Genomic DNA, 57,671 nt, shown 5'->3' with positions numbered 1-57,671 from the left:
ACGCCTTGGTAATCCGTCTAATCTCGAATATGAAATTAAGCATAAAATCATTATCGAACGCTTTGGACGCTACCCACATCGCAACCAGATTCTGGGCCGTGAATCTACCGAGGAAGAATTAAGTTTCCTGACCCAGCCGGATAGCAGTTTCTAGGAATTTTCAGGTACTGCTGTCGCTGGATCACCCCATCAGGAGAACGAAGATGAAGAAGACCATCATCGCCTTAGCATTTGCAAGCACTGCCCTGCTTTCAGGCTGTGCAACGACGCCTTCCAAACCACTGACCTTTGATCAGCTCGGCCAGTACAGTACTACACCTCTCAATGCCCAGACTTACCGGATCAGTTTCAAGGCGCGTCCAAACATGAGCTTTGGGACAGCTGAAGAAATTACCTTAGTTAAGGCGGCCCAGACGACTATACAGAATGGTTTCCAGTTCTTTCGGGTGCTGGATGATCCAAGCAACCGTACCCAACGACCTCCGCATGAAGCAATCGTCTATCCCACACCCATGCCATATCCCTATGGCTATTATCGCCGGCATCCATTTTATTGGCCTGATCCCTTCTATGACATGCCGTATCGTGTCACTGTAGAGCCAGCACAGATTGCCTATACTATTGAATGCTTTAAACAGGGACAGGCACCCAAAGATGCCTTCGATGCTCGCTTGATTCTACAATCGCTCGGCGCTAAATATGGTCTGAGCCCAACAGGTGAGATACTGCAGCCACAGCCCGTGACTATGGCTAAATAGGAGTCTTTATGCAGACAGAGACCAGTTCACCGAGCCTGCAACGCAGTAAACGTTTTGCCACCATTGCCTTAATTGTGGCTGTCGTCACCTGGCTGGCACTGATGGTCGCTGCCAAATTACTGCCAGAATATGTATGGTTGATCCATATCCTGATGCTGTCTGCAGAAGCAGGTGTGGTAGGTGGAATGGCAGACTGGTACGCAATTACCGTTCTGTTCCGCAATCCTTTTGGCAAGTTGCCCATTCCCAGGTTTCTGCGTGACCACACCGAGATCATTCCACGCAATAAGGCTCGTATTGCCGAGTCGATGGGCCGCTTTGTGCAGGAAAACTTTCTGTCTCCACAGATTGTGGAGCGTAGTCTGGCCAGTACCGACCTGAGCCTGGCAGCAGGCCGCTGGCTGGCAAATCCGGAGAATAACCGTCAGGTGACTCAGGTCATCCAGCAGACTGCTCCACGGATCTTTGAATTTGTCGGTCAGGAACAGATTTCCGGCTTTATTCAGAGCAATAGTGTGCAATGGGTGAAAAGCACCCAGATCAATCATCTGGCCAGTGAGATGCTACGTGCCGTCCTGGAAAATGATTTTCATCAGGATGTTCTGCAACGTGGCCTGGATCTGGTACATGCCTGGATGACGTCTCATCCGGAGCAGACCCGTGAACTGACCCGTACCCTGTTTAAGGAAATGGGGGTGTGGAAATTGGCAAAGGGTGCCAGCTGGATCGGGATTGACGTGCAACAGCGCAGTATCGACTCGGTAATTCAGCGCGTCGAAGCCATGCTGGCAGATCCGGATCATCCTTGGCGCCTGAAGATTGAAGAGTCCGCCCATCAGCTGATGCTGCAACTAGCTGACAATGATAGCGATGCCAGTCAGCGTCTAAATTCTGCTAAAGAGGCCCTGCTGGACAGCCCACAGGTACTGAACTTCATTAGTGGTGCCGTGGTGATTCTCTGTGATGCGATCAAGGCAGATCTGGAAAAACCGGATTCCGGTATTGCAGAGAATCTACGTATTGCCATTCAGCAAGTGGGTGAAAATATCATTTCCAACAGTTCAGTGCGTGAATTACTGAATAACCGTATGAGTAATATGGCAGTTGACTTAAGTGATCAATACAGCGAGAAAGTCATCCGTTTTATCAGTGAACGGATTCATGAATGGGATTCACGTGAAATGATTGACAAGATTGAAAATGAGGTCGGTGGCGATCTGCATATGATCCGGGTCAACGGCGTGGTGGTCGGGGCCTTTATCGGTCTGGTACTGGGGATTATCCGGGCCATTGTCGAATATGTGCTTTGATTCTTAGCTTATGCTCAAATCTCAGGGATTGAGCCATCATTCAATTTTCTATTTGCCAGATAAGAACTCTAGGAAACCTTAAACGTGTTTTAAGCAGTACAAGGTCAGGTGTAGTTCCTGCTAGAACAATCTTGGTAATCCTTTTGTTCTGCTTAATCTCAAAAAGCTGGAGATCTTCCGGCTTGCTCTAGTGCAAGCCAGAGTCCTGAAAATTGATCATTCGGGCCAGCTGTATACTTTTCAAAATCGGCAGGTAAATCAACTCAATCAACGCGTGAGTTGTATGCAATCAATAAATCTACTTCGGTAGTTGTGAGCCACTCATATCCACCAACAGGCCAGTGAGCTTACGTACGAATGGCAACAATAGCAGCACGATCGGAAAAGCGAACGCCCAGGAAATCATCCAGTTATGCAGCCATAATGAAATAAAACCTTCAATCCAGCCCAAAGTACGCAGCATATTAATGAAAGAAATGATACCGCTCATCAGGCAGGACAGGATGAAAGGGATAATTATCAGTGCCCATTTAGCGGGAAGTTTAGGAGTATTGCCAAAGATAATCGGACGTTGTTGCGAATCCACTGCAAGCTCTTTTTGTTATTTCAATCTGGTTAATATAGGTTATTTTCAGTGATTGAGGATTCATTTTTATAGCAAATTTTGCAACTTGCTTATTACGATATTCTTTATGTGATATACGAACGAATAAATGACAATTTTGTATAAATCTTCCAGCTACCGATCGTATATTTTTTATTCCCCATAAATGGTTTTACCTAAAGAGTCGGAAATTTGCTATATTTGCTGTTTTTCTGCGATATCTATTTTCAACTGATTATGAATACGGCAATCCAAGCAGCTCTCGATCATGCAGTGCAAACCTTACAGGCACAAAACGTACTCCCATCTGACTGGAACAATACAAGTAATTTGACGCGTACCAAAGACCGTAGCCACGGTGACTTTGCATCAAATATTGCCATGATCGCGTCTAAAGCTGCGGGTATGAAGCCGCGTGATTTAGCAGAAAAAATCCTTGCTGCCTTGCCAGAAGTTGCAGATATCAGCAAAGCCGAGATTGCAGGCCCGGGTTTCATTAACTTCTTCCTGAATGCTGACCAGCGTTTCGCAGTTCTGGACCAGATCCAGGCGCAACAAGCGACTTATGGTCGTACCCAGGCCAATGCGGAAAAACGCATCCAGGTGGAATTCGTTTCTGCGAATCCAACTTCTAGCCTGCATGTAGGTCATGGCCGTGGTGCTGCATATGGTATGACCGTAGCGAACCTGTTAGAGGCAACAGGTGCGAAAGTTGACCGCGAATATTATGTGAATGATGCTGGCCGCCAAATGGATATTCTGGCGACTTCAACTTATTTACGTTATCTGGAATTGACTGGCCAAGAACTGGTATTCCCGAAAAATGCCTATCAAGGCGACTATGTTAAAGAGATCGCACAAAGCATTATCGACCAGGATGGCGATGCCTATGTACGCCCGGTAGCAGATGTCTACAAAGACGTACCTGAAGATGTGCAGTTTGCGGCTGAACCGGATGCTGAAGGCAATAAAGTCATACTTTCAGGCGATAAAGAGAAACATATCGATGGCTTGATCTTCAATTCTCAAAGCTTAATTGGCGAAGGTTACCGCGTGTTCCATCAAGCAGCGCTTAAAGCGATTCTTGATGACATTAAAGATGACCTTGGTGAATTTGGTGTGACTTTCAACCAGTGGTTCAGTGAAGCATCTTTGACAGAAAAAATTGAAGAAGCATTACAAACGCTGGATCAACGTGGTTTCTTATACGAAAAAGATGGCAATATCTGGTTCAAATCAACTGAATTTGGTGATGAAAAAGACCGTGTGGTCAAACGCCGTAATGGTCAAACGACTTATTTCGCATCAGACATTGCGTACCACTTAAATAAACTACAACGTGGCTATACCGATATCATTGATATCTGGGGTTCAGACCATCACGGTTATATCGCACGTGTAAAAGCCGCAATTGATGCACTGGGTTATGATTCGAAGAAACTGACTGTGCTGTTAGTGCAGTTCGTCAGCTTATGGCGTGGTGGTGAGATGGTGCAAATGTCATCTCGTTCAGGTCAGTTCGTGACTTTACGCGACCTGCGTAAAGAAGTAGGTAATGATGCAGCACGTTTCTACTATGTAATGCGTAAGTCTGAACAGCATATTGACTTTGACCTTGATCTTGCAGTGTCACAAAGCAAGGATAACGCTGTGTACTATATCCAGTATGCCCATGCACGTATCTGCCGTATGTTAGAAAAGGCTATTGCGACTGGCGTGAACTTTGATGCTGTGGCTGCACGTAGTCTGGCTGCCAAACTCGAGCTGGATGCTGAAACTGAAATCCTGGCAAAACTGGCAGCCTACCCTGAGATTGTGGTTCGTGCTGCAAACAGCTATGAACCGCACCAGGTGGGTAACTATCTGAAAGAATTGGCTGCATTGTTCCATGGTTGGTACAATGAGAACAAAGTACTCGGTGATGATGCTGAACTGACTCAAGCTCGTCTGCTGTTGTCTGTAAATGTACGTCAAGTGCTCCGTAATGGTCTGGAACTTCTTGGCGTATCAGCTCCTGAGAGCATGTAAGCAAAGCACTGCTTTGCATGCTCGCAAGACGAGAGCTAGGCTCGAAGTGGAAATGTAAAGCACTGCTTTTACATTGACGCAAGACGAAGAACTTTGTTCGAAGTGAGCATGTAAGCAAAGCACTGCTTTGCATGCTCGCAAGACGAGAGCTGGGCTCGAAGTGGAAATGTAAAGCATTGCTTTTACATTTGACGCAAGACGAAGAACTTTGTTCAGAGTAAGCATGCAAGTAGACAGCCAAAACTATGAATTAGATGTCCGATTTGACATCTAGTTCATAAAAATATCCTGTGGAGTGGGTGATTTGTATAATGACATTTGTATTACGATCACATACGATGCAGAGAGTAAGGCATAACACCGGTTATGCCTTTTTCTGTCTGGTAAAATAAATACAAGAGGAAATCCCCAGTGTTTGGAAAAACGCAACGCGGTGTATCTGAACGTCCGAACAAGCCAAAGAAGCCATTGATTCCTGCATGGCTAGGCACACTCGTGATCATTTTAATCGTGTTAAGTTTTCTGGTGGCGCTCATGCTGTGGAAGCCATGGGAACCTGTAAAACCAAACAATGATCAGATCACTTCTCAGCATTATGAAGAGGAAGACACCAACAAGGATTATCGCTTCTATGACCTGTTGCCGAAACAGCAGGTTACTCCAATTCCTGAACAGGCTGTGCCTGAAACCAATAAACAGGATGCTGTGGTCATTGTAGAAGCTCCTCGAACTGAGGAAGCTGCACCTGAAACTGTGAATGAGCCGGGACTGGTAACTGAAGAACCTGTTGCACCAGTAGCGACCTATATTCTACAAGTACGCAGTTTTGATGATCCGGATCAGGCAGATGCACGCCGTGCCGAGATTATCCTGAATGGCCTATCTGCGGATGTGGTCAGAAGTGTTGAAAATGGCAAGGTCTGGTACCGTGTGGTTTCCGGTCCCTATGATTCTGTAGAAGCGGCGGTGATTGCACAACAGACTTTGCAGCATAGTGGTATCGATTCGATTGTTGTGAAGCAATAAATAAATTCTAGATCTAAAAAAGCGCCTGATGGCGCTTTTTTTGTACCTTTTAATTCCTCCCTTTTCAAAGGAAGGTCGGGAGGAATTTTCTTAAACGGTATGCCCTAAAGCTTCACCCATCAACACTGTTGAATTGGCTTTAAACTTCTCATCCCATTGCATCTTGTTTTCTTCAAACAGAATGACAGCCGTTGAGCCCAGGTAGAAACGGCCAAGTTCTGCACCTTTTTCTAGAAACAGATTATGCTGGTTCAATTCAATCCGGCCTGAAGGTTTTACTTTACCCGTCGCCACGGTTTCAATACCGGCTACAATCATGGCCCCAACAAGCACCACTGCCATACGACCAAGCTCAGTATCAAACAGGCACACCATGCGCTCATTACGTGCAAACAGGCCTGGAATATTTTCTGCTGTCGTCTGATTGACCGAGAACAGTTCACCCGGTACATACAGGGTTTCTGTCAGTGTGCCAGCAAATGGCATATGCACACGGTGATAGTCACGTGGTGACAGATATACTGTGGCAAATTCACCGTTTTTGAATGGCTGCGCCAGTTGTGGATCGGCAATCAGATTTTCAACTGTAAACTTTTGGCCTTTGGCCTGGAACACATCACCATTTTCAATCTTGCCGAGCTGGGAAATGGCGCCATCGGCAGGAGAAACAATACTGCCCTGGTCAGCGTCAACCGCACGCACTCCGGTTCTTAGACCGCGGGTAAAGAAATCATTAAATGACTTGAACTTCAAGGCATTGGTCTGCTCCGCAATCGACATATCGATGCCGTATTTGGCTTTAAAAGCAGAAATCACCGCAGTTTTTACAACCGGATTTTCACTGGCTGCAATTTTACCTACCACACGAGACAGACGATGCTGTGGCACCACTTTCTGAGCCTGGATAAATAATTGTTGTTTTAAACGCGATGTGATGCTCAAGATGGCAACTCCCCTGTAGCGATTGGACTATCGAGGCGGTTGCCCCATTCACTCCACGCACCGTCATAAGCCTGAATTTTCCAGCCGAGCAGACGTCCTAAGATATAGGCCAGCCCGGAGCGGTGATGTGACTGACAGTACACCACCACAGGCTGCTTAAGATTAAAACCCAGTTGTTCCAGGCGCTGTTGTGTGCGCTGCAAAGGGTGTAATTTTAAATGATTTTCACGGTTAAGGGCAGTACTCCACTCAAAATGACGTGCTCCCGGAATGTGACCGCCGCGTCGCGCTGTCAGACGCAAGCCGGTATATTCATCTTCAGTACGGCAATCCCAGAGCTGGATCTGCCCTTGATCGACCTGCTGACGTAGGGCTTCATAGTCAATCCGTACTACATTTTCCTGATTCAGGTTGATTTGCACCAGTTGTTCGACTGGCTCCAGCTTCACCGGATCAGAGGAAGTCGGCAGCCCAGCCGCTAACCAGGCATGAATACCGCCATTGAGTAAGCTGGTGTTCTCAAATCCTAAACAATGTAAGTTCCATAACAGACGCCCTGCCCAAGCCCCACCTTCATCATCATAAGCCACGACATGATGCTCAGGAGAAATATTCAGATAACGAACCAGTGCTTCTAGGCCTTCTTGATCCGGTAATAAACCCAAAGCTTGCTCTTCCTGACGAACCAGCATTTTTGGCTGTAAATGGAGTGCATACGGAATATGCAACTGTTCATAAACAGAGGCACGGCTCAGGTCAACAATACGGAGTTTTTCATTGCCCAGATGCTGCACCAAGTCTTCTGTTTCTATCAGCAGACCCAAATTAAAAGCTAAAGCTGTCATCGTTATCATAGGTGTTATGGTTCAAATCAGTCTGATCTTAGCACAGCTCATTTTTACAATTATGCGGTTTTTATTGAGTTATTTATCACAATTTATGCTAACGACCCTAACAGACAGGACATTGCATAAAAAACCGTCTCAAGTTTGAGACGGCTGATTGGGATTATTATTCAGCGACTTCGCTGATGTCAAATACCTGACGCAGATACGCAAGGAAGGTATCATTGTCGGTCATGGTTTTTCCTGGACTGTCAGAAATTTTTGCGACTGACTGACGGTTACATTCCACCAGTTTCAGCACGATATTCAGCGGTGTCTGCCCCATGTCATTGGTCAAATTCGTTCCGATCCCGAAGCTAACCTGGAAGCGATCTTTGAAGTACTGATGCAGTTTCCATGCTTTTTCCAGATTCAGTCCATCACTGAAAGTCAGCATCTTAGTCTTGCTGTCTATTTTCAGCTTTTTATAATGTACGTAAGCCTTATCCCCCCATTCATAAGGGTCGCCACTGTCATGGCGTAAGCCATCAAACAGTTTGGCAAAATACAGGTCGAAATCACGTAAGAAGGCATCCATCCCGACCACATCAGTCAGGGCAATTCCCAGATCACCACGATATTCCTGTACCCAGGTTTCAAGCGCTGCTTTCTGGAAATCACGCAGGCGTACATCCAGTGCCTGGAAAGCTTGCAGGAATTCATGTGCCATCGTACCAATTGGGGTAATACCCAGTTCTTTAGCTAATAGTACATTACTGGTTCCACGAAAGACTTGTGGCGCTGCCTTATTAAATTCTTCCACCACATGCTTTTGCCACTCGAAGCTGTAACGGCGGCGGGTACCAAAATCAGATACCAGAAATGGCGGATCATTTGAATCCTGCGAAGCATCGTACTGTTTCAGCAGTTCCATTTTGGCCTGCAGCCGACGTTCACCTTCTATCAGCACTTCTGGAGTACGGATCCGGCTGAAATACAGTTCGTTGACAATCGCCAGGACAAAGATTTCAAACATCATGGCCTGAACCATTGGGCCTTCAACGGTAATGTCTAAACGACCTTCACTGTCGATGGTCGCCTTGATAAAGCGGCGTTTGAGCTGGAACAGCTCCAGATAATCCACAAAATCACTTTTGATAAAACGCAAGCTGCGTAAATACTGCAGTTCATCTTCTTTAAATTTCAGCTGGCACAGCAGATCAAGCTGATGGTTCAGATCATCCAGGATATCCGTGAGTGGATAAACCGTATCTTCAAGATTACGGCAACGGAAATGATAAAGACTGTGCGTTTGCGGAAACTTGTGTAATACCACTTGTAACATGGTGAATTTGTACAAGTCAGTATCAAGCAGGGATTGGATGATTGGCGCCATAACTTAGGAAATATCGCTGTGCTTATCTTTGCATTAAAGCATAAAAAGCCCTGCAATATTGCAGCAATTACATACAGCCAGGAGAAATATAGACCAAAGTACTGCTGTAAATAACAGCTTATTTATCTGCTTTTGCTTTAGATTTTTCTGCTTCCTGGATGATTTTTTGCAGCTGTTTTTCCTGGCCAATCACTTTAGCAAATTCAGCCGTGGTTTTTTGTCCGGCCTTTTTGGCTTGGGCATCACAATCCATCTGACGCAGCTGCTTGGCAATGGCAAATTCCATTTTGAACAAGGCACCCATTAAAGCCGTATTGCCGCGGTTGTCTCGGGCACAGCGGTCTGCACCATGTTTCAACAAGGTTGTAACAATACTCTGATGACCATAATAGGTCGCCATCATCAGCGGGGTATAACCGTCTTTATTGCGCACATCGACCGGAAAGCCATGCTTTAAAAATTCGTTGATAACTTCGCTATTACCAATTTTGGCCGCAGCAAAGAACAGGTCGACCAATTCCTGTTGTGAGGTCATCTGAACGCTTGCCGCAGTTTTTGCAGGGGAGATACTCTTTACTTCAACAGCAGTTGCGAATGCGCAACTGAAGGCAAGAATACTGGCTAAAAATGCTTTTGGCATAAATTTCATGATGAACTCCAACAGAAATCGAAAAGAAAATTTCAGTCACTCAGGATTCAATTCACCTGAAATGAGATAGAAACGGAGTGCCTGTAAAACTCCCCCTAGGGTGCAGGAAAGGTTTGGAGTTTTACAGGACTTTTCGGAGGTGATGCGCTATGCCCTAGTCACCAGTTCCTCAAGACCAATCGGGATTAGTCTTTTAATTTTGCAGCTTTGGCTTTAACCGTCGCCAGGTTACCGTTCACCGCTTTGGTCATACGGGTACCGTAGTCTGCATCTGCCTTGTAGAAATAAGACAACATGATGTGCTTGGTTTCTGAATCTTTGACATTGCCCAGATCAGCAGCAAGGTTCATGATCAGGTCATCTTTCTCTTTAGCTGTGTATGAGCGGTAAAGTTCACCAGCCTGCTTGAAGTTCTGCTCTTTCACGCCAATTTGCTGTACATGACCAGATAATGGTGTTTGTACCGCACGTGCTTTTTCAGTGGCAGCTTTTGGCTCTTTACGGCTTGGCTCATAGTTCACGTCCGAGTCACGCTCAGAGACATTCATGTAGCCATCCTGGTTGTTGTTATTCACATTCACCACTGGACGGTTGACCGGAATCTGCTGGTGGTTTGCACCCAGACGGTACATTTGTGTATCTGAGTAAGAGAAGATTCGACCTTGTAGCAGACGGTCTTCTGATGGCTCGATACCTGGAACCAGGTTACCTGGCGCAAATGCCGACTGTTCAGTCTCGTTGAAGAAGTTCTTCGGCATACGGTTCAGGGTCAAGGTACCGACTTTAGTTTCTGGAACCAGCTCAGTTGGCCAGATTTTAGTTGGATCTAGCGGATCGAAATCAAACTTGCCCAGGTCTTTAGGATCAAGCACCTGAATATACAGATCCCATTTCGGGAAGTTACCTGCATAAATGTTGTTGTAAAGATCATTGGTCAAATGGTTGAAATCTTTACCTTGCTGCTCAGCCGCTTCTTTCACGTTCAAGCCCTTCACGCCTTGTTTAGAGCGGAAGTTGAATTTCACGTACTTGTATTCGCCTTTGTCGTTATACAGTTTGTAAGCGTGAACACCAAAACCGTCCTGTTCGCGGTAGCTGGTTGGAACACCTTGCTTGCCGTATACATAGGTCAGCATGTTGGTTGCCCATGGCTGGCTCGACAAGAAATCAAACACACGGTTGGCATCTTGTACGTTAGTCACCGGGCTTGGCTTCATGGCATGAATGAAGTCTGGGAATTTGATCGCATCACGGATAAAGAAGACTGGTGTCTGGTTACCGACCAAGTCCCAGTTACCTTCTTGTGTGTAGAACTTCACTGCGAAACCGTGCGGGTCACGTAAAGTCTCTGGTGAACCTTTACCATGAATTACGGTAGAGAAGCGTAAGAAAACTGGAGTTTTAGTACCGGCTTTGAACAATGAAGCAAGGGTCAGATCAGACAGGTCTTTGGTTGCAACGAATTCACCATATGCCCCTGTACCACGCGCATGTACCACACGCTCAGGAATACGCTCACGACCAAAACGTTGTAATTTTTGAACTAATTGTACATCTTGAAGTAAAACGGAACCTTTTGGACCAGCAGTGATCGAGTTCTGGTTATCCCCCACTGGCGCGCCGTTATCTTTAGTTAATGGGGCAGCTTGTGCGGCTGTGACAGTTGCAAGCATTGCAACCAGTAATGAACGCTTAAACATTTCTAAATCTCTCAATTTATTACCTTTCCTGCATGGGCTAAGATACTCGAGATTAAAAAATAGATAAAACAGATAATTTTTATAAATTCAATCGTGTTTTTAGATTTCTTAAAATATTATCAAATATAGTCAATAGATTAGAATACATTTTAAGCAGAGCTAATCTGCAGACTTGCTGCGGTTCTTGTACAATGCACATAATTTTCAGTTTTTGAGTCAAATATGCGCGCATTATTACAGCGAGTGCTAGAAGCCAAAGTCGTTGTTGAGGGTGAAACAACCGGAGAAATTCAGCACGGTATCTTGGTCTTTTTAGGGATTGGTAAGGAAGATACCTTAGAAAAAGGCCAGAAGCTGATTGATAAAATTCTGAAATACCGTTTCTTTGATGATGAACAGGGAAAAATGGGCTGGAACGTTGCCCAGGCGAGCGGTGGTTTATTGCTGGTTTCACAGTTTACCCTGATGGCCCAAACCAAAAAAGGTTTACGTCCTGACTTCGGTCCGGCCATGCCACCGGCTGAGGCCAAAGCGCTGTATGAGCAGCTGGTAGAGTATGCTCAAAGCCAGTTCGATCATGTACAAACTGGTATTTTTGCTGCCGACATGAAAGTGCATCTGGTCAATGACGGACCGGTGACGTTTAATTTAGAAGTTGAATAATAAGCTCTCAGATACTTTTTTCTCGAAATTTTTTCTTTATAAAGTATTCTTTTAGATCAGTCCTTATTACTTTGGTTTTGCCCGAATGAGAAGTGGAGCTTCGCAAGGGAGGCATCTTGCGGAGCAATGCTCTTCACTACAAAACTCGTCAGATCTGATTAATGAATATATATCTCGCAGAAACAATCTCTTTTAGCTCTAGTCTTGCCTGAAACAGTTGCGGATGATATTTCATATATTTTCTAAGCTCGAAAAAAATGCTAACCAATTATTTAATTGACTAGCATTCCAGATCTTTTAAAAAATTTAAATCTTATTTACCCGTTTTCTCTTTGATGAACTGACGTACCAGCTTCACCTTTTCTTTGACTGGTTTTGGCAATTTTGGTGGAAGCATCTTTGCCACCTGGTTAAACCAGACCAGCAAGCCAAAGTCACCTTCCATTTTGATAGTGCCATTTTGCATGCCGGTCATAAATGCGGTTGGGTCACCTTTCATCAAAGTTTTAACACCCTGCTCGCTGTCTGCAAACTGCAATACAAAATCTGCTGGCTCAGCATTACCTGATACAGTATCAATATCACCGTTATTGACAATAATCTGGCGCGCCAGACCTTCATCTGTACCGATCTGAATACGGAACTGACGCTCATGGACCAATTCAATAAATTTTGGACTGGTACGTGCCAACTGCTTCATACGCAAAGCCAAGCCTGCAACCAGTAAATCAAGCGGGTCGGTACTGAGATCGACCAAAGGAAGTTTCAGGACAGGAATTGACGACAGTTTCATGAGTTATGCCTATTGTAATTGTACGAAAATTGATAGCTATCCTAGCATAAATTACAAGGAGGTTAAGCATGCAGTTTGTAGATGATCGTTAACAAAAAATGCACCCGAAGGTGCATTTGTTTTTATTGTTTTTAATAGCGCAATTATCGGCTGGATAACTGCTGCTGGTCATCTTCATAAACAGGTGTATGTTCGATGCAGCGGCGCTTGGCCAGTGCGCGCTCGGCACGACGATCTTCACGTAGCAACAATAGAGTTACTATGACCATCACGCTCGATAACGCCGCTAAATAACCATAGGTCATTGGCAGTTCAAATAGTGTCTGTGTTCCCAGGCGAATGACTTCAATCAGCCCCCAGGTAAACATTCCAGCCACCATAAAACTTAACCAGCGACGATACGGCGAGAAGAACACAACAAGTACAGCAGCGGCTACCAGACTAAAGCCCACAATTGTTGCTAAATTCGCTGTTACCATAAAATCCCCTCCGTCCAACCCCAGATCATGCAAGTAATGCAGCGGTTCTCATGGTTGAATGTCGTAAAATCCACTTCGTGGAATATATTGATTTGTCTATCTATGCCAGCATTATGATGAGTTTTTTAACTAAAAAAAGTCCTTTATTTCTGTTCAACGACATATTCTGTCGCGATATTATTTTGTCATTACATTTTTTATTTTTAGAGTTTTTCCGAAACATTTGCCCCATCGATGCTGGCGTGTCATTACAAAATAAACGCCGTTTTTCTGGACTGAAAAAATTATTTTTCCGTTTAAGATGATCGGTATATTTCTATATAGTTCCCTCTACTACTCTTCAGCGCGTGATCAATCAGCATAAAAAAACGCGGCCATTTGACCGCGTTTCTATCTTAAAAATCGCTAATCTCAGGCACGGCTGAGGTCTTTGTCATGTACACCAAGCAGGTACAGTACGCCATCCAGACCGACACTAGAAATCGCCTGATTGGCATTCTGACGGACCAGTGGCTTGGCACGGAATGCCACGCCTAAACCGGCAATCGATAGCATTGGTAGGTCATTGGCACCATCACCCACGGCAATTGCCTGTTCCAGGGAAATACCCATCTCTTCAGCAATCGTCATTAACAGATGCGCCTTACGCGCACCATCAACAATATGACCTTTGACTTCACCTGTCACAATCCCATCCTCAACATCGAGGACATTGGCATGGACCTCATCAATGCCTAGCTTGGCTTGCAGATGCTCAGCAAAGTACTGGAAGCCGCCAGAAAGAATTGCGGTGCGATAACCCAGTGCTTTCAAGGTAGAGATCAGACGTTCTGCACCTTCAGTAATGGTCAGACGTTCTGCGATCTTCGGCAGCACAGATGCATCCATGCCTTTTAGTAGTGCTACACGTGCACGGAAGCTTTGCTGGAAGTCTAACTCGCCCTGCATGGCACGTTCGGTGATTTCAGCCACCTGTGCACCGACACCTGCTTCAATTGCCAGCTCGTCAATCACTTCCTGCTCGATCAGGGTCGAGTCCATATCAAAGCAGACTAGACGACGGTTACGGCGATAAACATTGTCTTCCTGAACTGCAACATCGACATTCAGTGCCGTAGACAGGCTTAGGCAGGCTGTACGCATTGCTGCGGCATCCAGCATCTGACCTTTCAGGCTGAACTGTACACAGGCACGTTTTGGTCCAGCCTCCGTATCATCATCGTCCAGTACCGGACGACCGGAGAGTCGGGTTACAGTTTCAATATTAAAGCCTTGACTGGACACGATCTGGGTCACGGCTTGCAAGTGGGAAGCCTTTAATTCCGGGGCCAATGCGGTCACGATATAACGGGTCTGACCGCCTTCTTTGACCCATTGATTGTATTCTGTGACAGAGATCGGTTTAAAGCGCACTGTTAACCCGATATCATGTGCTAGAATCAGGATTTCCTTCATGGCTAATGCGGTAGCGGTCTGGTCGTCCGAAGATACAACAATACCTAAGGTCAACTGGTTATGAATAACCGCTTGTCCAACATCCAGGATCTGTAAGGAATGAGCGGACAAAACCTGCATTAATCGTGTAAATTGATTAGGCTGGTCGGGTCCTAAGAATGATATAAGAATGATTTCTCGCATGAATTGACTCGGGTCTGAGCTACAACTATTGTTAGAATCATAATCGAATTTGAATAGAATTGCCTTGGAAGTTTACGTTGAATGCGCCTAGACAAGGGCTATTTGCTAGCCTACTGATTATAAGTTTTGCCCTTCATACCTTCTTACTGGTATTGGCAACCACTCACCAGCTGAATGAAAACCGTGCCAGCCAAGGTCAGCTCATGACCAGTCAACTGGTGACAGACAGCCTAGCTGAGCTGGATCCAGCCAATCGTGTTTCATTGGCTTTACTGGCAAATCGTTATTCCACTAACCCAAGTGTTGCCTCAATTCGCATCCTGGATGCAAATGCTCAGGTTTTAGCCACTGGTGGTCTGACGAAAACCCGAGATGGTGAGGTTTTTGTCCGCGAAGCATTACTTAACGAGAAAAAAGTCGGTTCAGTTGAGATTACTTTGATTGAGCCAAGTATCGGTGAAATTCTGCGTACCCAGTGGACAGCGATTTTATTCTCTTTCATTCTGCATAGTTTATTATGGTTAGCTTATCGCGCCATTGCCCGTCCAAGCCGCAGTGAATACCTGGCGCGCATCAATAATGAATCACGTCTGAAATTTGAAATTCAAACGCTGACTCAGGCACTGGAACAGGAAAAACACAATGCGGCTTTGGCAATTGCTCAGGCACAGCAAGCGGTTCACAATAAGCCAAAGGAAAAAGACAGCACGCCGGCTGTAGTCGAAAAAGATACCCTGTCGCTGAATATCCAGTTCTATGATCCCAAACAGCTGCTGGATTCGGTCAACAAGACTGTGTCTGTGCCTTATTTCAACTTGTGTCAGATCTTCCTAAATAAGGCCACTGAACTGTGCGTACAACATTATAAACTGAACAGTTCGGATGTCTGGACGGTACACAAGTTTGATGAAAAAGGTGCAACACTGAGTATTGCCGCAGACAAGCCCAATGCCCTCGCCTGCCTCACCCTGATCAGCTATGTCTTCCAGTTACTTTCTGAAGTGCTGTACAAACGCTATCGTGAAGATAAACGTTTTGTCTTGCAGACACGCAGCGCGATCGCTTCAAAAGTGGATGAAATGCAGCTGAATTCAACTCAAGCGGCTGAACGTCTGGCACAGCAACTGATAGCGCGTGAAAGTGCGGTACATGTCCCGAATTTCTTACTTAAATCTATTTCTGATCACTATGAACTGGTCAGCATGCCAAATCCAACCAATGTCCTGACCCGTCATGCTTTCGTGATGAATGGGATGGATGCCGAGATGGCAGAACTGGCGCAAAGCTTCCGAACCGATATCCTGAAATCGAAACAGTCCAAAGCCTCCTAATAAATTTTGAAGAGTAAAAAGCCCGATCTTAGCATCGGGCTTTTTTTATTCCTTGTTTCTGCTGGCATCAGTTCTGCTGATCCGTCTCAGCGGGTTTTCTAGCTGCCCAATAAGTAGCCAAGGCTGGTCCAGAAATATTGTGCCATAAGCTAAAAATGGCACTCGGTACGGCTGTGATGGGAGATGCAGCAAAATGGGTTGCAGCCAAAGCCACACCTAGCCCTGAGTTCTGCATCCCCACTTCAATCGACACCGCACGGCAGTCAATTTCAGCCAGTTTGAAGATTCTGCTAGCCCAATAACCAAGCAAATAACCCAGGCCATTGTGTAAGGCAACAATGCCTAAAATCATTAGTCCGGATTCCAGAATCTGGGTTTTACTGCCAGCAATAATTGCGGCGACAATTGCGACAATCGCAATCACCGAGATCAGTGGCATTACCTGGATATAAGCCTCAACTTTAGCCTTTAAAATGGCACGGATAATCAGGCCCAAAATAATCGGAAATAATACCACTTGCAGAATTGATACCAGCATTGACCAGGCATTGATCTCAATCCACTGACTGGCCAGCAGATAGAAAATAGCCGGGGTTAAAACAGGTGCCAGCAAAGTTGAAACCGAAGTACAGGCCACAGACAGGGCGGTATTGCCTTTGGCCATGTAGGTAATCACATTGGATGCAGTTCCACCCGGGCAGCAACCCACCAGGATTACCCCTATCGCAATTTCAGCCGGGAGCTGGAACAGCTGACATAGGAGAAAAGCCAGCCCTGGCATCACCATAAACTGGGCCACCACCCCAATTGCCACTGCTTTTGGACTCTGTAACACACTTTTAAAATCGCCTACTGTCATGGTCATGCCCATACCCAACATGATTAGGCCCAACATCCAGGGAATATAGGCACGTAGCCAGACAAAAAGCTCCGGTAGCATCAGGGCAATGGCAGAAAACAGAATCACCCACAAAGCAAAGGTCTTTTGGACAAACTGGCTAAATTGAAGGAGTGCTGACATGGGGAAATCCAGGGGCATTTAAAAGGAAATCGAGGCATCGTTTGATGCCTCAAAATATATAAATATATCAACTCGTCTGAAAGCAGATCAGCTCAAAAATAATAAAGCCAGCGTTTAGGCCACATCGATTATATCTTTCAGATAAATCCTTTTTACTCCTTGAGCCAGCATATCCTGCCAGGCATGTTGCAGTGAACCATTTAGGTCAATGCCTTTAGTAGCATCCGCAATTACATAGGACTTAAAACCCAGTTTGCAGGCATCCATCGCTGTCCACGCCACACAGAAATCGGTGGCAATTCCAACAATAAATACCGTATCGATACCACGTTCTCGCAGATAACCTGCCAGACCGGTACTGGTTTTCCGGTCTGCTTCCATAAAAGCAGAGTAACTGTCGATATTTTGATGAAAGCCTTTGCGAATAATCAGCTGCGCTTGTGGCAGATCCAATTCTGGATGCAGTTCAGCATCCGCAGTGCCCTGCACACAATGGCTTGGCCAGAGCACCTGAGGGCCATACTCTAGCTGGATCGTGTCATAGGTAGCTTTGTCAGGATGATGAGCTGCAAAGGAAATGTGATTTTCTGGATGCCAGTCCTGGGTCAGTACAATATTACTAAAGTATTGTCCTAGTTGATTGATATTCAGAATAATCTGATCCGCACCTGCGACTGCCAGATTACCTCCCGGGGTAAATCCCTTCTGAACATCCACAACAATCAACGCGGCATTCTGCTGCATACGCTCTCATTCCTTGAAATCTTGATGATGCCCAAGCATAGCCTAAAAACCATGCTGTTTTTTAGTCCCGGTGACAAAAATAGAATGACTGCGCATTCTGACAAAAATCGTATTCGGGCAATTCTTGGGCCAAATGGCGTACAAAACATAGGTAGATTTTGGCTTTACCTAGCGATGCCACATGAAAGTAACAATAAGCCCGTGTATAACGTCTTATATAGCCAATCAAAATATTCCGGCATTGCATCCAGCTTAAAGACAATGATGTGTAGATTGACATCATCATACGCGCTTGATTTTCAAAGTTGAGCTATGCCCGTCGAGAAAGAGAGTGTGTTTGAGTTTCAAGGAGATGAGGTAACTCAAGCTGAATTTCGCCCTGAATGCTCTATAGCGTATAGTTTTGATGTTGTTATAGGAAATGCGCAATGCGTAGTTTTTGAGCCAAGCACTCTTTCCTATTTGTAATTATTTTTCAGTGCAATCATGACAAATATGGCTAAAGTCGAATAGCGATATAAGTTTTAAGAGGTTCATTTATGTCGTTTGAATCATCCTTTGAGGCATAAAAAAACCCGCATCCTGCGGGTTTTTTTATTCAGTTTCGCTTATGCCGCACTGTTCATTTTACGAACCAAGAACAACATGAATACTGCTGAGATAATAATACATGGGATCGCTGCTGAGATTACACCCGCCGCACCGAAGCCTGCAGTTAACAGACTACCTGCAATTGCTGGTCCAAGCATTGCACCAATACGGCCTACTGCTGATGCAACACCAACACCCGTACCACGAACTTCTGTTGGGTAAACGATACCACCGAAGGCATACAATACACCTTGACAGCCAATAACGAATGCACCCACTAGCGCTGATGCCATGTACATTTGTATTAATGAACTTGCGGCGTTTAGCGCCAATAGACCTGCCAAGATACCGCCGTACATTAATAGAATGACGTATGCTTTCTTCCAGCGGTCAGTTAACACACCTAAAATCACTGTACCTACAGTCGCACTTAGCATGAAGTAGAACTGAGCAGTAGCACCTTCTTTACGTGTGAAGCCAAGTTCTTGGAATAGAGATGGCAACCAGCTCAGCATGATGTATACCACCATCAATGTGAAGAAGTAGCTTACCCAGATGAACATGGTACGTAGCAGGTTTTGTGAGTTAAACAGGTCTTTAAACGCACCTTTAGGCGCAGCATCAGCAGGTGCATTTTCTGCTAGATCTTTCGCTTTTAAGTACTCTTTAGACTCAGGCAATAAGAACATCATCACCGGAATCACGATGATTGGTAATAATCCCCCGAGGTAGAAAATGTTTTTCCAGTTTGCACCAAATTCAGTCGCTGCAATCAATGACAGAATTGCTGCACCGACTGGCATACCACAGTACATCAAGCCGACTGCACGACCACGATTTGCAGGTGTTACAGCTTCAGATGCAAGCGTAATTAAGATTGGCATTGCCGCCCCGAGACCCGCACCTGCCAAGAAACGTACAGCCAATAATGAGTTAAAGCTATTGACCCATACTGTACAAAGTGTGAATACAGCGAACACCGCTGTAGACCAGATCAAAACAGTCTTACGGCCAATACGGTCCGCAATACGACCACCGACCAGTGCACCAGGCAATAGACCCAGAATCCCTGCACTGAAAAATACACCCAATTGTGAGCTATCGAGACCAAAATGCTCACGAATACCCGCTGCTGCAATACCTGCAGCCTGAATATCTAAGCCTTCAATCACTGCAATCAGAAAACAGATCGCGACCGTGACGATAGCATGCTTATTATCTGATTTTTCCATTGGATTATCCTTGTTCAATCAGCGTTCAAATAGAGCCGTCATCATCTATGAGACCGAAGTCGGATTTAACTACCAATAAGTTGAATGTTTTAGTGGGATATACAGATACAGGAGTCGGTGCTGTTGTTTGAGATAGAATCCTTAGAAAGTCGCAAAAACAATTATTGTCATTGCCAGAAAATTCCTGTTTAAGGATTTAAGGCTTACAGATCAGCTAAAAAAATCCAACATTCAATAAATATTTAAGGATTCACTAATATCTAAAAAGAATTATTACAGGGATTTCAATGCATTTTTAACCATGTCTATCCTTGTATTATTGATATGTTTTAGCTATTGGATAATCATTTATAAATCTTAAATAATCGCTTAACTATTTGAATTTCCAATGTAATAACCTACTTAAACAGTCATTTATATGACAATTCTATTTAAGTGTCCAATTATCCAGACCATGTGAAAATACTCTTCTCTTTTTATCGTTTTACAAGAAGTTTCATTCTTTTTATTGCTTGCTTGTTGTTACAGAGCTTTGTATAAAGAATTGAGTGGCTTTCAGCAAAGCATATTGTTCTTATGCTGCTGATCAGTCATAATTTGCATACGCAATATTCAATTCGGCGCAAATGCATTGAATTTGCTACAAATCAAAATACAAACCCATCCCAAATATGTTTTCTTATTCTCTTCGGATGGACAAATAGGATAGTTTTTTAAAATGACTCAGCAAGCACAGACCATTCAGGGTTCCATTGTCGCAATCGTCACCCCTATGTTTGAAGATGGCAGCGTAGATTGGAAGGGTCTCGAGAAGCTGGTTGAGTGGCACATTGCAGAGGGCACCAACAGTATTGTCGCGGTTGGTACAACAGGTGAAGCATCTACACTCAGCATGAGTGAACACACGCAAGTGATCAAAGAAATCATTCGTGTCGCGAACAAACGTATTCCAATCATTGCCGGCACAGGCGCAAACTCAACACGTGAAGCCATTGAGCTGACCCAGGAAGCCAAAGACCTGGGCGCAGATGCTACACTTCTAGTCACTCCGTATTACAACAAGCCAACTCAAGAAGGCCTGTATCAGCACTATAAAGCGATTGCCGAAGCAGTAGACCTGCCGCAAATCCTGTACAACGTACCAGGCCGTACCGGTGTGGACATGTCAAACGAAACAGTGATTCGTCTGGCAGATATCCCGCAAATTGTCGGGATTAAAGATGCGACAGGTGATGTTGAACGCGGTGCTGCACTGATCGCTGGCTTACAAGGCAAAGACATGACCGTGTATTCTGGCGATGATGCAACGGCGTATCAGCTGATGGCACATGGTGCGAAAGGGAACATTTCTGTGACCGCCAACATTGCACCAAAAGTCATGAGCGAAGTGTGTGCCGCTGCTATTAGCGGTGATGATGCTGGTGCTGAAGCGCTTAACGCTCAGGTTGCAAATTTACACAATATTTTATTTTGCGAATCGAATCCAATTCCTGTGAAATGGGCACTCCATGACATGGGCCTCATCGGTACAGGTATTCGCCTGCCGTTAACACCACTTGCAGAACAATATCGCGCTCCGCTTCATGAAGCACTTGCTGCAGCGGGCGTCATTAAATAAGAGCACAATACTATGCAATTACGTTTAGGACTTATCCTTGCCCTTTCAGCATTCAGTTTAGCGGGTTGTAGTTCAATGGCCTTTAAAAATGGCACTTTGGACTACAAGGACACCACTACGCTAGAGCCTCTGCAATACCCTGAAGGTGCTATGGTTCGTCCTGCAACGCCATTGTATCCTGCTCCGACAGTAGATCCGCTTGCGATTGAACATGCACCAAAACTGGAAAATGAACGTGGCAACCGTTTTGCCCTGCCACGCCCTTCTGCTGAGCCAGTTCGTTCAACTCAAGCTGATGAAACTGTTACAGATATAACGGGAAAGCCGCAACTGGTGATGGATGGAAATCAAAATCCGTTGCTCAAAATTGATGGAAATGCTGCTACAATATGGCAATACACTCTTGCCACGCTCAGCAGCCTTAACCATTCCATCGTTGGTCAAAGCAAAGATCGTTACCAGGTAACGATTAAGGTCGATCAGCAGACCTATGTTTTAAGACTCTCTCCTGCAGGTTCGAGTAACACCCTGGCTGTGTTTAATCCTGATAACAGTTTTGCCGATCGCGAAAAAGCAGCAGAACTGTTAAACCAGATTTACCAAAATTGGCCAGCCTAGACATTTTCTAGGCATTTTTTTTTGTAGAAGGTTCCCTCATGTTAAAACAAACCTTGCTCTATACTGGTAAAGCGAAATCTGTCTATACCACAGACAGTGAAGACCACCTGATTTTAGTTTTTCGTGACGATGCGTCAGCATTCAATGGCGAAAAGATCGAACAACTGGATCGTAAAGGTAAGGTGAATAACCGTTTTAACGCCTTCATCATGGAAAAGCTGGCTGCTGCTGGTATTGAAACTCATTTTGAGAAGCTATTAACGCCAAACGAAGTATTGGTAAAAAAACTCAAAATGATTCCAGTAGAGTGTGTTGTACGTAACTATGCTGCGGGTTCTTTATGCCGTCGTCTTGGTGTTGAAGAAGGTAAAGAGTTAACACCTCCTACATTCGAATTGTTCTTTAAAGATGACGCCCTTGGCGATCCAATGGTGAACGAATCTCAAGCGATTGCTTTGGGGTGGGCAACTGCTGAACAACTGGCAAAAATGAAAGAACTGACTTACCAAGTGAACGAAGTGCTTAAAGCATTATTCGAAGCGGGTAATATGCTTCTGGTTGATTTTAAACTTGAATTCGGTGTGTTCCACGACCGTATCGTACTGGGTGATGAATTCTCTCCAGACGGTTGCCGTCTATGGGACAAAGATACCAAGAAAAAACTGGACAAAGACCGTTTCCGCCAAGGCCTGGGTGGTGTGGTTGAAGCGTATGAAGAAGTTGCTGCACGTTTAGGTATTGATTTAGACAATATCTGATCTGTTTTCAACAGATTTAAAAAACCGGGCTGAATGGCTCGGTTTTTTATTTTTATGCTTTTGCAAATCATCAGTTTAAATATCACTTCCATGTCAGCACATGAAATTTTTCTTATTTTTAGGTAGCATTAACCCATCTGTCCATTTTGCCATCGGCGTAGGATGAGATCCCTCGACTTATCAGGAACATTACATGATGTATAAAATTGATGAACTTACCCGTCTGGGCCAAGGATGCTCAAAAATTGTTTTTCAGCACCCCGAGCAAGACGATAAGATTATCAAGATCATGAATCCAGATCGTGTAGATACTGATGGGGGCTGGAAAGGTCATGGCAAGATCAAGCGCCAGTTGTCTCAAGGGGCATATAAACAGTTCCGCCGTGAGTTATTGCAATACCTGCAATTATGCAAGAACAACTATCAATATAACCAGTTTGAGTTCCCCGTTGAAACTCCGTATGGCTTTGTTCAGACCGATAGAGGTTTGGGGCTAGTCGTTGAAAAAATTATCAGCCCAAATGGCAGAGGAATTACCCTGCACGAGCTTTGTCGTGAAAAACAATTTACCGAGAAGCATGCACAGGCTTTGGATATCTTCTTTGACCAGTGTTGTGACCTGCATATTGTCTATGGTGAAGTGAATATTGCCGGCATCATGTATACCGAACAGCGGCATAATAAACCTGAATTTGTTCTGGTCGATGGTATGGGTGAAAAACTGCTTATTCCATTACGTGCCATGAGCAAGCGTATTAATGCTAAAAATGTGCGTAAAGTTGAGGCTAAAATTAAAGCGCAGATGCAGAAGCTGCTCGAAGCTTAATTTACAATTTTTTGAGCTGAACCACTCAGTTATTTGATTTATTTCTCAAGCGATTACCATCGTGTACTCCTTTCACCAAGGGTATAGGTGGGCTTTTTCGTGCATTTTATGTTACATTACGGTTAAAAATTCTCCCATTTATTTTATTCAGGTCTCCATGATGTATCAACTTAATGATCTTACCCTTCTAGGTAAAGGCGGTTATAAACTGGTTTATCAGCATCCGACTGATGAAAGTAAAGCCATTAAAGTGATGAATCCAAACCGCATCAATGATAACGGTGAATGGGCACATCTCGGCCGTTTTAAACGTGGGCATGCTTAAGGTGTATATAAGCAGTTCCGCCGTGAAGTATTGCAATACCTACAGCTGTGTAAAAATCACTATAAGCACAACATTTTTAGTTTCCCGATTGAAACACCCTATGGCTTTGTGGAAACAGATCAGGGCTTAGGACTGGTTGTCGAGAAAATTATCAGTCCAAATGGCAACGGCATTACCCTGCACGAACTCTGCCGTACTGGCGAGTTTAATGACACACATGCCAAAGCACTGGATGAATTTTTTGATGCCTGCTGTGATCTGCATATTGTTTATGGGGAAGTGAATATTGCCGGCATCATGTACAGTGAAAAGCGCAGTGGTAAACCGGAGTTCGTCCTGGTGGATGGTATGGGAGATAAACTGTTTATCCCGCTACGTGCCATGAGTAAATCTCTGAATGCCAAGAATGTACGCAAAATTGAAGGTCGAATTCGCCATAAAATGGATGAATTGCTGCAGTCTGCTCAGCAGAATCAAATCGAAAACCGGGCTGCCTAGCTCGGTTTTTTATTGCCTTCCACAATCATCGAAAAAATAAATTCTATTAATAAAAATAATCGGTTTTACATCTCTGATTAAAGCTCTTAAAATCATTTCTATAGCAGGCGAGGTCATGGCGTTAGAAGTTATTTTCGCCAGACTTGCCGACCAGAATTTTTTCTACCCTCTAGGATGTATCTCCCCCAAGGACATCCTATTTTCAGCCCGGTTCTCCCTGAACTGGGCTTTTTTTTGCACACCGTTTTAAATTTCTAAAAAAGTAATGGACTTGCGGCTGAGTTCAGCCTGAGTTGATCGTACAGCTTTTGGCAGGAAAACCAATAAAAATGGACACCTAAAAGGTTAAACCGTAGATATCCGTAGAAATTTTTATTGCTGCTGTTGCTGTTGTTGCCAGCGGCGTTGCTGTAAGCGTTCTCCTTCAACCTCACGTTTATTCCGTGCTGACTCATACAGCCTGGTTCCTTTCAGTTCCGGCGGCATATAATCCTGTAGTACAAAATGTTCTGGATAATTATGTGGATACAGATAGTCCACACCATAGCCCTGCTCTTTCATCAGCTTGGTCGGTGCATTACGCAAATGTAATGGTACGGGCAGATTAGAAGTTTTATCTGCCAGTTCCATGGCTTTATTGATGGCCAGATAGGTGCTATTGCTCTTGGCACTGGTGGCCAGATAAACTGCACATTGTCCTAAAATAATCCGGCATTCCGGCATTCCAACGGCCTGAACAGAACGGAAGCATTCTCCCGCCAGTAACAATGCATTGGGATTGGAGTTGCCAATATCTTCAGAGGCGGCAATCAACATACGGCGTGCAATAAAGACTGGATCTTCACCACCCTTTAACATCCGTGCCATCCAGTATAGTGCTGCGTCCGGATCACTGCCACGAATCGATTTGATAAAGGCTGAGACCAGATCATAGTGCTGCTCACCAGACTTATCATAGCGGGCAATATTTTGCTGCGCTACCTTTACCACCACCGCATTGGTGATGATATTTTCCATATCCGGTTCAAAGGTGCTGGCAACCAGATCTAGCAGATTAAGTGCTTTACGTGCATCTCCTGCTGCAAACTGGATCAGGGCATCGAATTCTTCAATCTGGATATGACGTTCCTGTAAGAAACGATCAGACTGAATCGCCTGAGTCAATAAAGTCTCAATTGCCTCGGCACTTAAAGCATTTAAACTATAAACCTGACAGCGTGACAACAAGGCACTGTTGACTTCAAAAGATGGGTTTTCGGTGGTGGCACCAATCAGGGTAATCTTGCCTTTTTCGACCGCATTTAACAAAGCATCCTGCTGAGACTTATTAAAGCGGTGAATCTCGTCAATAAACACCACGGGTGTCAGCAGATCACCACCGTCCGCAATGACTTCACGAAGTTCTTTCACCCCGGTATTTAATGCGGACAGGCTGACAAAGGGCCGGTCCACTGCCTGTGCCAGTAAAAGTGCAATTGTGGTTTTGCCTACACCGGGTGGACCCCAGAAAATGATAGACGGTAAATGCCCCTGATCAATCATCTGACGTAAAGGTGCATTTTCACCGAGCAGGTGATCCTGCCCAATAATTTCCCTGAGGTCACGTGGCCTCAAACGTTCAGGAAGAGGGATATGGCTGTCTGACATTTTATAATGGGCTCACTTTTAATCTGTTTGCATTCTAGCATTAGCTGTTTTTAATTCCGAATATGAAGTTTGTCTAGCTTCTGTCTCTGTACCGACGTATGACAATATTTTTTATCATTTCAAGTGAATTAGACCTTGCATCTTCATACAAATTTGATCATATTCTTTTTAGATCAGCTAGCGCTGAATGAATGTTCTTTTATTCTAATAATAGATAAGTGGGTTCGGGGTTAGATCAAATAAAACCTCTGTATCGGTGAATACATGGAATGTGATAAGCAGAATTTGGACACTTTTGCCCGGTTTGAATCACCGGATTCATTACCGTCAGATACTTTCAGGTCGACCACTGGCCCAGAGCTAACATGTATCCAGGATTTTGCTGATGCCCTCCCTCAACCAATGTGGTTGCAGACTCGGGATGAGATTGAATATTTTAATACGGCCATGCAGGACTATCTCGGGATTGATCTGAATGAGTACGGTCGGGAATACTGGCAACAGTTTATTCATCCTGATGATTTATCTAATTTTATTAGCGAATGGCATACTGTACTGAATAAACGTCAGAATGCAGAACTGCAATGCCGGATCCAGAAACTCGATCACGGTTATCGTATGTGTCTGCTGAACATGAAGTTTCATTATGAAACGGGTAGCCTGCTGCACTGGGCTATCACCCTGACCGATGTGCATGATTATTTTGAAATCCAGCAGCAACTCTCTCAGATCATTGCTACTCAGCAAAATATGCTGGATGCAAGCTTAGACTGCATAAAAATCATGACGCCTGATGGTAAATTGAGTCATGTAAACCGTTCTGGCCGACAGGCTTTGGGACTGTCTGAAACTGAACAGCATTTTGGTATGTCCTGGCTGAATCTGCTGCCTGCCGAGGTCCGTCCATCTGGCAGGCGTGCGCTAAAGCGTGCTGCCCAAGGCATGAATGCCCGTTTTTCTGGCACTAGCCAGCTACAGGGTCAAGCACCAGAGTATTGGGATAATTTACTCACTCCAATCGTGGATGAACACAATGTGACTCGACAGATTCTGTGTGTTTCACGTAATGTCAGCCAGCAAAAACAGGTGGAAACCCGGCTGAAAGCAGTCACAGAAATTGATGAGCTGACTGGACTATATAATCGCGGCACTTTCTATAAACAGTTTAAACGCGTCCTGTTCAGAGCACGGCAACAACAGAGCCAAGCCGGGCTGCTCCTGATTGACCTAGACTATTTCAAGCATATCAATGACACCTTGGGGCATATTGCCGGTGACCATCTTTTACATGTCCTGGGGGAACGTTTCAAGAACAATCTTGGACCTGAAGCCATCGTCTCCCGTTTAGGGGGTGATGAATTTGCTGTCTTGGTCCAAAATCTTGAGCATGAATCACAGCTGTTAGAGGTGGCTAAAAAGGTCTGTCAGCAGATGGAAATACCGATCAGTTATGCCGGTAGAAGTATTAATAGTGGCATCAGTGTTGGTGGTGCCATTTATCCCCGTGATGCCATCAACAGTTCCAACTTATTAAAATGTGCCGATATCGCACTCAATGATCTGAAAAACAGTGGTCGCGGTGGCATCCGCATGTTCAGTCAGGAAATGTTTGAATCGCTGGACAAGATGACCCGTCAACTAATTCTGGCGCGTAAAATTATCAATTCAAACCAGATTATTCCTTACTATCAACCCAAGGTACGCCTGTCCGATGGTGCGGTGATTGGTTTTGAAGCACTGCTGCGCTGGAAAGATCAGCACCACCAGGTTCAGCTGCCATCCCGTATTTTCTGTGCTTTTCAGGACTATGAACTGGCCTCAAGAATCAGCGAAACCATGCAGCTGAAAGTCTTTGAAGATATGACCCAATGGCAGGAACAAGGCTTAGAAGTTCTGCCAATCTCGATCAACGCAGCGCCTGTCGAATTCCTACGTGACGATTATGCTGAAAAGTTATTAGAACGGCTGTCTCGCTTTGATATTTCGGCAGACAAGGTTGAACTGGAAATTACCGAACAAAGTCTGTCAGAACGGGGAGCTAATTATGTCATTCGTGCACTGAACTTGTTAAAACAGGCGGGCATTCATATTTCTTTAGATGATTTCGGTACCGGCCATTCTTCCCTGACCCGTTTACAGGAATATCCGGTGGACTGTATCAAAATTGACCGTAACTTTGTGGAACGCCTGAATACTGATCCCTCGGCACTAGCAATTGTCAAAGCCATTACCCAGATCGGGTCCAGTATTGAGCTTGATGTGCTGGTAGAAGGTATTGAAAATACTGAGCAACTTTCTACCCTGATCAATTGTGACTGCCAGATCGGACAAGGTTTTTATTTCTATCGGCCAATGGCGGGTAGTGCAGCACAGCAATTACTGCATAGCACTGTGTGTTAGAACGAAATTTCTAGCGCACCCAGCGCACAATATGATCTTCCATTTCGTCTTCATCGACTTCGAGCTCACTCAGACAGCGGCCTGCGGCTGACTTGCGCGCTTTAATGACACTTTCACGTGAACCGCTGATCAGGTAATGCCAAGACGGCAAGTGTTTTCCTTCAGCCACCCGGCGATAGGCACAACTGGCTGGTAACCAGTGAATAGCCGCCAATTTTTCAGGCGTGAGCTGAATACAGTCAGGCACGAATTGTAAACGGTTGGGATAATCTGAACAGCGCGCGGTCTGACAGTCAAGCAGTTTACAGGCAACGCGTGTATAGGTGACTTCCTGAGTATCTTCATCTTCAAATTTAATGAGACAGCAGAGCCCGCAGCCATCACACAATGCTTCCCACTCCTGAGGCTTCAGCTCGTTCAGGGTATAGTGTTTCCAGAATTCAGGACGCAAAGTATCAGTCATAACAGCAGGCAGAGATGAGACAGGAGCAATCTATTATAGCAGCCCTGCACAAAATAAACGTACTGTAAGCATCTGATAACTATACTCACACGATTACTAACTATTAGACAGATTATCAACAAAAGGTTAACAGTTTGAAGAGCTTATTGTCCCTATACTAATTTTGAGAATAAAAACACATGGAGATTCAAAGATGTTTCGTTGGGCTATTATATTCGCTGTTATTGCATTGATTGCCAGTTTACTGGGTTTTGGTGGAGTAGCCGGTCTGTCTAAGGATTTCGCGATTATTCTGTTGGTAATTGCGGTTATTCTTGCAATTGTTGGTTTCTTGTCCCGCGGTAAGGTCTAGAGTAACGGATCTTGTCCTGATTCAAGACCATCTACCGATGGAATAAGAAGTAAAAAATAAGAGCCTCATGGCTCTTATTTTTTTGCATGAATTTTATGGTTTCAGATGTCGTGGTCGGAAACCGGTCAATACCAATGCGAGCAAATAAACTGTGACTCCGACAATGCACAGCCCGATGACTTCAGCCACACGGATCCATTGCGATACCTCACCATTATACCAGGTCAATGCATATGCCAGCGCTGCGATCATGGCAAAGTTGGCAAAACCAAACTGCAACATGAGCTTTTTCCAGTGGCCACCAAAGCGGAAAATATCACGCTTGTGCAGATAGAAATATAGCATTCCGGCATTGACCAAAGCTGAACCTGAAGAAGCTAAAGCCAATGCCATGTGTTCTGCATGCCAGTCGATCAGCTTGAAGAATCCAATAAAAATGACGTTCAGAATCGCGTTAGCCGCTACTGCAATTAAACCGACACGTACCGGTGTTTTGGTATCTTGCTGGGCATAAAAACCTGGTGCAAAAACTTTAATCAACATGAATGAAATCACGCCAGCACTCATACACTGGAGCGCCATTGCTGTCATCTGGGTATCTTCCAGATCAAACTGGCCACGTTGGAACAGCGCCTGAATAATCGGCGTAGAAAGCATGAACAGCGCAATACTGGCCGGTAGGCCGACCATTACAATCACTTTCGCCGCCCAGTCGATCATGCTGCGGAATTTCACCTGATCCTGTTCGGCATGACGTGCCGACAAAGATGGCAGAATCACGGTACCAATTGCCACGCCAATCAAGCCTAATGGCAACTCCGTCATACGCTCAGCACTGTAAAGCCAGGATACCGAACCATCCTGCATAAAGGATGCCCAGATGGTATTTAGCAGCAGGTTGATCTGCGTCACCGAAACACCAAACAGCGCTGGCAGCATCAGTTTCATGATGCGGTCTACGCCTTCATGCTTGAAGTCGATTTTGGGTGGAATCAGCAGTTTCTTGCGCCACAGTTCCGGAATCTGAATCGCCAGTTGCAAAGCACCCGCAATCAATACTGCCCAGCCCAAGGCCATGATCGGTTCGGCCATATATGGGGTAAGCCATAAGGCGCCGGCAATCATTGCCACATTCAAAAGCACCGGTGCAAAAGCGGGTGTAGTGAATGAACCATAGCTGTTCAGGATACTGCTGGCAAAAGCCGTCAATGACATGAATAGCAGATAAGGAATGGTCAGGCGGAACATGTCCGATGCCAGTGCGAACTTCTCTGGATCTGCATGGAAGCCAGGTGCATAAACATAAATAATGGCAGGTGCAGCGACCATGGCCACGAAGGTCAGCAGGCTCATGACGGTAGACAGACAGCCAAATACCCTACTAATCAGGATCTGTACCTCGGCATGCGTCCGTGTGGTTTTATATTCGGTCAGTACCGGAATAAAAGCCTGTGAAAAAGCCCCTTCCGCAAACAGACGCCGGAAGAAATTGGGAATACGGAATGCGACCACGAAGGTATCGAAGTCCTTGCCTGCACCAAAGACATTGAGCAGTACAATATCCCGAACCAGACCCAGTACCCGTGACAACATGGTCATCGCACTGACAATGACGGTCGAACGCCACAGCGCCATACTGTTCACCTAATGTTTAAATTTTGCCTATTGTAATGAAACTTCTGGCAGAAGTTCATTGCTTTATCACATTCCTATTCAGGTATTGATGTATTTTTATAATGATGCAATTGTTCACGGAATGCGACCCAGTTGAAATGTAGGCCTGGATCAGTTTTACGTCCCGGGGCAATATCAGAATGTCCGGCAATATGTTGCTGGATTTTTGGATAATGGGCTTGCAGACAGGCAGTCACCTGTACCAGTGCATCGTACTGTGCCTGTTCAAAGGGAAGGTCATCGCTGCCTTCAAGCTCAATCCCGATAGAATAATCATTGCATTCTTTCTTAGCGAGATAGGTCGAACGACCCGCATGCCAGGCCCGGTCATTAAAATTGACGAACTGCAGCACTTCCCCGCTACGCAGAATCAACAGATGGGTGGACACTTGCATGCCCTGAATGGTCTGAAAATAAGGATGTACTGACCAATCCAGCTGATTCTGGAAAAACTGCTCAATATAACCACCGCCAAATTGCGAGGGCGGCAGGCTGATGTTATGCACCACGATCAGTTGAATCTCGGTATTTTCCGGACGCTGGTTATAATTGGGTGAGGGAATCTGGCGTGCACCGATGAGTTGTCCATCCTTCACATGAAACGCAGGTGCTTGTTGCATAAAAACTTTCCTATCCCCAATCAAAATGACTGCTGCGCAATGCAGCTGGCTTAATGCTAAAACTTTCGTATCCAAATCTCAATTCAGCTGTGATGACTGTACGAAAAATCGCTCATTTTTATGTAACAGTGCTAATATAACGCGCAATTTTCACGGCTTACAAAAGATACGGAAATACTCATGAGCATATCTCAAGCTTTGCTAGAACAGTCGATTCAGATCAATATCCAACAGGCGCTGGCTGAAGACATTGGTGATGGTGACATTACTGCCCTGCTAACACCTGAAGATGAACAGGCGACTGCCACCATTATCAGTCGTGAGAATATGGTGCTGGCTGGGCAACCTTGGGTGAATGCTTTGATTCAAGCCTACGATCCAAAAATTGAAGTGATCTGGCTGAAGAATGACGGTGACCGTGTCGGAGCAAATGAAGCCTTCCTGAAACTGGCAGGTTCTGCGCGTAGCCTGCTCACGGTAGAACGTCCGGCATTGAATTTTGTCCAAACCCTGTCTGCAGTCGCGACCAAAACAGCAAGCTATGTCAAACAATTAGAAGGTTTAAATACCAAACTATTAGACACTCGTAAAACCATTCCCGGCCTGCGTATTGCACAGAAATATGCCGTAGCGATTGGGGGTGGTCAGAATCATCGTCTGGGGCTGTTCGATGCCTTTTTAATTAAAGAAAATCACATTATGGCAGCTGGTGGGATTGAACAGGCCATTGCCAAGGCACATCAGATAGCATCAGGTAAACCGGTAGAAGTCGAAGTAGAAACCTGGGATGAGTTAAATCAGGCACTTGAAGCCAAGGCAGATATCGTGATGCTGGATAATTTTAGCCAGCAGCAAATGATTGATGCGGTGAAGCATGTAGCAGGTCGTTGCAAACTGGAAGCTTCGGGCAATATTACGATTGAGAATTTACGTGAAGTGGCTAGTACAGGTGTAGATTATATTTCGATGGGCGTTCTGACCAAGGATGTGAAAGCAATTGATTTATCCATGCGTTTTAATGCCTAGATCTTGCTGAATACGCGTTAGAAGAAGGGTGCGAAGCACCCTTTTTTTATTTTTAGATTTTTTTGCGCAGTTTTTGCACAAAAAATAATAAAGATGAATGAAGTGACACTGGGGGTATGATGACTAATTGGTATTTTGTCCTGCTGGTGCAGAAGCACCATCCCGATCTGCATCACGGGAATTATTATCACAGGCAGTCAGACCAAGAACGGTACAGACTGAAAGTGCCATGAATAATATTTTCATACGTTGACCCTCTATAGTTAAGTAGATTGAAAATCATCTCTCGAAACACAGCGATACAGTAGATAGGTCCTGTTCAATTTTTGTGAGGCAATGTTGAAGCCTAAGAATACCCATAAAAAAACGCATCCGAAGATGCGTTTTTCACTAGAAGCTAAATTACCAGCCTAAAGCTTCTTGCTGTTTCTTGATCAGCTCTTGGATGCCCTTCTCAGCCATTTCCAGCATGTCATTGCATTGACTACGGGTAAATGGCTTGTCTTCTGCAGTACCCTGAATTTCAATGAATTCACCAGCTTGAGTCATCACAACATTCAGGTCAGTCTGGCAGTTAGAATCTTCTTCATAGCAAAGATCTAGTAGTACTTCATCTTTGAAAATCCCCACAGAAATTGCAGCAACCAGACCTTTAAGTGGATCTTGCTTGATTTTTTTCTTCTCAAGCAACACATTCATCGCATCAATCAATGCTACCGCAGCACCGGTAATAGAGGCTGTACGTGTCCCGCCATCTGCCTGGATCACATCACAGTCGATGGTAATCGTATTTTCACCGAGTTTTTTCAGGTCCACCATAGCGCGCAGGCTACGGCCGATCAGACGCTGGATTTCCTGAGTACGGCCACTCTGTTTGCCACGTGCCGCTTCACGGTCGCTACGGGTATGTGTTGAACGTGGCAGCATGCCATATTCTGCGGTTACCCAGCCTTGGCCCTGACCTTTCAGGAAACGGGGAACCGAGTTGTCAATGCTGGCAGTACAAAGCACTTTAGTATGACCAAATTCAACCAATACTGAACCTTCCGCATAACGTGTGTAATTGCGGGTAATTTTGATGTCACGTAATTGATCTAATGCTCGCTGGTCGATACGCATAAATAAGTCCTGCTTTGACTGAAAAATAATTGCGGCTCAGTATAGCAGAAGCCTCTGCCAAGATTGCCCGGCCCTTGGCATGATTTACAAAATCAATTCAGTCTTGTTCGATCAAAATACAAAATCAGGCCATCTGAATGGCGCTGCGTGATTGCCGATTTTTTGTTAAACTTAAAGGGAAATATCGAGAAGATTTTTATGTCTTTACGTGCAGAACGCAAACAGCAAAGTCATCAGGCAATACTAGATGCCGCACTGGTACTGAGTAGCCGTGGTCGTGCATTTAGCAATATCAGCCTGCGTGAACTGTCCCGTGAAGTTGGACTGGTGCCGACGGCGTTCTACCGGCATTTTAAGGACATGCAGCAATTGGGTCTGGAACTGCTCGACCAAGTCGCCATTAATTTAAAAGGTGTCTTAAATCGGCTGGTAGAAGCTTACTTGTATCAAGTACATTCAGATACTGAAACCTCAATTGGTCTTTTCCTTCAGGCTGTTGAAGAACATCCTGAGCCATGGCTATTTTTTAGTACAGAACGTTGGGGCGGATCAGACTTTTTGCGGACCAGTATTGAGCGAGAACTGCAATTTTTAGTTGCTGATCTGGTCGATGAGCTGGGAAATCTTTATTCCGCTCAGGGAATCAAATCGCCTCAACACTTGAAGCTGCTGGTCCAGATGCTTGTGGATTTATCCTTGAATTGGGCGATGGGTTGGCTGAGTATTCAAGGTCTGTCAGATGTCAATCTTCAACAAAGTCGCGCAGCAGAATTTAAAGCTCAGACGGTTATTCAGATGCAACTGCTATTTCAGGACATTCATGCATGAACAGCCTTCAGGCAGCTAGAATAGATATTTTCAACAATAAAAAACCTGCAGCAAGGTGCAGGTTTTTTTTAAGATCAGCAGAAATTATTTTGCCTTACGCTCTTTTTCTACCAGGAAATTTACCACCTGAATTACTTTGGCATCATCACCCTGAACGACATACTTACCATTCACGGTCACGGCTGGTACACCCGTTAACTGATAAGATGCGGCCAGATTTTTCGCCTGGGCGATTTTTGAAGAAATCGGGAATGATTTATACGTACTGTTAAATTTCGCTTCTGAAATACCATAACGGGTATAGAACTTGGCGAGTTGTGCTTGTTCTAAAATTGGTTTTTGCTTCGCATGGATATCATGGAACAACTGCAAGTGCGCTTTTTGACGAACACCCAGGGCTTCAGACACATAATAGGCACGTGCTGCCTGTTCCCATAGTGGGTTCATCGCAGCTGGAGTACGGACAAAACGAATATCTTTAGGCAGTTGTTTCAACCAGGTCTGCATATGCGGTTCAAGTGTGTAGCAGTGACCACAGCCATACCAGAAGAATTCACGTACTTCGATTTTCCCTGGCTTTTCAACTTTAACTGGCTTAGCCAGCACTTGATAGTCTTGGCCTGCTACAAAGTTGGCCATCGCACTACCAGAAAATGCTAAAACAGATGCAGCAACAGTGCCTAAAATAAATTTTTTCATTGGAATTATGATCCTCAAAATCTTTATGATTAGCTTATGCAGATACTTTGACATCCTCCCCCAGCTAAAGCAAGGGGATTCCTACTGCTAGACGCTCATGCCCGAGCGCAAGAATATTCAGTGCGGAATTTACATCCCGATCCCATGAGCTACCACACTCACCACACTGCCACTCTCTTATTCCTAAACCTGCTCTACCTTTCGGACTACTGGAGCGTGAGCCACAGCACGAACAAGTTTGGGTGGTATAGGCTTCATTGACTTCTTCATACCATACCCCTGCGTTCTCGCATTTATACTTGAGCATGGTTCTTAGTGTTGTCCAACTGGCATCTAACACAGACTTGGCTAGTTTGGTTTGCGCTAATGCTTTGGCATTCACATTGCCAACGAAGATTGCTGCATGTTCTTTTACCAGTTTATGGCTGAATTGATGCAGCATGTTTTGTCTTACATTTTTAATCTTGGCGTGAATTGCTTTCACTCGTTTTTTATTTTTTGCACGTTGAGCAATACCAAGTTTTTGTTCATATTTCCGATAGATTTGAGGGGCTTTAAGTTTTACGCCATCTGAACAAGTGGCTAAATCTTTTAAACCTAAATCTATGCCAATTGAGGTTATAGCGGCGGTTTTCTCTGTTTTAGCATTGTCAACTACAAGACATACATACCAACGGCCTCGGCTATCTTCAACGAATGAGCCTGTTTTAACCCTGTATTGACTTAAACCGTAATTATCCCATAACTTGAATTGGTGTTTACCATATTGAACACAGCCATCAGCATATTTGATTGCAACCTTTTTAAACGGTATCCAACCCAGTGAGCGTCTAGCTGATTTTTTATTACTGACACGCCATTTTAGTTTTGCTTTTTTGAACTGCTTGCGTCTTGTGACCAATTCTTCTGTCACTGCCTGAATAGTTTGACTGTGCAAGTTGCATTCTTTCGATGTGCCTTTCGTGTATTTTGCAATATCGTATGCTGAAAAGAATTGTTGTTTTTTTTGAAGATGTTTAAAACACAAATCATTGACATAATTCCAAACTAAATTTACTTCGGATGCTAACTGATTTAGCACCTTGCAATGTTTGTCTTTTATGCGTAATTTGAGTGTCTTCATCCAATTATTTTAACAGTATTTTTCTTAATAGTGACTATAGTACAAGTATTTAAAACGACATTTCGTGTCGTTCATGTGGTTTACTCCAGTCGCTTATATCCTCGTGCTGAACCACGAGGTTTTACGCTCCAGTGGATAAATCAAATATGCGGCTTTCGTTTTTATTCTGTGAACTTTTTTAAGGCTTTTATCGCTTTTTTTGCAGGAAGCGCTACACTAATCAACATTGAACTTTTTTAAAATATAATGACTTGATTGAGGTGACACCGATGTCGCAATTGAATGTTGATCCACAAGAAATTGCCAAATTTGAAGCTTTCGCAGCCATATGGTGGGATCAGCATTCCGAGTTCCGCCCTTTGCACATGATTAATCCACTACGTCTGAACTGGATTGACGAATATGCTGGCGGCTTGAGCGGCAAGAAAGTTCTGGATGTGGGCTGTGGCGGTGGCATTCTGGCCGAAAGCATGGCACGCCGTGGTGCTGATGTGCTTGGTATCGATATGGGTGAAGCACCACTGAATGTGGCACGTCTACATGCGGAACAGGAAGGTGTCAGCAATATTCAATACCGTCAGGTTCCTGTTGAGCAACTCGCCGAGGAACAGGCGGGACAATACGATGTGGTGACCTGCATGGAAATGCTGGAGCATGTTCCAGATCCGGCATCGATCATTCAGGCTTGCCATAAGCTGGTAAAACCAGGCGGTCATGTGTTCTTCTCGACCATTAACCGTAATCCGAAGTCATATCTGTTTGCCATTATTGGTGCAGAATATGTGCTGCGTATGCTGGCACGTGGTACGCATGATTACAGCAAATTTATCAAACCATCTGAACTGGCGCATGACATCCGCAACGCTGGTCTTAAACTAAAAGATATGACGGGTCTGCACTATAACCCGCTGACCAAACGGTACTGGTTAGCGCCCAATGTAGATGTTAACTATATGGTCTATACGGCAAAAGAACAGGCGAATGGAGCTGCTGAATGAAAGCAGTTCTCTTTGACCTCGATGGTACCTTAATTGACACTGCTGCCGACTTTGTCCGCATTATTCAGGATATGTGCCGCGAAGAAGGCCGTGAAGTAGTAGCACCAGAGTTGATCCGCACTCAGGTTTCAGAAGGTGCTCGTGCCATGGTCAAGCTGGTCTATCCGGAACTCGAGCTGGAAGATCCTCTCCTGCTGGCGCATCGTCAGCGTTTCTTAGACCTGTATGGTGCCGATATTGCAGTAGATACTGACCTGTTTGACGGCATGTATCCACTGCTGGAAGCTTTGGAGGCACGCAGTATTCCTTGGGGTATTGTCACCAATAAACCACGCTGGTTAAGTGAATCGCTGCTTGCGGCATTGAATCTCTCAGAGCGCTGTTCGGTACTGGTCTGCCCGGAAGATGTGGGCCGTACCAAACCGGATCCGGAGCCAATGTATCTGGCAGCAAAACAGATTGACCTGGCGGCTAAAGACTGTATCTATGTCGGCGATCATCCACGTGATATCGATGCCGGACGTGCAGCCAATATGTATACTATTCTGGCAGCCTATGGTTATCTGCCTTTAGAACATAAAGATAATTTAAACGCCTGGCAGGCCGATTGTATCGTGCATAGTGTAGAAGAATTACATCAACGAATTCAGGATCTGGTTTTAAAGCCAGTACTCGGCTAAAACTCAGGTTCCGGTCAGAACATTAAACTTCACAACAATAAGCAAGAAATAAGGAGGTCGTTCATGAAGTATTCAGAATATCAACCTCGCTCAGACCTGTTAAAGGATCGTATTATCCTGATCACAGGTGCCGGCGATGGCATTGGACGTGCAGCAGCGATCAGCTATGCCCTGCATGGTGCGACGGTAGTGCTGCATGGTCGTACCCTGAACAAGCTTGAAGTCATCTACGATGAAATTGAAGGTTTGGGTGCACCACGCCCGGCAATTCTGCCTTTACAGCTTTCCAGTGCTTCTGAGCGTGATTACGAACTCCTGTTCGAAACACTGAGTAAACAGTTTGGTCGTCTGGACGGAATTCTGCATAATGCAGGCATGCTCGGTGAACGGATTGAACTGGCAAACTATAGCCCCGGCGTCTGGGATGATGTAATGGCTGTCAACCTGCGTGCACCCTTTGTGCTGACTCAGGCCCTGCTTCCTCTGCTCGAAAAATCTGAGCATGCTTCCGTGGTCTTTACCAGTTCAGGTGTAGGCCGTCAGGTGCGTGAACGCTGGGGAGCTTATTCAGTTTCCAAGGTTGCTATTGAAGCGGTAAGCCAGCTATTTGCCAAAGAAAATGTACATCCACATGTGCGCTTTAACTGCATTAATCCGGGTGCAACCCGGACTGCGATGCGTTCTAAAGCCTATCCGGATGAAGATCCACTAACCTTGCCAACCCCGGAATCGATTATGCCGGCTTATCTGTACCTGATGGGTGATGACAGCCTGCATATGAATGGTCAAAGTATTGATGCGCAGGATTAACTGCTGATTGAAGTGAACATGATTGAAATGAGGGAGCCTTGGCTCCCTTTTTCATTGCTATTTTAGACAGAAATAATGCATAAATCTTCTCTGACTCCACCCTGGTCGCATTGAGTTTCGTTAAAATTCACCCATACTATCGCTAACAGATTTTGATTCGAGTGCAACATGACTGACCTAAACAACATCACCGTGACCACTTTGGAAGATGGCATGGTGTCACTTCTGATTGATCAGCAGCCAGTTTCTGAAAAATACGGCGTGAAGTTTGAAGCCAGCATTGTGGACGACATCAAGGCACTCGAAAATGGCAGCAAGCTGAAACTATTCGAGCAGTTTATCTTTTCCCATACCGATCTGAACTTTGAACATGCTTATTACTATGTGACAGGTATTGAAAAACTGGATGATGGCTACCGTCTGGCTAAACATTTTGTGTATCGCATTAAAATTGAAAATCAGCCAGATATCGAACATGTAATTAGCAATCAAGGCAAGCCCATGACCACGGATGATGTACGTGCCTTTATTAATGCACATATCCAGAAGTCCCTGACTGACTATACCGATCTGAACTACGCTTACTAAGCCAGGTTTAAACCGATATAAGAGCACGCCAAGCGTGTTCTTTTTTTATTCGGGAAACCTATTAAAAACAGCTATAAATCGGTTTTTTACATACTAATAATAATTTTATTCGGTTTTTCAAATTAAAGCCTGAGCGCTATGATACCTGTATTCAAGATGATGACCAGATAAAGGAGAATCCAGCATGGCTGACCAAAAACGTAAAATCGAGACTATTCGCCATATTGAAAGCCTGCAATTATCAGCTAGCTTGATTCAAGCTTTAGATGATGCCACTGAAGCGGAATGTGTGGCTGAAGCAATCCAGTCGTTACAGGGTTTGACTGAACAATGGAACTAGTTCAGACCTGCAAATATTGAGGTACTATTCGACTGGAATACAGGAGATAAATTGCCCTAATTAACCGAGTTTCTCTTGACCTCACCATACATTAGCCTCAGGATAGTATTTCACAGCTTCTCAAGCGCTTAGCCTGTATGAAGTGTTCAAAAACTACTGAAATCATGGCATAGTCATAATCTCTCTGCATTCTTTAAAGAATACATGCCTGATCTTCACAGTTTCTCTGCAATTTTTGCGTAAATTAGACTGTAGAAAATGAACAATTGATTGAGGGTTCACCATGAAAAAGCTTTTGGTTGCTTTGACAATGTCTATCAGTACATTAATGCTGACGAATGTTGCCAATGCTGCGCCGCATTTTGATGATGAACGTCATATGGATCAACGTCAAGGTCAGTCTAAAAAATTCCGTGATCGCGCAGATGATGACCATGAAGACCGTCGCCGCATGCGTGAAGAGCGTGGTGTAAAGCGTTTACAGCAAATGAAATGGCAACCCGGCTATGTGATGCCACAGCATTATCGCGGTAATGGTTATAAAGTTGAATATAAAGACCACAAGTTGCCAAAACCTGACCGCAGACAGCAATGGTATAAAGTCAATAATGAATACATTCTGGTCGATTCGGACAACAACAGTATCATTCGAATTCTTGGACATTAAATCCTCACATTTTCATAGACCCAACTTGTTTGGGTCTTTTTTATTTTAGTCAGGTGGTATTGGATGCTGTTCTTGACTAAAAAAACCTGTAATTCACTCTTATTCTTCTTTTTTTCTTCATAAATTTAACAATTCGCCTAAATTGCCCTCACGGTTTCTCTCTACTGATTCGCTAATTTAGTCTCATCGAAACGATAATGATGAATTCAGGTGAATGCCATGAAAAAAGTGTTAACAACAATCGCTTTATCCTTGAGTGCTTTAGTTGCAACTTCTGCAATGGCTGCACCGCAACATGATCCGCGTTATGCGCCACATAAACCGGCACCGCATTGGGATCATAAAGATGCGAAAAAATGGGAAGATCGCCGTGATGACCGTCGCTGGAATGATAAACGCTATAACAACCGCGTGGTAAATCCAAGCCGTGACTGGCGTGTCGGTCAAAAGCTGCCTAACCAGTATGACAACCGCCGTTTTGAAGTAAGTGGTTATGAAGCACGCCGTCTGCCAAATGCAGGCAGAAACCAGCAGTGGTACAAAATTAATGGTGATTATGTGCTAGTCAATGAGCGTAATGACAAGATTATCCGTATCCTCAACTAAATCTCAATTCTGTATCTTTTCTCCATTGCACCTGAAGCCCACGCTTCAGGTGTTTTTTTATTGCTGTACTTCGTTCCCGGGTTTTTTTAGAATCAAATTCAATTAAGTATTATTTTCTAATATAGGCCTGCGCATGAACCCAGCAGAACCGTCTCAAAGCACAACTTTGCAATATGTGCATTGGTTTCGCCATTCTGCGCCCTATATTAATGCGCACCGTAACAAGACCTTCGTGATCATGTTTGATGGCGAGGCGGTGCTGCATGACAATTTCCAGCATATTATTCACGATATTGCCCTGCTGCATTCTCTCGGAATTCATCTGATTCTGGTGCATGGTGCGCGTCCACAGATCAACCTGAATCTGGCAGCAAGTCAGATCAGCACGCCTTTTCATCGTCAGCGCCGAATCACAACCCGTGAATCGTTGAGCTGTGTCATGAATGCCGTCGGTTCAATCCGCCTGCAGATTGAAGCCCTGCTCTCGATGGGACTGGCCAACTCACCCATGTATGGCGCCCGTATTGATGTCGTATCCGGTAATTTTGTTACTGCCAAACCTTATGGGATTCGTGACGGTATTGATTTCCAGTTAACCGGTGAAGTCCGTACCGTAGATACCAATGCGATTCAGCGTCATCTTGACAGCCATAACATTGTGGTGCTTGGACCAACCGGTTATTCCACTACTGGCGAAGTGTTCAACCTGCTGGCTGAAGAAGTTGCGACCAAAACTGCGATTCGTATCAAGGCAGACAAGCTGATTTTCCTGGGTAAACAGCATGGCCTGCTGAATACAGATGGACAATTGCAACGTGAAGTACAACCAAGTCAGCTGGATGCTTATATGATGCAGGATGCTCAAGACCTGCCATCCGAACTGAGCTTGCAACTTCGTGCCGCACAGGAAGCTTCAATGAATGGCGTCAATCGTGTGCATCTGATTTCCTATGCTCATGATGGCGCGCTGCTGGAAGAACTCTTCACCCGAGATGGTTCCGGCACCCTGATTACCGATGCCCATTATGAAGATGTACGTATGGCTACCATTCAGGATGTTGGCGGTCTGATTAACCTGCTACGGCCTTTGGAAGAAGAAGGCATTCTGGTGTATCGCTCACGCGAACGTCTGGAAAATGAAATTGAACAGTTCGCGGTCATTGAACGTGACGGCATGATTCTGGCCTGTGCCGCGCTATACCCGATTCCAACCACAGGCAATGAGCTGCGTTCTGCTGAAATTGCCTGTGTCGCTGTCGATCCAAGTTATCGCAAGTCCAACCGCGGCAGCCAGATTCTGAATTATCTGGAAGATAAAGCCCGGAGCATGGGTATTCAGCAACTGTTTATTCTAACCACCCGCACTGCACATTGGTTCCTAGAACAGGGTTTTGAACAGTCCTCTGTCGATGATCTGCCCGATGCCCGTCAGGCGCTATATAACTATCAGCGTAATTCCCTGGTTTGTAAAAAGTCACTTTAATGTGACTTTTTATTTGTTTATATATCTTATTTTTTGCTAAAGATATGTAGATTTCTCAAATATTTAACTTAAAAAGCTTTGCATGGATTTTCATATCCATATCTTTATATTTTATTAAAAAAATTATATATATATTTCAATAACTTAAATTATATAAAAATTAAATTCCATAAAAATTCCAAATCACTTTTCTATATAAGTTTTGCGCTTTTTTATTTATCTTTTTTTCTCATTAGAAATTCCCGAATTGTTATTTTTTTGGAAAATAAAAAACGATTAGCGTATGCCTAACTTGTCTATTCCATCTAATTGGCTTTTTGTCAGGAGCTTATATTCATGCGCCAATCTACGGTTAAATTCATTGCAAAAACAGCAGCCCTGAGTACTGCTATTGCTGGCGTAATGTTGCTCTCTGGCTGCTCTAAAAAAGAAGAAAGTGTAACGCTGAATATCGGTTTCCAAAAATATGGCGTCCTTCCAATCTTGAAAGAACGCGGCACGTTGGAAACTGTATTAAAACAACAAGGCGTAAATGTGAAATGGGTGGAATTCCCGGCAGGTCCACAATTACTTGAAGGTCTGAATGTAGGCAGTGTGTTTTTTGGTGAAGCCGGTGAAGCACCGCCAATCTTTGCTCAGGCAGCCAACTCAAATCTGGTGTATGTCGCAAACCAACCTGAAGCACCTAAGGCTGAAGCTCTGATTGTACAAAAAGACTCAAATATTCAGTCCGTCCAGGACCTGAAAGGCAAACGTGTCGCACTCAACAAAGGCTCAAATGTTCATTATTTACTATTAAAAGTCCTTGAAGCCAATAATCTGAAACTCAGCGATATTGAAGTGGTGTACCTGCCACCTTCTGATGCACGTGCCGCTTTTGAGCGTGGAGCGGTTGATGCCTGGGTGATCTGGGATCCATTCTTTGCGGCAGCAGAACATCAGATTGGTGCACGTGTGATTGCAACTGGTGAGAATATCGTGAGTAATCATCAGTTCTATCTGGCTGATCGTAAGTTCGCTGAAGCGAATCCACAGATCATTGATGCGGTAGTGAATGAGCTGAACCTGACTACTGAATGGGTATCTAGCCATCAAGATGAGGCAGCGAAACTTCTAGAAAAACCAACAGGCTTGGCATTTGACGTATTGAAAACTTCAATTTCACGTATGGGCTTTGGGGTAAAACCGCTCACACCAGAGGTGGCGCAAAAACAGCAGCAGGTTGCTGATGCCTTCTATGGCCAGCAACTGATTCCAGCAAAACTGAATATTCAATCAGCAATTTTAACCAAATAAATCATAGGAAAATATCAGGGGATCTAATAATGACTCAACATCAGCGACACAACAAAGCAATCACATGGTTCAAGACCTCCAGTCATGCTATGAATGCCGCATTAGTTGCTTGTGCGATGTTGGGTTCAAGTGCCGCTTGGGCAGTTGATCCGTCAGTGAAACAGCTTCGTGTAGGCTACCAAAAAGCTTCGGTAAACCTGGTCATTGCACAACAGCAAAAGCTGCTTGAACAGGAATTTCCAAATGCAAAAATCAGCTGGAACGAATTTCCAGGCGGACCACAAATTTTAGAAGCATTAGCTGTAGGTTCTATTGATATCGGTGCGACTGGAGACACTCCTCCTGTCTATGCTCAAGCTGGTAATAAGCCATTGCATTATTTTGCTTATGAAACTGCAAAACCGCTCTCTTCTGCCATTCTGGTACAACACAATTCCAAAATTACCAAACTGAGCCAGTTAAAAGGTAAGCGTGTCGGCGTTCATCGCGGTTCCAGCTCGCATTATTTACTGGTCCAGGCAGTACGTAAGGCAGGTTTGCAATGGACCGATATCCAGCCAATCTGGTTAAGCCCTGCGGATGCACGCGCAGCTTTCCAGAAAGGTGCGATTGATGCCTGGGCAATTTGGGACCCGTACTATGCTGCAGCGCAAGTAGAAGATAAAGCCAGAGTCTTAGCTTCAGGGAAAGGCTTAAGCCCCAATTATACCTTCTATCTGGCTTCAGAAAATTTAATTAAAAAACACCCGCAAGCATTAAAAGGAATTATCAAACAGGTCAATGTTGCAGATAAATGGGTACAGCGTCATAAAGCTGAAACTGCAAAAATCTTTGCGCAAAGTACTGGCTTAACACCAATTGTCAGCCAGACCTTTATCCAGCGTCGTCCTAATCCATCTGGTGCTGCACCGCTCACCAAGAAAGTGATTGCCGACCAGCAAGAACTCGCGAACCGTTTTAGCGAACTCAAGATCATTCCAAAATCTATCAATATTCAGCAAGCCGTTTGGGCAGGCAAATAATTCAAGGATCAAAGACATGAAAATTTTCTGGTTTATTCCGACACATGGTGACAGCCGCTACTTAGGTACCAGCAAAGGTGCACGCCAGGTCGATCATGCCTATATGAAACAGATTGCAGTTGCGGTCGATAACCTGGGCTATGAAGGTGTACTGATTCCAACAGGCCGTTCATGTGAAGATCCATGGTTAACCGCAGCCAGCCTGATTGACGCGACCAAGAAATTGAAATTCCTGGTTGCGCTACGTCCGGGTGTAACGACTCCTGCACTGGCTGCACGTATGGCAGCAACCTTTGACCGTTTATCTGGTGGCCGTGTCTTGCTAAATCTAGTCACTGGTGGTGATGAGCAGGAACTAAAAGGCGACGGCGTGTATGAAGATCACGAAACCCGCTACAAGACTGCAACTGAATACACGACAATCTGGCGTGAAATCCTGAAACGCTCTCACACGGGTGAAAGCTTCACTTTCCACGGTGAACGCTTAAGTGTAGACGATGCAAAATTGCTCTATCCACCTATTCAAGAACCTCATCCTCCACTGTGGTTCGGCGGTTCTTCAGATGCTGCGATTGAACTTGCAACAGATCAGGTTGACACTTACCTGACTTGGGGTGAACCACCTGCAGCAGTCAAAGAAAAGATTGAAAATGTCCGTGCCAAAGCTGAGGCGAAAGGCCGTAAGCTTAGCTACGGTATCCGTTTACATGTGATTGTTCGTGAAACCAATGAAGAAGCATGGAAGGCCGCAGAAGAGCTGATCCAGTATGTAGATGATGCAACCATTGCAGCAGCGCAGGCAAAATTCAAGCAAATGGATTCAGTCGGTCAGCGTCGTATGGCTGAACTGCACAACGGCGACCGTAGCAAACTTGAAGTCTCTCCAAACCTTTGGGCAGGTGTCGGTCTGGTACGTGGTGGCGCAGGTACAGCACTGGTAGGTGACCCTGAAACTGTCGCAGCACGTATTCAGGAATATGCTGACTTGGGTATCGATACCTTTATCTTCTCAGGCTACCCACATCTGGAAGAGTCGATCCGTTTTGCTGAACTGGTATTCCCACTTTTACCACTTGAAACCCAGAAAAAATTGACTCAGCCAAACCTGACAGGTCCATTCGGTGAAATTGTGGCGAATAACTACACACCAGATGAGAACAAGAAAGCTGCGAGTGTTCAGGAGCCAGCTTAATGTCGAAAGTCGTTTCTGTTGAAACCATCGCAGAAAAGAAGGTTTCACGTGGAACACAACTCAGGCAGCGTTTGCTGCCCTGGTTAGTTCCCATTGGATTAATTTTGATCTGGCAGATCGCGTCTAGTACCGGCCTGCTGGAAAGCCGAATTTTACCTGCACCGAGTGCAGTCATCGCCGCATTCTGGGCTCTGCTGATGAGTGGCGAACTCTGGACCCATGTAAAAGTCAGTGCTGGCCGTGCCCTGAGTGGTTTACTGGTGGGTGGGGGTTTGGGGCTGCTTCTAGGTTTACTCAATGGTTCATCCAAAGCTGCCTCTACCCTGTTCGATACCACTTTACAGATGATCCGGAACATCCCTGCCTTGGCCTTAATTCCACTGGTGATTTTATGGTTCGGCATCGATGAATCAGCCAAGCTGTTTCTGGTCGCCATCGGCGTGTTCTTCCCGATCTATATCAATACCTATCATGGCATTCGCTCAGTCGATCCGCAGCTGATCGAAATGGGTAAAAGCTATGGGCTCACCCGTTGGCAACTGTATAAAGAAATTATTTTACCAGGCGCAATGCCTTCGATTCTGGTGGGTTTACGTTTCTCGTTAGGTTTAGTGTGGGTACTGCTGATTGTGGCTGAAACCATTTCTGCACAGTCCGGGATTGGTTATATGACCATGAATGCACGTGAATTCCTGCAAACCGATGTGGTACTGGTCGGTATTTTACTGTATGCCCTACTTGGCAAACTGGCGGATGTTCTGGCGGTTGCCTTGGAACGTTTCCTGCTGCGCTGGCATGCTGGCTATCAAAAATAAATGAATAATATTGAGGAGCATGTGATGACTGATCTCAGCTTAGGGCGTCTCGCCAATGACCAAACTGCACCACAAGACTATGCTGCGGCAGATATTGATCCTCATGCAGTCATCGGTGCCGAAATTATTATTGAACAGCTGCATAAGTTCTATGGCTCGGTCAAGGTTCTGGAAGATCTGGATCTGCATATTCAGCCGGGCGAATTCCTGGCAATTGTCGGTCGTAGTGGTTGTGGTAAAAGTACCCTACTGCGTCTGATTGCCGATCTGGAAAAACAGAGCTACGGCGAAATCAAGTTCAAGTCAGCACGTCATATTCGTGAAGGTATTACTGCGGACGATATCCGGGTGATGTTCCAGGATCCGCGTTTGTTGCCATGGCGGAGCATTGAACAGAATGTGCAATTGGGCTTGCCGAAAGGTCAGCATGCCAATGCATCAAGCATGCTGGAGAAAGTCGGCTTAAAGGAAAAAGCAGGGCTATGGCCATCGCAACTGTCGGGTGGTCAGCGTCAACGTACAGCCTTGGCACGTGCTTTATCCCATAAACCACGTATCCTGCTCTTGGATGAACCATTAGGTGCCCTGGATGCCTTGACCCGCCTTGACATGCAGAACCTGATCGAGAAGTTATGGACTGAACAGGGCTTTACTGCGATCCTGGTGACTCATGATGTCAGTGAAGCCGTACAGTTAGCAGATCGCATCATCCTGCTGGACAAAGGTCATATTGCCAAAGAGTTCCGTGTCAACTTGCCACGTCCACGTCAGAAAGGAATTCAGTTTGCTGAACTGGAACAGCAAGTTCTGAATGCCGTACTGGCAACATAAAAAGAAACAAAACCCGGACTTAGCTCCGGGTTTTCACTTTGAAGGATAGATAATTCTTAGAATTTCATCAAAATTAAAATTACAGTCCATCTTAAAAATAAAATGTCATGAATCTGACATTAATTAAACTGATTTCTCAATAACAAAAGGCTTCAAAATAATTTAAACATTTTCAAAAGCTTGATTTTTATACTGGGATTCGCTAGTTTTGTAAGGATTACATAGTTGATCTACAGAATAAATCATCATTATTCAAAAAATTAGACTTCTACTTTGTGCACAAATCTGATGATTTGCCGTACAATTCAATATTCCCTTTTTTAATTGTTTTTATATTGCTGATGGAACAAAAAAAGAGTACTCAAAAGCGCAACCAGCTGCTCAGTGCCGCTCTAGACGTTTTTTCCCTATATGGTTTTAGTGGGGCAAGTCTGGACGAAATCGCACAAATTGCAGAAATGCATAAATCTAATATTTTCTATTACTATGAAAATAAAGAAGCTCTCTATGTAGAAGTGTTAACCACCGTACTGCAAAAGTGGCTTGCACCGCTGCAAATGCTTGAAGCCGAGCTAGAACCGGAAGAAGCGATCACCAATTATCTCATGCAGAAAATTGAAGTATCACGCACGCAACCGAAAGCATCTCGCCTGTTTGCATTGGAAGTGATCCAGGGGGCACCACATATTCTGGAAATTCTGAAAGGTCCACTGAAAAAACTGGTGAAACGTAAAGCTAAGGTGATCAGTAACTGGCAGGAACAGGGCAAGATTTCTAAAGATATTGACCCTGAACTGCTGATCCTGAATATCTGGGCAGTGACACAGAACTATGCCGACTTTGCTATACAGATGGAAATGGTGACCGGCAAAACGCTGCGTAACCGTAGCATGCAGCAGCGTGTGATTCAGCACACTGTACATATGATGCTTTACGGTGTACTACCACGTCCTGAACAAAACGCATAAGTTTTGCTTGGCATACGACCATAGTCATTATGGTCGCCGATCCGGTCTTTGACCTTATTCTTATTTTAACATCTGATATAAAAATAACAGTTTTTGCGCGCCTAACAATAAGTTTTCCTCCCAGTCGAGATGCGCTGTGTCATTGGCACCATCGGTAATGTATTTTACAGAAATCAGGCGTACGCCGAGTTTCTTGCATACCTTGGCCAGTGCATAGCCTTCCATGTCGACCAGTTGGCAGGGCACTTTCGGTTGTCCTGTTTCGAAGCTATCTCCGGTTCCGCAAATACCCTTGGGCAAATGATCAAAGAAAGGCTCAAGCTCGATTGCTCCCGGGAAATGCTGATCCATCGGGGTTAAGCCGACGTCAAAACCGAGTGGTGAAACATCCATATCGCGCTGCACAAAATGGCTGACTTCGACCAGGGCATGCGCATCAAAATGCGAACTGCCTGCCGTACCTAGGTTCAATAAAGTCTTGCAGCCTGTGTTCTGAATCACTTCAAAGGCTTTAAAGGCTGCGTTGACTTTGCCAATACCGCTATAATGCACATCAATACCTTGTGCTTCAAATAAGCCTTTGGATTCATTGGGCAAAGCCATAATCAGTGCATGTTCAGACATTGGGTTTCCATATCAATTTTAAAATACTGGACTATTAAAAGATAAACAGGTGAGCGCTGCAAATAAAAATCGATTTCTGCTCAGCAGAAAATGGTTTCTCCCCTGTCTGCTATAAACCTGTTTAAACTGCCAGAAAAATAGAGATAGCTCTGATTATTAGAGAGCTAAGGAAGCAGGAAATATTGATTAATTTTTATTTTATTCAGCCGATTAAGTTCTAGGCTAAAGATTTTTAAATAAAAGATATTGCATAAAAACACAACAACAAGACGAAACGTAAAGATTATGGCAATATATAGCCTCTTCGAATTTCCAAGCACCTGATTCGCCCATGAAGCTGCTCCGTCTAAATGCCTTATCGTCTCGCACAGAGTTACCTAAAACGGTGGTTACCATTGGTAATTTTGACGGTGTACATTTAGGTCATCAGGTCATGATCAAACAGCTGAAAGCCGTGGCGGAACAGCAACAGCTGAAAAGCGTGGTCATGATCTTTGAACCGCAGCCACTGGAATATTTCAAAGGCTATGAGGCCCCACCCCGTATATCATCTTTACGCGAAAAGGTGGAATACCTGACTGAACTGGGTGTGGACTATATTGCGGTGGCGAAATTTGATGAAAGTTTCCGTAGCCTGAATGCAGAACAGTTTGCCGATATTCTGAAAGATAAACTGAATGCCGAGCATCTGGTGTTGGGTGATGATTTCCACTTCGGTAAACACCGTCAGGGCAATAGCGAATTCCTGCGTAACTATGGTTTTCAGGTCACCAATCTGGATACCGTACAACTCGACGGCGAACGTGTCAGTTCGACCCGTATCCGTCAGACACTACAAGCAGGCGATCTTGCCCTGGCTGCCAAACTCCTGGGGCGCCCTTATAGCATTACCGGGCGGGTACAGTATGGTGACCAGATTGGCCGCACCATTGATTTCCCGACCATTAATGTGCGCTTAAACCGTCATAGACCGTGTTTGCAGGGTATTTATGGCGTGGAAGTGGTGTGTGAAACCGAATCTTTAAAAGATAAAGCTATAGCTGATGATGCAAGCAAAACAGGCATTGCTGGCTATGACCCCACCGGTCTGTTTGGCGCCGGACATGTCGGGACCCGTCCGGCCATTCAGCAGGAACAACCAGAATGGCGATTAGAAGTACATTTCCCTGATGTTTCTGCTAATCTGTATGGCCTGTTGATGCGGGTGACATTCTTAAACTATTTGCATGGCGAAAAGAATTATCCTTCGCTTGAAGCCCTAAAAGCCGGAATTGATGACGATGTCGAGAAACTACTTGAGTTTCGTCGAAATCACCCCACATTTCCCTTTTAATCCCCCATATTTTTATTGTAAAACGTGTCTGTCAAATGACAGATTGAATTGGAAGACAACTTGCATGAGCGATAAGCAAACTCCTGAAAATGCAGTGGATTACAAAGCCACGCTAAACCTCCCAGGTACTGACTTTGCAATGAAGGCAAATCTGGCAGTACGTGAAGCGAAATGGTTAGAAGAGTGGTATGCCGACAACATTTATCAGCAGATTCGTGCGTCGCGTATTGGCAAGAAAAAATATGTACTTCATGACGGCCCTCCGTACGCAAACGGCCAAATCCACTTGGGCCATGCAGTCAATAAAGTCTTAAAAGACATCATTATTAAAAGCCGTGTCATGGATGGCTTTGATGCCCCATATGTACCGGGCTGGGACTGTCACGGTCTTCCAATTGAGCTTAAAGTTGAAGAAAAAGTCGGTAAAGTCGGCGTGAAAGTCGATGCGTCTACCTTCCGTAAAGCTTGCCGTGAATATGCCTACACCCAAGTTGAATTACAAAAGAAAGATTTTGTACGTATGGGTGTGTTCGGTGATTGGGACAATCCGTACCTGACCATGAACTTCAAACAAGAAGCGGATATTGTTCGCTCACTGGGTGCAATCGCAAAAGCTGGTCATATCGAACCAGGTCTGAAACCGGTCAACTGGTGTCTGGACTGTGGTTCATCTCTGGCTGAAGCTGAAGTTGAATACGAAGATAAAAAATCGGATGCAATTGACGTCGGTTTCACCGTTGTAGATTTAGCTGATTTATCTGCACGTTTAGGCGTAGAAGTCACTGACCGTACTGATATCGTGATCTGGACCACAACGCCTTGGACGCTTCCTGCGAACCAGGCCGTTGCCCTGCATGCTGAAATTGAATATCAACTGGTGAAAGCACGCGGCGAAGAAAAAGAACCACAAAACTTTATCCTGGCGAAAGATCTGGTGGAATCTGCAACTGAACGCTACGGTTTTACCACTGTTGAAGTCATTGCTGATTTTGCCGGTAGCAAACTTGAGCACCTGGTTCTGCAACATCCACTGATTAACGATCGTCAAGTGCCTGTAATCTTGGGCGAACACGTGATTGCCACCAGTGGTACCGGTGCAGTACATACGGCGCCTGGCCATGGTGTGGACGACTATAAAGTTGGCTTGCTGTACAACCTGAAAGTAGAAAATCCAGTCGGCGGTAACGGTGTGTATTTACCAACGTCTCCGCTGTTTGCTGGCGAGCATATCTACAAAGCCAATCCGCAAATTATTGCTGCATTAGCAGAGGCCAACAAGCTTTGGGCACATCAGCCAATCAAACATAGCTACCCGCACTGCTGGCGTCATAAAACCCCAATTATTTTCCGTGCGACACCACAATGGTTTATTAGCATGGATGCCAAAGGCTTACGTCAAGGTGCATTGAATGCGATCGAAAACGAGATCAGCTTTGTGCCGGACTGGGGTAAAAACCGTATCCAGGCGATGATTGAAGGCCGTCCAGACTGGTGTATCTCTCGTCAACGGACCTGGGGTGTGCCAATTCCGTTCTTCGTGCATAAAGATACCAATGAATTGCATCCACGTACGCCTGAACTGATCGAAGAAGTCGCTAAACTGGTTGAACAGGAAGGTATTGATGGTTGGTACAACCGTGATGCACGCGAGTTCATCGGTAATGATGCTGAACAGTACAATGCGGTACGCGATACCCTGGACGTATGGTTCGACTCGGGTACAACGCACTACGCTGTATTACGTGAACGTGAAGAACTGCAAGATCCTGCGGATCTTTACCTTGAAGGTTCAGACCAACACCGTGGCTGGTTCCAGTCTTCGTTGTTAACCTCGATTGCCATCAACGAACGCGCACCATATAAAGGCTTGCTGACGCACGGCTTCGTGGTGGATGAGAAAGGCCGCAAGATGTCGAAATCGTTGGGTAACATCATTACCCCACAAGACATCATTAAAGATATGGGTGCAGACGGTTTACGCTTCTGGATCGCATCGGCGGACTACCGCTATGAAATGACTGCGGGTAAAGAAATCTTTAGCCGTGCATCAGATGGTTACCGTCGTATCCGTAACACACTGCGTTTCTTGCTTGCCAACTTGAATGGCTTCAAACCATCAACTGATGCGCTTCCTGTAGATCAATTGATCGCGCTTGATCAATACATCCTGCAACGTGCAGCTGAAGTACAGAAAACTGTTCAGCAAGCTTATGAAGATATGAACTTCCATATCGTAACCAATGCCTTGACCAATTTCTGTATCAATGACCTGGGTGGTTTCTATCTCGACATCATCAAAGACCGTCAATACACCACCAAAGCTGATTCTCAGGCACGTCACTCTGCACAAACTGCACTGTACCATCTGGTACAGGCATTCGTACGCTGGATGGCACCGATCTTGAGCTTTACTGCACAAGAAGCTTGGCCACTGATTCCTGAGCAGTCAGAGAAATATGTGTTCACTGCTGAATGGTATGACATTCCAGCCGCATCTACTGCGAACTTGGTGACTGAAGCTGAATGGCAAACGCTGATTTCGGTAAAATCTGCAGTGAACAAGTTTATTGAAGCGGCGCGTACTGAAAAAACAGTGGGTTCGAACCTGTCTGCCAAAGTTGAACTTTGGGCTGCTGCCGAGTTGAAAGCGGTATTGGACAAACTGGGTGATGAACTGCGTTTTGTACTGATTACCTCTCAAGTGATCGTGAGTGACTTTGAGGCTGCCCAAGGTGAAGCATCTGATCTGGAAGGTCTGAATGTGAAAGTTTCTGCAGCAGACGGCGAGAAATGTGTACGCTGCTGGCATGTACTTCCTGATGTAAACACACATGCATCACACCCAGGCTTGTGTGGCCGCTGTATCATCAACCTGCCGACAGGCCAAGGCGAAGAGAGAAAATATGCCTAATCCACAAGAGAAAAAGGGCTTATTCCAGTTCTATCCTCACAACTTGTGGTGGTTAGGTCTGACTATTGTTTCAATTATTCTGGATCAATGGACCAAATGGATTGCGACCACTAGTCTGAATTACGCAGATCCAGTACCTGTCCTGCCCTTTTTAAATTGGACATTACTGCATAACTATGGCGCAGCCTTTAGTTTTCTGTCCGATGCCGGTGGATGGCAACGTTATTTCTTTACTTCGCTGGCAGGAGTAGTGTCTGTGATTTTCGTGTTCTGGCTGATGCGTATGCCAAAGAACATGAAAGTTTTACCTTTGGCCGTTGCCCTGATTCTGGGCGGTGCCATCGGCAACCTGATTGACCGTGTTTCTCTCGGCTATGTAGTCGATTTTATTCATGTTTATTATCAGAATAGCCACTTCCCTGCCTTTAACCTTGCAGACAGTGCCATTACGTTAGGTACTATTTTAATGCTGATTGACACCTTCTTCTTAGAAGGAAAACGCAACCAACAGCAGGCGAAATAACATGACTGATTTTATTAATCCTAACGAGGAAACTCGTATTGAAGCTGGCTCTAAGGTTGAGCTTCATTTCTCAGTAGCCATTGAAAATGGTGTTGAAATTGACAATACCCGCAGTCGTACTGAGCCGGTAAGTTTGGTGATGGGCGATGGCAGCTTGCTACCAGGCTTTGAAAAAGCGCTGTTCGGTTTACGCGCCGGTGACCGTCGTACCGTAAGTCTTCCTCCTGAAGATGCTTTCGGTCCATGGAATCCTGAAAACGTACAAAAATTTGATACTGTGAAATTTGGCGAACGTCCAATTGAAGGTCATATGATCGAGTTTGAAGACAAAGCGAAACAAAGCCTGTATGGCGTGGTGAAAACCGTCGGTGATGACATCACTGAAGTGGATTTCAACCACCCGCTAGCTGGCAAGAATATTACTTTTGAAGTAGAAATCTTTAAAGTAACCCCAGCCGGTCAACAAGGTGTGAAATTGATGTAAGCATTATTTCAAGACAAAGCGCCTTCGGGCGCTTTTTTTAGTGCAGATATCAAGATACAAATCATGCCTATTCATCCTTGCTTATTCTGATTAATTTAAATTGAGTGAAGCAATGACAGGATAATAAGATGAAGATTTACATCATTGTAGGCAGTATTCGCGAAGGACGTGTAGCGATCAAAGTAGCTGACTGGATCTTTAAACAAATTAAAACCTATCACTTCAGTACATTGGAAGCTGAAATTGTCGATCTGAAAGAATGGGACCTGCCGATGTTTGCTGGCGCACATCCTCCACTCACCGGTATTTATGACCAGCCTAAACAACAGGAATGGGCTGATTTCATTGCACTCGCAGATGCCATTATTTTTATCAGCCCGGAATATAACCATGGCTACAGTCCAGCCCTAAAAAACGCCCTGGATTATCTGGGTAAGGAATGGCAAGGCAAACCGGCGGCTTATGTCGGCTATGGTGCGACCAACGGTTCGCGCTCTATCGATCAGATCCGTCAGGTTGGTACGCAGCTTGGTTTAGTGGATACCAATGCGGTAATCGAAATCCGTGATATTTTTAGTCGTGCGAAGGACTATACCTTTGAAGGAAATGAATTTGATAATAAAACCCTACGAGGTGTAGTAGACAAGCTGATTCAGTACGTCAGTGCATAAGTTGCTGCGGACAGCCACGTCCGTTTTAGCTTACAAGCCAAGCAGAAATCACTGCTATTTGCCTACAAATATACACGCTATATTTAAGTCATCACTGGACAGGATGTCCAATAGCGATACAAGAATAAGAAAAAGCGCATCACAACAGGAAGTTGCCAGATCCGACAGGAGTCAGATCTTCATAGCAAATCCAAAAGGCCTCGACATCCTGTCGAGGCCTTTTACTTCCTGGGTTGTCTATAAGCTTAAATATTCCCGCTCTCTTGCTGCAAATTTCAGCACCACTGTACGCTATGGCGTACAAGTATTGGGGAGAATTGAGGCTATACCAAATCCGGAATTCCTCTTATAGTTAAGACATACAGGACAGGATGTCTTGAAGAATAAAAAACAATAAATGCAGCAGGAAGTTGATCGGTATGACAGGAGTTATACCTTGATAAATGAATCTGGAAAAGCCCTGACAGGATGTCAGGGCTTTTTCTTTTATACCTTTATAAGAAGCATATTTTTACTCTTAAATGAAAAGAGGATTCCTAAGAATCCTCCTATCTATATAAAAATTATGACTTAAAGCGCTGTGACCTTTAACAAACGTGCCTGAGGACCATCTTCAATCACCCAGATGCCCCCATCCTGAGCCTGTACTGCGCCACGAATCCGTGCTTTCATATCGAGCCGTTGAACTTCTTTGGCAGGTTGCTGCATTGTATCTATAATAATAATTGCCTTGGAAGAAAGACCTGTGGCTATCGCTTTATTTTGCCATTGCGGGAACATTTTTCCGGTATAGAAGTTCAGGTCAGATGGAGAGATTACCGGCGTCCAGTCCAATACAGGTGCTTCAAATTCAGGTCGGGTACTGTGGTCAGGAATTGGCTTTCCATCATAATGATCACCATTTGATACTAAAGGATAGCCATAATTTTTAGCCTTGATAATCTTGTTTAGTTCATCACCGCCCTTCGGTCCCATTTCAATGACCCAGAGCTGCCCTTTGGGATCAAACGCCATTCCCAGAGGATTACGGTGTCCAAGACTCCAAACCTGCTGGGCAATTTCACCCTGATTCATAAAGGGATTATCGGCAGGGATCGAGCCATCATCGTTCAGGCGAATAATTTTACCGGCGTTAGACTTCATATCTTGTGCAGGATCAAACTGTTGACGTTCACCCGAGCTGATCCAGAGCTTGCCATCCGGCCCGAATACAATTCGGTGTCCATAGTGGCCCTGCCCCGAAGAAAATTTAGGAACCTGAGTCCAGATTTTTTCGATCTGGGTGAGCTGTGGTGTACTACGCTTCAAATCCAACTTGCCACGAATTACTACTGCGCCATAACCGCCTTGACCCTGTTCAGCATAGCTCAGATAGATCCATGGGGTATTGGCGAAATCAGGATGTAATGCGACATCTCCCAAGCCGCCCTGACCGCCATAAGCCACTTTTGGGGTGCCTTTAATTACAGTCTTTTTCTTGGTTTCTGGATCGAATAAATACAGTCTGCCTTTACGCTCGGTAACCAATAGATGACCATCCTTTAAAGGTGCTATCGCCCATGGTTCATTAAACTCGGCAATATTATTAACCTTATAGGCTTGCTGTACTTGAGTGGAAAAAGGTGTAGTTACAGTTTCAGAAGTAGAGTTTGCCGCTTCCGGACTCTTATTCAGTTCCTGTGACGTCTTGTTCTGTGCATGACAGGCAGTCAGGCTATAAGGGATAAAGCCTAAACACAACATTGCTGCGAGATGAACCTGTTTCATTGTTATTCTACATACTTATTAAAACGAATAACTTACAATTTAGCATCTCAAACGCTCACTAAAAGCATAAAAAGGTTAACAATCGTAAACGAAAATAACCCTAGCTTGCGCCGATAAGTCTTAACTATATTGAAACTATCCATTGATACAGGCTGAATTACATTAGATTTTCACCTGATAGATCTGTTGGCCCGCAGTTTTCAGTAAGCAATCAATTGATCAGATCTCTCCCATAAAAAAACACCCCCTTCTATTGAAGGGGGTGTTTAGAATAATGAGCTGGCGATGACTTACTCTCACATGGGTAATCCCACACTACCATCAGCGCTAAGAGGTTTCACTTCTGAGTTCGGGAAGGGATCAGGTGGTTCACTCTTGCTATGGTCGCCAGCACAACTGGTATGACTTTGCGTTTGGTCTTATTCGCTTTGCATTGCTGCTTTGCTTGCCGTTGCTTGGTCAAATGAGTTTAACAGATAATATCTGAGTCGAATTGTATGTTCTAGCGTTAGCTGAATCAAGTATTTCAAGACCGTTTGGTCTTTAATGAATCAATCTCTGCTCACTGCTTGCGCAGTTCGTACAACAACTGTTTGGGTGTTGTATAGTCAAGCCTCACGAGCAATTAGTATTGGTCAGCTTCATGTATCGCTACACTTCCACATCCAACCTATCAACGTCGTAGTCTTCAACGGCTCTTTAGGTGACATAAAGTCACAGGGAAATCTTATCTTGAGGT

General features: G+C 44.8%; 57 protein-coding genes, 2 rRNA genes and 1 pseudogene (2 of these 60 running past the window's edge). 36 read left to right on the top strand and 24 right to left on the bottom strand.

Annotated elements, in window-relative coordinates; all coding sequences use genetic code 11:
- The 3 genes in view from F899_RS01735 to F899_RS01725 are tightly spaced (at most 49 nt apart) and all read left to right on the top strand, a layout consistent with a single transcriptional unit that may run on beyond the window.
- Nucleotides 1-154, top strand: partial view of a DUF924 family protein gene (locus tag F899_RS01735; protein WP_004813851.1) — the 3' portion only. The gene continues 386 nt to the left of window position 1, outside the view; 154 of the gene's 540 nt are visible here — the last part of the coding sequence; the start codon falls outside the window, past its left edge; it ends in the stop codon at nucleotides 152-154.
- 49 nt (nucleotides 155-203) lie between these two features.
- Nucleotides 204-758, top strand: coding sequence for a CC0125/CC1285 family lipoprotein (locus F899_RS01730; protein WP_005220515.1), 555 nt, complete (start codon nucleotides 204-206; stop codon nucleotides 756-758).
- Nucleotides 759-766: 8 nt separating this feature from the next.
- Complete coding sequence (locus F899_RS01725; RefSeq protein ID WP_005220514.1) at nucleotides 767-2,068, top strand: DUF445 domain-containing protein; 1,302 nt, start codon at nucleotides 767-769, stop codon at nucleotides 2,066-2,068.
- A 298-nt stretch (nucleotides 2,069-2,366) separates the two neighbouring features.
- Here F899_RS01725 and F899_RS01720 read toward each other — a convergent pair whose 3' ends face one another.
- Entirely contained in the window at nucleotides 2,367-2,654 is a 288-nt protein-coding gene (locus tag F899_RS01720; RefSeq protein WP_004813857.1) for a DUF2798 domain-containing protein, read from the bottom strand.
- A 255-nt stretch (nucleotides 2,655-2,909) separates the two neighbouring features.
- Here F899_RS01720 and argS point away from each other — a divergent pair, with 255 nt between their 5' ends.
- Nucleotides 2,910-4,700: an arginine--tRNA ligase gene (argS, locus tag F899_RS01715; RefSeq protein WP_017401707.1), complete on the top strand. Its 1,791-nt coding sequence runs from the start codon at nucleotides 2,910-2,912 to the stop codon at nucleotides 4,698-4,700.
- 411 nt (nucleotides 4,701-5,111) lie between these two features.
- Nucleotides 5,112-5,726, top strand: coding sequence for an SPOR domain-containing protein (locus tag F899_RS01710; RefSeq protein ID WP_004813862.1), 615 nt, complete (start codon nucleotides 5,112-5,114; stop codon nucleotides 5,724-5,726).
- Between the two features lie 90 nt (nucleotides 5,727-5,816).
- On the opposite strand, the gene asd is transcribed toward F899_RS01710, so the two are convergent.
- From asd to F899_RS01685, 5 genes are all read right to left on the bottom strand, one after another.
- Nucleotides 5,817-6,668, bottom strand: a complete 852-nt coding sequence (asd, locus tag F899_RS01705; RefSeq protein ID WP_004813864.1) for an archaetidylserine decarboxylase — start codon at nucleotides 6,666-6,668, stop codon at nucleotides 5,817-5,819.
- On the bottom strand, nucleotides 6,665-7,513 hold the full coding sequence (locus F899_RS01700) for a sulfurtransferase (RefSeq protein WP_004890889.1): 849 nt from the start codon (nucleotides 7,511-7,513) through the stop codon (nucleotides 6,665-6,667). Before F899_RS01700 ends, asd begins: the two co-directional genes overlap by 4 nt.
- Nucleotides 7,514-7,679: 166 nt before the next feature.
- Nucleotides 7,680-8,888: a nicotinate phosphoribosyltransferase gene (pncB, locus tag F899_RS01695; protein ID WP_005220513.1), complete on the bottom strand. Its 1,209-nt coding sequence runs from the start codon at nucleotides 8,886-8,888 to the stop codon at nucleotides 7,680-7,682.
- 118 nt (nucleotides 8,889-9,006) lie between these two features.
- Nucleotides 9,007-9,537, bottom strand: coding sequence for an ankyrin repeat domain-containing protein (locus F899_RS01690; protein WP_005220511.1), 531 nt, complete (start codon nucleotides 9,535-9,537; stop codon nucleotides 9,007-9,009).
- Nucleotides 9,538-9,722: 185 nt separating this feature from the next.
- On the bottom strand, nucleotides 9,723-11,237 hold the full coding sequence (locus tag F899_RS01685) for a catalase (protein ID WP_005220506.1): 1,515 nt from the start codon (nucleotides 11,235-11,237) through the stop codon (nucleotides 9,723-9,725).
- Nucleotides 11,238-11,459: 222 nt separating this feature from the next.
- Between F899_RS01685 and dtd the strand changes: the two genes are divergently transcribed.
- The gene (gene dtd / locus F899_RS01680) at nucleotides 11,460-11,900 is read left to right on the top strand and encodes a D-aminoacyl-tRNA deacylase (RefSeq protein ID WP_004890902.1); all 441 of its coding nucleotides are present in this window, start codon (nucleotides 11,460-11,462) and stop codon (nucleotides 11,898-11,900) included.
- Between the two features lie 313 nt (nucleotides 11,901-12,213).
- On the opposite strand, the gene F899_RS01675 is transcribed toward dtd, so the two are convergent.
- From F899_RS01675 to serB, 3 genes are all read right to left on the bottom strand, one after another.
- Nucleotides 12,214-12,693, bottom strand: a complete 480-nt coding sequence (locus F899_RS01675) for a hypothetical protein (RefSeq protein ID WP_004813874.1) — start codon at nucleotides 12,691-12,693, stop codon at nucleotides 12,214-12,216.
- A 143-nt stretch (nucleotides 12,694-12,836) separates the two neighbouring features.
- Complete coding sequence (gene aciT, locus F899_RS01670) at nucleotides 12,837-13,172, bottom strand: ciprofloxacin tolerance protein AciT (protein ID WP_004890907.1); 336 nt, start codon at nucleotides 13,170-13,172, stop codon at nucleotides 12,837-12,839.
- 411 nt (nucleotides 13,173-13,583) lie between these two features.
- Nucleotides 13,584-14,810, bottom strand: a complete 1,227-nt coding sequence (gene serB, locus F899_RS01665) for a phosphoserine phosphatase SerB (RefSeq protein WP_004890910.1) — start codon at nucleotides 14,808-14,810, stop codon at nucleotides 13,584-13,586.
- A gap of 77 nt (nucleotides 14,811-14,887) precedes the next feature.
- On the opposite strand from serB, the gene F899_RS01660 reads away from it, so the two are divergent.
- Nucleotides 14,888-16,141 carry a hypothetical protein gene (locus F899_RS01660; RefSeq protein WP_004890913.1) on the top strand — a complete coding sequence of 418 codons (1,254 nt, stop codon included), beginning with the start codon at nucleotides 14,888-14,890 and terminating at the stop codon, nucleotides 16,139-16,141.
- A gap of 67 nt (nucleotides 16,142-16,208) precedes the next feature.
- Here the strand turns inward: F899_RS01660 and F899_RS01655 are convergent, their stop codons facing one another.
- From F899_RS01655 to mhpT, 3 genes are all read right to left on the bottom strand, one after another.
- The gene (locus F899_RS01655) at nucleotides 16,209-17,162 is read right to left on the bottom strand and encodes a bile acid:sodium symporter family protein (protein WP_004890915.1); all 954 of its coding nucleotides are present in this window, start codon (nucleotides 17,160-17,162) and stop codon (nucleotides 16,209-16,211) included.
- 114 nt (nucleotides 17,163-17,276) lie between these two features.
- Nucleotides 17,277-17,906, bottom strand: coding sequence for a bifunctional nicotinamidase/pyrazinamidase (gene pncA, locus F899_RS01650; RefSeq protein ID WP_004890918.1), 630 nt, complete (start codon nucleotides 17,904-17,906; stop codon nucleotides 17,277-17,279).
- Between the two features lie 608 nt (nucleotides 17,907-18,514).
- Entirely contained in the window at nucleotides 18,515-19,729 is a 1,215-nt protein-coding gene (mhpT, locus tag F899_RS01645) for a 3-(3-hydroxy-phenyl)propionate transporter MhpT (protein WP_004890920.1), read from the bottom strand.
- A gap of 718 nt (nucleotides 19,730-20,447) precedes the next feature.
- Between mhpT and dapA the strand changes: the two genes are divergently transcribed.
- From dapA to F899_RS01620, 6 genes and pseudogenes are all read left to right on the top strand, one after another.
- Nucleotides 20,448-21,347, top strand: coding sequence for a 4-hydroxy-tetrahydrodipicolinate synthase (gene dapA, locus F899_RS01640; RefSeq protein ID WP_004890923.1), 900 nt, complete (start codon nucleotides 20,448-20,450; stop codon nucleotides 21,345-21,347).
- Between the two features lie 12 nt (nucleotides 21,348-21,359).
- Nucleotides 21,360-21,965, top strand: a complete 606-nt coding sequence (locus F899_RS01635) for a hypothetical protein (protein WP_004890926.1) — start codon at nucleotides 21,360-21,362, stop codon at nucleotides 21,963-21,965.
- Nucleotides 21,966-22,003: 38 nt separating this feature from the next.
- Nucleotides 22,004-22,723: a phosphoribosylaminoimidazolesuccinocarboxamide synthase gene (purC, locus tag F899_RS01630; RefSeq protein WP_005220503.1), complete on the top strand. Its 720-nt coding sequence runs from the start codon at nucleotides 22,004-22,006 to the stop codon at nucleotides 22,721-22,723.
- 193 nt (nucleotides 22,724-22,916) lie between these two features.
- Nucleotides 22,917-23,549, top strand: a complete 633-nt coding sequence (locus tag F899_RS01625) for a YrbL family protein (protein ID WP_005220488.1) — start codon at nucleotides 22,917-22,919, stop codon at nucleotides 23,547-23,549.
- Nucleotides 23,550-23,706: 157 nt separating this feature from the next.
- Nucleotides 23,707-23,874 (top strand): YrbL family protein, encoded by a 168-nt coding sequence (locus F899_RS16030; RefSeq protein ID WP_005220486.1) that lies wholly within the window; start codon nucleotides 23,707-23,709, stop codon nucleotides 23,872-23,874.
- Between the two features lie 18 nt (nucleotides 23,875-23,892).
- A pseudogene (locus F899_RS01620) lies at nucleotides 23,893-24,372 on the top strand (YrbL family protein); the annotation flags it as partial.
- Between the two features lie 372 nt (nucleotides 24,373-24,744).
- Here F899_RS01620 and F899_RS01615 read toward each other — a convergent pair.
- Nucleotides 24,745-26,019, bottom strand: a complete 1,275-nt coding sequence (locus tag F899_RS01615; RefSeq protein WP_005220483.1) for a replication-associated recombination protein A — start codon at nucleotides 26,017-26,019, stop codon at nucleotides 24,745-24,747.
- 264 nt (nucleotides 26,020-26,283) lie between these two features.
- Between F899_RS01615 and F899_RS01610 the strand changes: the two genes are divergently transcribed.
- Nucleotides 26,284-28,419 carry a putative bifunctional diguanylate cyclase/phosphodiesterase gene (locus F899_RS01610; RefSeq protein ID WP_005220482.1) on the top strand — a complete coding sequence of 712 codons (2,136 nt, stop codon included), beginning with the start codon at nucleotides 26,284-26,286 and terminating at the stop codon, nucleotides 28,417-28,419.
- A 10-nt stretch (nucleotides 28,420-28,429) separates the two neighbouring features.
- Here the strand turns inward: F899_RS01610 and F899_RS01605 are convergent, their stop codons facing one another.
- A complete protein-coding gene (locus F899_RS01605; protein ID WP_005220481.1) occupies nucleotides 28,430-28,882 on the bottom strand; it encodes a YcgN family cysteine cluster protein in 453 nt (150 codons plus the stop codon).
- A gap of 193 nt (nucleotides 28,883-29,075) precedes the next feature.
- Between F899_RS01605 and F899_RS15310 the strand changes: the two genes are divergently transcribed.
- Nucleotides 29,076-29,234, top strand: a complete 159-nt coding sequence (locus tag F899_RS15310; RefSeq protein ID WP_004647174.1) for a DUF1328 domain-containing protein — start codon at nucleotides 29,076-29,078, stop codon at nucleotides 29,232-29,234.
- Nucleotides 29,235-29,327: 93 nt separating this feature from the next.
- On the opposite strand, the gene murJ is transcribed toward F899_RS15310, so the two are convergent.
- Nucleotides 29,328-30,878, bottom strand: coding sequence for a murein biosynthesis integral membrane protein MurJ (gene murJ / locus F899_RS01595; protein WP_171063854.1), 1,551 nt, complete (start codon nucleotides 30,876-30,878; stop codon nucleotides 29,328-29,330).
- A gap of 65 nt (nucleotides 30,879-30,943) precedes the next feature.
- On the bottom strand, nucleotides 30,944-31,528 hold the full coding sequence (gene ampD, locus F899_RS01590; protein ID WP_005220477.1) for a 1,6-anhydro-N-acetylmuramyl-L-alanine amidase AmpD: 585 nt from the start codon (nucleotides 31,526-31,528) through the stop codon (nucleotides 30,944-30,946).
- Between the two features lie 180 nt (nucleotides 31,529-31,708).
- Here ampD and nadC point away from each other — a divergent pair, with 180 nt between their 5' ends.
- Nucleotides 31,709-32,554: a carboxylating nicotinate-nucleotide diphosphorylase gene (gene nadC / locus F899_RS01585; RefSeq protein ID WP_005220475.1), complete on the top strand. Its 846-nt coding sequence runs from the start codon at nucleotides 31,709-31,711 to the stop codon at nucleotides 32,552-32,554.
- Nucleotides 32,555-32,677: 123 nt separating this feature from the next.
- On the opposite strand, the gene F899_RS15900 is transcribed toward nadC, so the two are convergent.
- Entirely contained in the window at nucleotides 32,678-32,800 is a 123-nt protein-coding gene (locus F899_RS15900) for a hypothetical protein (protein ID WP_004813902.1), read from the bottom strand.
- A gap of 156 nt (nucleotides 32,801-32,956) precedes the next feature.
- The gene (gene rph, locus F899_RS01580) at nucleotides 32,957-33,673 is read right to left on the bottom strand and encodes a ribonuclease PH (RefSeq protein WP_004813903.1); all 717 of its coding nucleotides are present in this window, start codon (nucleotides 33,671-33,673) and stop codon (nucleotides 32,957-32,959) included.
- 198 nt (nucleotides 33,674-33,871) lie between these two features.
- Here rph and F899_RS01575 point away from each other — a divergent pair, with 198 nt between their 5' ends.
- On the top strand, nucleotides 33,872-34,501 hold the full coding sequence (locus F899_RS01575; protein WP_005220473.1) for a TetR family transcriptional regulator: 630 nt from the start codon (nucleotides 33,872-33,874) through the stop codon (nucleotides 34,499-34,501).
- Between the two features lie 84 nt (nucleotides 34,502-34,585).
- Here F899_RS01575 and F899_RS01570 read toward each other — a convergent pair whose 3' ends face one another.
- Nucleotides 34,586-35,200: a thiol:disulfide interchange protein DsbA/DsbL gene (locus F899_RS01570; protein WP_004813905.1), complete on the bottom strand. Its 615-nt coding sequence runs from the start codon at nucleotides 35,198-35,200 to the stop codon at nucleotides 34,586-34,588.
- Between the two features lie 64 nt (nucleotides 35,201-35,264).
- A complete protein-coding gene (locus F899_RS01565) occupies nucleotides 35,265-36,323 on the bottom strand; it encodes an RNA-guided endonuclease InsQ/TnpB family protein (protein ID WP_004814062.1) in 1,059 nt (352 codons plus the stop codon).
- 269 nt (nucleotides 36,324-36,592) lie between these two features.
- Between F899_RS01565 and ubiG the strand changes: the two genes are divergently transcribed.
- The 14 genes from ubiG to F899_RS01500 all read left to right on the top strand — a co-directional run bounded on the left by ubiG (nucleotide 36,593) and on the right by F899_RS01500 (nucleotide 48,619).
- Nucleotides 36,593-37,321, top strand: a complete 729-nt coding sequence (gene ubiG, locus F899_RS01560) for a bifunctional 2-polyprenyl-6-hydroxyphenol methylase/3-demethylubiquinol 3-O-methyltransferase UbiG (RefSeq protein ID WP_004813907.1) — start codon at nucleotides 36,593-36,595, stop codon at nucleotides 37,319-37,321.
- Complete coding sequence (locus F899_RS01555) at nucleotides 37,318-38,001, top strand: HAD family hydrolase (RefSeq protein ID WP_004813910.1); 684 nt, start codon at nucleotides 37,318-37,320, stop codon at nucleotides 37,999-38,001. The genes ubiG and F899_RS01555 overlap by 4 nt, the downstream gene beginning before the upstream one ends.
- A 63-nt stretch (nucleotides 38,002-38,064) precedes the next feature.
- Nucleotides 38,065-38,811, top strand: a complete 747-nt coding sequence (locus F899_RS01550) for a YciK family oxidoreductase (RefSeq protein WP_004813911.1) — start codon at nucleotides 38,065-38,067, stop codon at nucleotides 38,809-38,811.
- Nucleotides 38,812-38,979: 168 nt separating this feature from the next.
- Nucleotides 38,980-39,399 carry a hypothetical protein gene (locus F899_RS01545; RefSeq protein ID WP_004813913.1) on the top strand — a complete coding sequence of 140 codons (420 nt, stop codon included), beginning with the start codon at nucleotides 38,980-38,982 and terminating at the stop codon, nucleotides 39,397-39,399.
- 184 nt (nucleotides 39,400-39,583) lie between these two features.
- Nucleotides 39,584-39,739: a hypothetical protein gene (locus tag F899_RS15610; RefSeq protein WP_004813915.1), complete on the top strand. Its 156-nt coding sequence runs from the start codon at nucleotides 39,584-39,586 to the stop codon at nucleotides 39,737-39,739.
- Between the two features lie 283 nt (nucleotides 39,740-40,022).
- Nucleotides 40,023-40,406, top strand: coding sequence for an RcnB family protein (locus F899_RS01540; RefSeq protein WP_004813917.1), 384 nt, complete (start codon nucleotides 40,023-40,025; stop codon nucleotides 40,404-40,406).
- Nucleotides 40,407-40,625: 219 nt separating this feature from the next.
- Nucleotides 40,626-41,012, top strand: coding sequence for an RcnB family protein (locus F899_RS01535; RefSeq protein ID WP_004813919.1), 387 nt, complete (start codon nucleotides 40,626-40,628; stop codon nucleotides 41,010-41,012).
- Between the two features lie 133 nt (nucleotides 41,013-41,145).
- Nucleotides 41,146-42,495 carry an amino-acid N-acetyltransferase gene (gene argA, locus F899_RS01530; protein ID WP_004813921.1) on the top strand — a complete coding sequence of 450 codons (1,350 nt, stop codon included), beginning with the start codon at nucleotides 41,146-41,148 and terminating at the stop codon, nucleotides 42,493-42,495.
- 336 nt (nucleotides 42,496-42,831) lie between these two features.
- Nucleotides 42,832-43,791 carry a sulfonate ABC transporter substrate-binding protein gene (locus F899_RS01525; RefSeq protein ID WP_004890938.1) on the top strand — a complete coding sequence of 320 codons (960 nt, stop codon included), beginning with the start codon at nucleotides 42,832-42,834 and terminating at the stop codon, nucleotides 43,789-43,791.
- Nucleotides 43,792-43,820: 29 nt separating this feature from the next.
- On the top strand, nucleotides 43,821-44,813 hold the full coding sequence (locus F899_RS01520) for a sulfonate ABC transporter substrate-binding protein (RefSeq protein WP_004890941.1): 993 nt from the start codon (nucleotides 43,821-43,823) through the stop codon (nucleotides 44,811-44,813).
- A gap of 16 nt (nucleotides 44,814-44,829) precedes the next feature.
- Nucleotides 44,830-46,005, top strand: coding sequence for an FMNH2-dependent alkanesulfonate monooxygenase (gene ssuD, locus F899_RS01515; RefSeq protein ID WP_004890944.1), 1,176 nt, complete (start codon nucleotides 44,830-44,832; stop codon nucleotides 46,003-46,005).
- The gene (gene ssuC, locus F899_RS01510) at nucleotides 46,005-46,820 is read left to right on the top strand and encodes an aliphatic sulfonate ABC transporter permease SsuC (RefSeq protein ID WP_004890947.1); all 816 of its coding nucleotides are present in this window, start codon (nucleotides 46,005-46,007) and stop codon (nucleotides 46,818-46,820) included. Before ssuD ends, ssuC begins: the two co-directional genes overlap by 1 nt.
- Nucleotides 46,821-46,844: 24 nt before the next feature.
- On the top strand, nucleotides 46,845-47,651 hold the full coding sequence (locus F899_RS01505) for an ABC transporter ATP-binding protein (protein ID WP_004890950.1): 807 nt from the start codon (nucleotides 46,845-46,847) through the stop codon (nucleotides 47,649-47,651).
- Nucleotides 47,652-47,983: 332 nt separating this feature from the next.
- Nucleotides 47,984-48,619: a TetR family transcriptional regulator C-terminal domain-containing protein gene (locus F899_RS01500; protein ID WP_171058634.1), complete on the top strand. Its 636-nt coding sequence runs from the start codon at nucleotides 47,984-47,986 to the stop codon at nucleotides 48,617-48,619.
- A 60-nt stretch (nucleotides 48,620-48,679) separates the two neighbouring features.
- Here the strand turns inward: F899_RS01500 and F899_RS01495 are convergent, their stop codons facing one another.
- Complete coding sequence (locus F899_RS01495; RefSeq protein ID WP_004890952.1) at nucleotides 48,680-49,243, bottom strand: 5'-methylthioadenosine/S-adenosylhomocysteine nucleosidase family protein; 564 nt, start codon at nucleotides 49,241-49,243, stop codon at nucleotides 48,680-48,682.
- 331 nt (nucleotides 49,244-49,574) lie between these two features.
- On the opposite strand from F899_RS01495, the gene ribF reads away from it, so the two are divergent.
- From ribF to F899_RS01470, 5 genes are all read left to right on the top strand, one after another.
- A complete protein-coding gene (gene ribF, locus F899_RS01490) occupies nucleotides 49,575-50,576 on the top strand; it encodes a bifunctional riboflavin kinase/FAD synthetase (protein ID WP_004890954.1) in 1,002 nt (333 codons plus the stop codon).
- A gap of 64 nt (nucleotides 50,577-50,640) precedes the next feature.
- Complete coding sequence (ileS, locus tag F899_RS01485) at nucleotides 50,641-53,487, top strand: isoleucine--tRNA ligase (RefSeq protein WP_004890956.1); 2,847 nt, start codon at nucleotides 50,641-50,643, stop codon at nucleotides 53,485-53,487.
- Nucleotides 53,480-54,010 carry a signal peptidase II gene (lspA, locus tag F899_RS01480; protein WP_004813944.1) on the top strand — a complete coding sequence of 177 codons (531 nt, stop codon included), beginning with the start codon at nucleotides 53,480-53,482 and terminating at the stop codon, nucleotides 54,008-54,010. Before ileS ends, lspA begins: the two co-directional genes overlap by 8 nt.
- A 1-nt stretch (nucleotide 54,011) precedes the next feature.
- Nucleotides 54,012-54,494, top strand: a complete 483-nt coding sequence (locus F899_RS01475; RefSeq protein ID WP_004890959.1) for an FKBP-type peptidyl-prolyl cis-trans isomerase — start codon at nucleotides 54,012-54,014, stop codon at nucleotides 54,492-54,494.
- 128 nt (nucleotides 54,495-54,622) lie between these two features.
- Nucleotides 54,623-55,165 (top strand): NADPH-dependent FMN reductase, encoded by a 543-nt coding sequence (locus tag F899_RS01470; protein ID WP_004890962.1) that lies wholly within the window; start codon nucleotides 54,623-54,625, stop codon nucleotides 55,163-55,165.
- Nucleotides 55,166-55,735: 570 nt separating this feature from the next.
- Here the strand turns inward: F899_RS01470 and F899_RS01465 are convergent.
- The 3 genes from F899_RS01465 to F899_RS01455 all read right to left on the bottom strand — a co-directional run.
- Nucleotides 55,736-56,932 (bottom strand): PQQ-dependent sugar dehydrogenase, encoded by a 1,197-nt coding sequence (locus tag F899_RS01465; protein WP_004890965.1) that lies wholly within the window; start codon nucleotides 56,930-56,932, stop codon nucleotides 55,736-55,738.
- A gap of 277 nt (nucleotides 56,933-57,209) precedes the next feature.
- Nucleotides 57,210-57,324 (bottom strand): 5S ribosomal RNA (rrf, locus tag F899_RS01460).
- A 212-nt stretch (nucleotides 57,325-57,536) separates the two neighbouring features.
- A 23S ribosomal RNA gene (locus F899_RS01455) occupies nucleotides 57,537-57,671 on the bottom strand; it runs 2,759 nt beyond the window's last position.

Source organism: Acinetobacter sp. CIP 101934, from assembly GCF_000369585.1.
Taxonomy (GTDB): Bacteria; Pseudomonadota; Gammaproteobacteria; order Pseudomonadales; family Moraxellaceae; genus Acinetobacter; species Acinetobacter schindleri.
The sequence above is the reverse complement of the archived record's forward strand: the minus strand, read 5'-3'. Positions and strand labels throughout refer to the sequence as shown.

Bases quoted from the DNA above. Each gene is read 5' to 3' on its own strand.
- F899_RS01730 (WP_005220515.1), top strand. From the start codon at position 204: ATGAAGAAGACCATCATCGCCTTAGCATTTGCAAGCACTGCCCTGCTT.
- F899_RS01725 (WP_005220514.1), top strand. From the start codon at position 767: ATGCAGACAGAGACCAGTTCACCGAGCCTGCAACGCAGTAAACGTTTT.
- argS (WP_017401707.1), top strand. From the start codon at position 2,910: ATGAATACGGCAATCCAAGCAGCTCTCGATCATGCAGTGCAAACCTTA.
- F899_RS01700 (WP_004890889.1), bottom strand. From the start codon at position 7,513: ATGACAGCTTTAGCTTTTAATTTGGGTCTGCTGATAGAAACAGAAGAC.
- pncB (WP_005220513.1), bottom strand. From the start codon at position 8,888: ATGGCGCCAATCATCCAATCCCTGCTTGATACTGACTTGTACAAATTC.
- F899_RS01690 (WP_005220511.1), bottom strand. From the start codon at position 9,537: ATGAAATTTATGCCAAAAGCATTTTTAGCCAGTATTCTTGCCTTCAGT.
- F899_RS01685 (WP_005220506.1), bottom strand. From the start codon at position 11,237: ATGTTTAAGCGTTCATTACTGGTTGCAATGCTTGCAACTGTCACAGCC.
- dtd (WP_004890902.1), top strand. From the start codon at position 11,460: ATGCGCGCATTATTACAGCGAGTGCTAGAAGCCAAAGTCGTTGTTGAG.
- F899_RS01675 (WP_004813874.1), bottom strand. From the start codon at position 12,693: ATGAAACTGTCGTCAATTCCTGTCCTGAAACTTCCTTTGGTCGATCTC.
- aciT (WP_004890907.1), bottom strand. From the start codon at position 13,172: ATGGTAACAGCGAATTTAGCAACAATTGTGGGCTTTAGTCTGGTAGCC.
- serB (WP_004890910.1), bottom strand. From the start codon at position 14,810: ATGCGAGAAATCATTCTTATATCATTCTTAGGACCCGACCAGCCTAAT.
- F899_RS01655 (WP_004890915.1), bottom strand. From the start codon at position 17,162: ATGTCAGCACTCCTTCAATTTAGCCAGTTTGTCCAAAAGACCTTTGCT.
- pncA (WP_004890918.1), bottom strand. From the start codon at position 17,906: ATGCAGCAGAATGCCGCGTTGATTGTTGTGGATGTTCAGAAGGGATTT.
- mhpT (WP_004890920.1), bottom strand. From the start codon at position 19,729: ATGGAAAAATCAGATAATAAGCATGCTATCGTCACGGTCGCGATCTGT.
- dapA (WP_004890923.1), top strand. From the start codon at position 20,448: ATGACTCAGCAAGCACAGACCATTCAGGGTTCCATTGTCGCAATCGTC.
- F899_RS01635 (WP_004890926.1), top strand. From the start codon at position 21,360: ATGCAATTACGTTTAGGACTTATCCTTGCCCTTTCAGCATTCAGTTTA.
- purC (WP_005220503.1), top strand. From the start codon at position 22,004: ATGTTAAAACAAACCTTGCTCTATACTGGTAAAGCGAAATCTGTCTAT.
- F899_RS01625 (WP_005220488.1), top strand. From the start codon at position 22,917: ATGATGTATAAAATTGATGAACTTACCCGTCTGGGCCAAGGATGCTCA.
- F899_RS16030 (WP_005220486.1), top strand. From the start codon at position 23,707: ATGATGTATCAACTTAATGATCTTACCCTTCTAGGTAAAGGCGGTTAT.
- F899_RS01615 (WP_005220483.1), bottom strand. From the start codon at position 26,019: ATGTCAGACAGCCATATCCCTCTTCCTGAACGTTTGAGGCCACGTGAC.
- F899_RS01610 (WP_005220482.1), top strand. From the start codon at position 26,284: ATGGAATGTGATAAGCAGAATTTGGACACTTTTGCCCGGTTTGAATCA.
- F899_RS01605 (WP_005220481.1), bottom strand. From the start codon at position 28,882: ATGACTGATACTTTGCGTCCTGAATTCTGGAAACACTATACCCTGAAC.
- F899_RS15310 (WP_004647174.1), top strand. From the start codon at position 29,076: ATGTTTCGTTGGGCTATTATATTCGCTGTTATTGCATTGATTGCCAGT.
- ampD (WP_005220477.1), bottom strand. From the start codon at position 31,528: ATGCAACAAGCACCTGCGTTTCATGTGAAGGATGGACAACTCATCGGT.
- nadC (WP_005220475.1), top strand. From the start codon at position 31,709: ATGAGCATATCTCAAGCTTTGCTAGAACAGTCGATTCAGATCAATATC.
- F899_RS15900 (WP_004813902.1), bottom strand. From the start codon at position 32,800: ATGAAAATATTATTCATGGCACTTTCAGTCTGTACCGTTCTTGGTCTG.
- rph (WP_004813903.1), bottom strand. From the start codon at position 33,673: ATGCGTATCGACCAGCGAGCATTAGATCAATTACGTGACATCAAAATT.
- F899_RS01575 (WP_005220473.1), top strand. From the start codon at position 33,872: ATGTCTTTACGTGCAGAACGCAAACAGCAAAGTCATCAGGCAATACTA.
- F899_RS01570 (WP_004813905.1), bottom strand. From the start codon at position 35,200: ATGAAAAAATTTATTTTAGGCACTGTTGCTGCATCTGTTTTAGCATTT.
- F899_RS01565 (WP_004814062.1), bottom strand. From the start codon at position 36,323: ATGAAGACACTCAAATTACGCATAAAAGACAAACATTGCAAGGTGCTA.
- ubiG (WP_004813907.1), top strand. From the start codon at position 36,593: ATGTCGCAATTGAATGTTGATCCACAAGAAATTGCCAAATTTGAAGCT.
- F899_RS01555 (WP_004813910.1), top strand. From the start codon at position 37,318: ATGAAAGCAGTTCTCTTTGACCTCGATGGTACCTTAATTGACACTGCT.
- F899_RS01550 (WP_004813911.1), top strand. From the start codon at position 38,065: ATGAAGTATTCAGAATATCAACCTCGCTCAGACCTGTTAAAGGATCGT.
- F899_RS01545 (WP_004813913.1), top strand. From the start codon at position 38,980: ATGACTGACCTAAACAACATCACCGTGACCACTTTGGAAGATGGCATG.
- F899_RS15610 (WP_004813915.1), top strand. From the start codon at position 39,584: ATGGCTGACCAAAAACGTAAAATCGAGACTATTCGCCATATTGAAAGC.
- F899_RS01540 (WP_004813917.1), top strand. From the start codon at position 40,023: ATGAAAAAGCTTTTGGTTGCTTTGACAATGTCTATCAGTACATTAATG.
- F899_RS01535 (WP_004813919.1), top strand. From the start codon at position 40,626: ATGAAAAAAGTGTTAACAACAATCGCTTTATCCTTGAGTGCTTTAGTT.
- argA (WP_004813921.1), top strand. From the start codon at position 41,146: ATGAACCCAGCAGAACCGTCTCAAAGCACAACTTTGCAATATGTGCAT.
- F899_RS01525 (WP_004890938.1), top strand. From the start codon at position 42,832: ATGCGCCAATCTACGGTTAAATTCATTGCAAAAACAGCAGCCCTGAGT.
- F899_RS01520 (WP_004890941.1), top strand. From the start codon at position 43,821: ATGACTCAACATCAGCGACACAACAAAGCAATCACATGGTTCAAGACC.
- ssuD (WP_004890944.1), top strand. From the start codon at position 44,830: ATGAAAATTTTCTGGTTTATTCCGACACATGGTGACAGCCGCTACTTA.
- ssuC (WP_004890947.1), top strand. From the start codon at position 46,005: ATGTCGAAAGTCGTTTCTGTTGAAACCATCGCAGAAAAGAAGGTTTCA.
- F899_RS01505 (WP_004890950.1), top strand. From the start codon at position 46,845: ATGACTGATCTCAGCTTAGGGCGTCTCGCCAATGACCAAACTGCACCA.
- F899_RS01495 (WP_004890952.1), bottom strand. From the start codon at position 49,243: ATGTCTGAACATGCACTGATTATGGCTTTGCCCAATGAATCCAAAGGC.
- ribF (WP_004890954.1), top strand. From the start codon at position 49,575: ATGAAGCTGCTCCGTCTAAATGCCTTATCGTCTCGCACAGAGTTACCT.
- ileS (WP_004890956.1), top strand. From the start codon at position 50,641: ATGAGCGATAAGCAAACTCCTGAAAATGCAGTGGATTACAAAGCCACG.
- lspA (WP_004813944.1), top strand. From the start codon at position 53,480: ATGCCTAATCCACAAGAGAAAAAGGGCTTATTCCAGTTCTATCCTCAC.
- F899_RS01475 (WP_004890959.1), top strand. From the start codon at position 54,012: ATGACTGATTTTATTAATCCTAACGAGGAAACTCGTATTGAAGCTGGC.
- F899_RS01470 (WP_004890962.1), top strand. From the start codon at position 54,623: ATGAAGATTTACATCATTGTAGGCAGTATTCGCGAAGGACGTGTAGCG.
- F899_RS01465 (WP_004890965.1), bottom strand. From the start codon at position 56,932: ATGAAACAGGTTCATCTCGCAGCAATGTTGTGTTTAGGCTTTATCCCT.